The organism is Acinetobacter sp. ANC 4779, from assembly GCF_004331055.1.
GTDB lineage: Bacteria > Pseudomonadota > Gammaproteobacteria > Pseudomonadales > Moraxellaceae > Acinetobacter.
Genome location: NZ_SJNU01000006.1, coordinates 57672 through 115342 on the forward strand (window position 1 = coordinate 57672; position 57671 = coordinate 115342).

At 40.0% G+C, this 57671-nt stretch carries 52 protein-coding genes and 1 tRNA gene (2 of these 53 cut by a window edge); 29 read left to right on the forward strand and 24 right to left on the reverse strand.

Annotated elements, in window-relative coordinates; genetic code table 11:
* A protein-coding gene (locus E0H80_RS08560; protein WP_131364934.1) for a transglycosylase SLT domain-containing protein crosses the window boundary here: on the forward strand, positions 1 to 467 show its 3' end. 643 nt of this gene lie to the left of the window's left edge; the window shows 467 of its 1110 coding nt (coding positions 644-1110); its start codon lies off the left edge, out of view; it ends in the stop codon at positions 465 to 467.
* Between the two features lie 59 nt (positions 468 to 526).
* Here E0H80_RS08560 and E0H80_RS08565 read toward each other — a convergent pair whose 3' ends face one another.
* Entirely contained in the window at positions 527 to 910 is a 384-nt protein-coding gene (locus tag E0H80_RS08565; RefSeq protein ID WP_067868035.1) for an SCP2 sterol-binding domain-containing protein, read from the reverse strand.
* 215 nt (positions 911 to 1125) lie between these two features.
* Complete coding sequence (ttcA, locus tag E0H80_RS08570) at positions 1126 to 2046, reverse strand: tRNA 2-thiocytidine(32) synthetase TtcA (protein ID WP_067868038.1); 921 nt, start codon at positions 2044 to 2046, stop codon at positions 1126 to 1128.
* 500 nt (positions 2047 to 2546) lie between these two features.
* On the opposite strand from ttcA, the gene E0H80_RS08580 reads away from it, so the two are divergent.
* The gene (locus E0H80_RS08580) at positions 2547 to 3410 is read left to right on the forward strand and encodes a lytic transglycosylase domain-containing protein (protein WP_131364938.1); all 864 of its coding nucleotides are present in this window, start codon (positions 2547 to 2549) and stop codon (positions 3408 to 3410) included.
* Positions 3411 to 3551: 141 nt separating this feature from the next.
* Positions 3552 to 4457 carry a protease HtpX gene (htpX, locus tag E0H80_RS08585; RefSeq protein WP_067868046.1) on the forward strand — a complete coding sequence of 302 codons (906 nt, stop codon included), beginning with the start codon at positions 3552 to 3554 and terminating at the stop codon, positions 4455 to 4457.
* A 418-nt stretch (positions 4458 to 4875) separates the two neighbouring features.
* Here the strand turns inward: htpX and E0H80_RS08595 are convergent, their stop codons facing one another.
* Both E0H80_RS08595 and E0H80_RS08600 read right to left on the reverse strand, forming a co-directional pair.
* Positions 4876 to 5466, reverse strand: a complete 591-nt coding sequence (locus E0H80_RS08595; RefSeq protein ID WP_131364940.1) for a DUF4112 domain-containing protein — start codon at positions 5464 to 5466, stop codon at positions 4876 to 4878.
* A gap of 249 nt (positions 5467 to 5715) precedes the next feature.
* Positions 5716 to 8817 carry a multidrug efflux RND transporter permease subunit gene (locus E0H80_RS08600; RefSeq protein ID WP_131364942.1) on the reverse strand — a complete coding sequence of 1034 codons (3102 nt, stop codon included), beginning with the start codon at positions 8815 to 8817 and terminating at the stop codon, positions 5716 to 5718.
* A 539-nt stretch (positions 8818 to 9356) separates the two neighbouring features.
* On the opposite strand from E0H80_RS08600, the gene E0H80_RS08605 reads away from it, so the two are divergent.
* Complete coding sequence (locus tag E0H80_RS08605; protein WP_131364943.1) at positions 9357 to 9731, forward strand: diacylglycerol kinase; 375 nt, start codon at positions 9357 to 9359, stop codon at positions 9729 to 9731.
* Positions 9732 to 9872: 141 nt separating this feature from the next.
* On the opposite strand, the gene E0H80_RS08610 is transcribed toward E0H80_RS08605, so the two are convergent.
* Positions 9873 to 11474: an isocitrate lyase gene (locus tag E0H80_RS08610; RefSeq protein WP_131364945.1), complete on the reverse strand. Its 1602-nt coding sequence runs from the start codon at positions 11472 to 11474 to the stop codon at positions 9873 to 9875.
* Positions 11475 to 12274: 800 nt separating this feature from the next.
* On the opposite strand from E0H80_RS08610, the gene E0H80_RS08615 reads away from it, so the two are divergent.
* Together E0H80_RS08615 and E0H80_RS08620 are read left to right on the forward strand one after the other, a co-directional pair.
* The gene (locus E0H80_RS08615; RefSeq protein ID WP_067868059.1) at positions 12275 to 13264 is read left to right on the forward strand and encodes a LysR family transcriptional regulator; all 990 of its coding nucleotides are present in this window, start codon (positions 12275 to 12277) and stop codon (positions 13262 to 13264) included.
* Between the two features lie 128 nt (positions 13265 to 13392).
* A complete protein-coding gene (locus tag E0H80_RS08620; RefSeq protein ID WP_067868062.1) occupies positions 13393 to 14721 on the forward strand; it encodes a hemolysin family protein in 1329 nt (442 codons plus the stop codon).
* Positions 14722 to 15124: 403 nt separating this feature from the next.
* Here the strand turns inward: E0H80_RS08620 and E0H80_RS08625 are convergent, their stop codons facing one another.
* Positions 15125 to 15634: a hypothetical protein gene (locus tag E0H80_RS08625; RefSeq protein WP_067868065.1), complete on the reverse strand. Its 510-nt coding sequence runs from the start codon at positions 15632 to 15634 to the stop codon at positions 15125 to 15127.
* 179 nt (positions 15635 to 15813) lie between these two features.
* Between E0H80_RS08625 and E0H80_RS08630 the strand changes: the two genes are divergently transcribed.
* From E0H80_RS08630 to E0H80_RS08650, 5 genes are all read left to right on the forward strand, one after another.
* Positions 15814 to 16545, forward strand: a complete 732-nt coding sequence (locus tag E0H80_RS08630) for a hypothetical protein (RefSeq protein ID WP_131364947.1) — start codon at positions 15814 to 15816, stop codon at positions 16543 to 16545.
* 871 nt (positions 16546 to 17416) lie between these two features.
* Entirely contained in the window at positions 17417 to 17845 is a 429-nt protein-coding gene (locus tag E0H80_RS08635) for a DUF2231 domain-containing protein (protein WP_131364949.1), read from the forward strand.
* A 9-nt stretch (positions 17846 to 17854) separates the two neighbouring features.
* On the forward strand, positions 17855 to 19165 hold the full coding sequence (locus E0H80_RS08640; protein ID WP_131364951.1) for a PQQ-dependent sugar dehydrogenase: 1311 nt from the start codon (positions 17855 to 17857) through the stop codon (positions 19163 to 19165).
* Between the two features lie 291 nt (positions 19166 to 19456).
* A tRNA-Leu gene (locus E0H80_RS08645) sits at positions 19457 to 19542 on the forward strand.
* 106 nt (positions 19543 to 19648) lie between these two features.
* Positions 19649 to 20068: a hypothetical protein gene (locus E0H80_RS08650; protein WP_131364953.1), complete on the forward strand. Its 420-nt coding sequence runs from the start codon at positions 19649 to 19651 to the stop codon at positions 20066 to 20068.
* Position 20069: 1 nt separating this feature from the next.
* Here the strand turns inward: E0H80_RS08650 and E0H80_RS08655 are convergent, their stop codons facing one another.
* From E0H80_RS08655 to rlmE, 4 genes are all read right to left on the reverse strand, one after another.
* Positions 20070 to 20384 carry a DUF5713 family protein gene (locus E0H80_RS08655; RefSeq protein ID WP_131364955.1) on the reverse strand — a complete coding sequence of 105 codons (315 nt, stop codon included), beginning with the start codon at positions 20382 to 20384 and terminating at the stop codon, positions 20070 to 20072.
* A gap of 640 nt (positions 20385 to 21024) precedes the next feature.
* Positions 21025 to 21882 carry a dihydropteroate synthase gene (folP, locus tag E0H80_RS08660; RefSeq protein WP_131364957.1) on the reverse strand — a complete coding sequence of 286 codons (858 nt, stop codon included), beginning with the start codon at positions 21880 to 21882 and terminating at the stop codon, positions 21025 to 21027.
* A 138-nt stretch (positions 21883 to 22020) separates the two neighbouring features.
* The gene (ftsH, locus tag E0H80_RS08665) at positions 22021 to 23910 is read right to left on the reverse strand and encodes an ATP-dependent zinc metalloprotease FtsH (RefSeq protein ID WP_067868084.1); all 1890 of its coding nucleotides are present in this window, start codon (positions 23908 to 23910) and stop codon (positions 22021 to 22023) included.
* A 131-nt stretch (positions 23911 to 24041) separates the two neighbouring features.
* Positions 24042 to 24692 carry a 23S rRNA (uridine(2552)-2'-O)-methyltransferase RlmE gene (gene rlmE, locus E0H80_RS08670; protein ID WP_067868087.1) on the reverse strand — a complete coding sequence of 217 codons (651 nt, stop codon included), beginning with the start codon at positions 24690 to 24692 and terminating at the stop codon, positions 24042 to 24044.
* A gap of 195 nt (positions 24693 to 24887) precedes the next feature.
* On the opposite strand from rlmE, the gene yhbY reads away from it, so the two are divergent.
* Positions 24888 to 25211 (forward strand): ribosome assembly RNA-binding protein YhbY, encoded by a 324-nt coding sequence (gene yhbY, locus E0H80_RS08675; protein ID WP_067868089.1) that lies wholly within the window; start codon positions 24888 to 24890, stop codon positions 25209 to 25211.
* 5 nt (positions 25212 to 25216) lie between these two features.
* The gene (locus E0H80_RS08680; RefSeq protein ID WP_067868092.1) at positions 25217 to 25756 is read left to right on the forward strand and encodes a DOMON-like domain-containing protein; all 540 of its coding nucleotides are present in this window, start codon (positions 25217 to 25219) and stop codon (positions 25754 to 25756) included.
* A 133-nt stretch (positions 25757 to 25889) separates the two neighbouring features.
* On the opposite strand, the gene E0H80_RS08685 is transcribed toward E0H80_RS08680, so the two are convergent.
* Positions 25890 to 26363 carry a hypothetical protein gene (locus E0H80_RS08685; RefSeq protein WP_131364959.1) on the reverse strand — a complete coding sequence of 158 codons (474 nt, stop codon included), beginning with the start codon at positions 26361 to 26363 and terminating at the stop codon, positions 25890 to 25892.
* Positions 26364 to 26671: 308 nt separating this feature from the next.
* On the opposite strand from E0H80_RS08685, the gene carA reads away from it, so the two are divergent.
* The 5 genes from carA to E0H80_RS08710 all read left to right on the forward strand — a co-directional run bounded on the left by carA (position 26672) and on the right by E0H80_RS08710 (position 32704).
* Positions 26672 to 27811, forward strand: a complete 1140-nt coding sequence (gene carA, locus E0H80_RS08690) for a glutamine-hydrolyzing carbamoyl-phosphate synthase small subunit (protein WP_067868102.1) — start codon at positions 26672 to 26674, stop codon at positions 27809 to 27811.
* Between the two features lie 14 nt (positions 27812 to 27825).
* On the forward strand, positions 27826 to 31056 hold the full coding sequence (carB, locus tag E0H80_RS08695; protein ID WP_131364961.1) for a carbamoyl-phosphate synthase large subunit: 3231 nt from the start codon (positions 27826 to 27828) through the stop codon (positions 31054 to 31056).
* A gap of 90 nt (positions 31057 to 31146) precedes the next feature.
* Positions 31147 to 31623 (forward strand): transcription elongation factor GreA, encoded by a 477-nt coding sequence (gene greA, locus E0H80_RS08700; RefSeq protein WP_131364963.1) that lies wholly within the window; start codon positions 31147 to 31149, stop codon positions 31621 to 31623.
* 107 nt (positions 31624 to 31730) lie between these two features.
* Positions 31731 to 31943 (forward strand): hypothetical protein, encoded by a 213-nt coding sequence (locus E0H80_RS08705; RefSeq protein WP_131364965.1) that lies wholly within the window; start codon positions 31731 to 31733, stop codon positions 31941 to 31943.
* 134 nt (positions 31944 to 32077) lie between these two features.
* On the forward strand, positions 32078 to 32704 hold the full coding sequence (locus E0H80_RS08710; protein ID WP_131364967.1) for a CatB-related O-acetyltransferase: 627 nt from the start codon (positions 32078 to 32080) through the stop codon (positions 32702 to 32704).
* Here the strand turns inward: E0H80_RS08710 and E0H80_RS08715 are convergent.
* On the reverse strand, positions 32688 to 33419 hold the full coding sequence (locus tag E0H80_RS08715) for a hypothetical protein (RefSeq protein ID WP_228259973.1): 732 nt from the start codon (positions 33417 to 33419) through the stop codon (positions 32688 to 32690). The two genes, E0H80_RS08710 and E0H80_RS08715, sit on opposite strands and share 17 nt — an antisense overlap.
* Positions 33420 to 34057: 638 nt before the next feature.
* On the opposite strand from E0H80_RS08715, the gene E0H80_RS08720 reads away from it, so the two are divergent.
* A complete protein-coding gene (locus E0H80_RS08720; RefSeq protein ID WP_131364969.1) occupies positions 34058 to 34498 on the forward strand; it encodes a universal stress protein in 441 nt (146 codons plus the stop codon).
* Between the two features lie 71 nt (positions 34499 to 34569).
* On the opposite strand, the gene E0H80_RS08725 is transcribed toward E0H80_RS08720, so the two are convergent.
* On the reverse strand, positions 34570 to 34905 hold the full coding sequence (locus E0H80_RS08725; protein ID WP_131364971.1) for an MGMT family protein: 336 nt from the start codon (positions 34903 to 34905) through the stop codon (positions 34570 to 34572).
* Between the two features lie 81 nt (positions 34906 to 34986).
* Positions 34987 to 36486, reverse strand: coding sequence for a cation:proton antiporter (locus E0H80_RS08730; protein WP_067868125.1), 1500 nt, complete (start codon positions 36484 to 36486; stop codon positions 34987 to 34989).
* A gap of 235 nt (positions 36487 to 36721) precedes the next feature.
* On the opposite strand from E0H80_RS08730, the gene E0H80_RS08735 reads away from it, so the two are divergent.
* The gene (locus E0H80_RS08735; protein ID WP_131364973.1) at positions 36722 to 37279 is read left to right on the forward strand and encodes a hypothetical protein; all 558 of its coding nucleotides are present in this window, start codon (positions 36722 to 36724) and stop codon (positions 37277 to 37279) included.
* Between the two features lie 46 nt (positions 37280 to 37325).
* Here E0H80_RS08735 and E0H80_RS08740 read toward each other — a convergent pair whose 3' ends face one another.
* Both E0H80_RS08740 and E0H80_RS08745 read right to left on the reverse strand, forming a co-directional pair.
* Entirely contained in the window at positions 37326 to 38231 is a 906-nt protein-coding gene (locus tag E0H80_RS08740) for a neutral zinc metallopeptidase (protein ID WP_131364975.1), read from the reverse strand.
* A gap of 47 nt (positions 38232 to 38278) precedes the next feature.
* Positions 38279 to 39205 (reverse strand): DUF808 domain-containing protein, encoded by a 927-nt coding sequence (locus E0H80_RS08745; RefSeq protein WP_131364977.1) that lies wholly within the window; start codon positions 39203 to 39205, stop codon positions 38279 to 38281.
* Between the two features lie 197 nt (positions 39206 to 39402).
* Between E0H80_RS08745 and trpS the strand changes: the two genes are divergently transcribed.
* Positions 39403 to 40416 carry a tryptophan--tRNA ligase gene (trpS, locus tag E0H80_RS08750; protein ID WP_131364979.1) on the forward strand — a complete coding sequence of 338 codons (1014 nt, stop codon included), beginning with the start codon at positions 39403 to 39405 and terminating at the stop codon, positions 40414 to 40416.
* Between the two features lie 378 nt (positions 40417 to 40794).
* On the opposite strand, the gene lysS is transcribed toward trpS, so the two are convergent.
* Complete coding sequence (lysS, locus tag E0H80_RS08755; RefSeq protein WP_131364981.1) at positions 40795 to 42321, reverse strand: lysine--tRNA ligase; 1527 nt, start codon at positions 42319 to 42321, stop codon at positions 40795 to 40797.
* A gap of 123 nt (positions 42322 to 42444) precedes the next feature.
* Positions 42445 to 42576 (reverse strand): hypothetical protein, encoded by a 132-nt coding sequence (locus E0H80_RS17010; protein WP_265937226.1) that lies wholly within the window; start codon positions 42574 to 42576, stop codon positions 42445 to 42447.
* A 578-nt stretch (positions 42577 to 43154) separates the two neighbouring features.
* Between E0H80_RS17010 and E0H80_RS08760 the strand changes: the two genes are divergently transcribed.
* On the forward strand, positions 43155 to 43661 hold the full coding sequence (locus E0H80_RS08760) for a YqiA/YcfP family alpha/beta fold hydrolase (protein WP_131364983.1): 507 nt from the start codon (positions 43155 to 43157) through the stop codon (positions 43659 to 43661).
* A gap of 44 nt (positions 43662 to 43705) precedes the next feature.
* Here E0H80_RS08760 and E0H80_RS08765 read toward each other — a convergent pair whose 3' ends face one another.
* Complete coding sequence (locus tag E0H80_RS08765) at positions 43706 to 44248, reverse strand: adenine phosphoribosyltransferase (RefSeq protein ID WP_131364985.1); 543 nt, start codon at positions 44246 to 44248, stop codon at positions 43706 to 43708.
* Positions 44249 to 44781: 533 nt separating this feature from the next.
* Between E0H80_RS08765 and rubA the strand changes: the two genes are divergently transcribed.
* The 4 genes from rubA to oxyR all read left to right on the forward strand — a co-directional run bounded on the left by rubA (position 44782) and on the right by oxyR (position 48110).
* On the forward strand, positions 44782 to 44946 hold the full coding sequence (gene rubA / locus E0H80_RS08770) for a rubredoxin RubA (RefSeq protein ID WP_005179369.1): 165 nt from the start codon (positions 44782 to 44784) through the stop codon (positions 44944 to 44946).
* Between the two features lie 69 nt (positions 44947 to 45015).
* Complete coding sequence (locus E0H80_RS08775) at positions 45016 to 46194, forward strand: NAD(P)/FAD-dependent oxidoreductase (RefSeq protein ID WP_131364987.1); 1179 nt, start codon at positions 45016 to 45018, stop codon at positions 46192 to 46194.
* 56 nt (positions 46195 to 46250) lie between these two features.
* Positions 46251 to 47198: an esterase EstB gene (gene estB, locus E0H80_RS08780; RefSeq protein WP_131364989.1), complete on the forward strand. Its 948-nt coding sequence runs from the start codon at positions 46251 to 46253 to the stop codon at positions 47196 to 47198.
* A gap of 6 nt (positions 47199 to 47204) precedes the next feature.
* Positions 47205 to 48110, forward strand: coding sequence for a LysR family transcriptional regulator OxyR (gene oxyR, locus E0H80_RS08785; protein WP_067868156.1), 906 nt, complete (start codon positions 47205 to 47207; stop codon positions 48108 to 48110).
* A gap of 528 nt (positions 48111 to 48638) precedes the next feature.
* Here the strand turns inward: oxyR and ppk1 are convergent.
* Positions 48639 to 50720, reverse strand: coding sequence for a polyphosphate kinase 1 (gene ppk1 / locus E0H80_RS08790; RefSeq protein WP_131364991.1), 2082 nt, complete (start codon positions 50718 to 50720; stop codon positions 48639 to 48641).
* Positions 50721 to 50832: 112 nt separating this feature from the next.
* The gene (gene mtgA, locus E0H80_RS08795) at positions 50833 to 51507 is read right to left on the reverse strand and encodes a monofunctional biosynthetic peptidoglycan transglycosylase (protein ID WP_131364993.1); all 675 of its coding nucleotides are present in this window, start codon (positions 51505 to 51507) and stop codon (positions 50833 to 50835) included.
* Positions 51508 to 51586: 79 nt separating this feature from the next.
* Here mtgA and E0H80_RS08800 point away from each other — a divergent pair, with 79 nt between their 5' ends.
* Positions 51587 to 52399 (forward strand): rhomboid family intramembrane serine protease, encoded by an 813-nt coding sequence (locus tag E0H80_RS08800; RefSeq protein ID WP_131364995.1) that lies wholly within the window; start codon positions 51587 to 51589, stop codon positions 52397 to 52399.
* Positions 52400 to 52431: 32 nt separating this feature from the next.
* Here E0H80_RS08800 and E0H80_RS08805 read toward each other — a convergent pair whose 3' ends face one another.
* On the reverse strand, positions 52432 to 54894 hold the full coding sequence (locus E0H80_RS08805; RefSeq protein WP_131364998.1) for an ABC transporter permease: 2463 nt from the start codon (positions 54892 to 54894) through the stop codon (positions 52432 to 52434).
* 1 nt (position 54895) lies between these two features.
* On the reverse strand, positions 54896 to 55624 hold the full coding sequence (locus tag E0H80_RS08810) for an ABC transporter ATP-binding protein (RefSeq protein ID WP_131365000.1): 729 nt from the start codon (positions 55622 to 55624) through the stop codon (positions 54896 to 54898).
* A 56-nt stretch (positions 55625 to 55680) separates the two neighbouring features.
* Between E0H80_RS08810 and E0H80_RS08815 the strand changes: the two genes are divergently transcribed.
* Positions 55681 to 56265 carry an arylesterase gene (locus tag E0H80_RS08815; protein ID WP_416224584.1) on the forward strand — a complete coding sequence of 195 codons (585 nt, stop codon included), beginning with the start codon at positions 55681 to 55683 and terminating at the stop codon, positions 56263 to 56265.
* 35 nt (positions 56266 to 56300) lie between these two features.
* Here E0H80_RS08815 and E0H80_RS08820 read toward each other — a convergent pair whose 3' ends face one another.
* Complete coding sequence (locus E0H80_RS08820) at positions 56301 to 56915, reverse strand: carbonic anhydrase (protein ID WP_067868181.1); 615 nt, start codon at positions 56913 to 56915, stop codon at positions 56301 to 56303.
* Between the two features lie 310 nt (positions 56916 to 57225).
* Between E0H80_RS08820 and E0H80_RS08825 the strand changes: the two genes are divergently transcribed.
* Positions 57226 to 57671: the start of an alpha/beta fold hydrolase gene (locus E0H80_RS08825; protein WP_131365004.1), read on the forward strand. Its footprint extends 586 nt past the window's final position; the window shows 446 of its 1032 coding nt (coding positions 1-446); the start codon lies at positions 57226 to 57228; its stop codon lies off the right edge, out of view.

A 57671-nucleotide genomic window follows, 5' to 3' on the forward strand; every position in this document is an offset into this window, starting at 1 on the left:
CTACCGCAGCTAAATATGATTTAGACTGGCATCTATTAGCAGCTATTGGTTATCAGGAGTCTTACCTGAAACCGAATTCCGTTTCGCCTACCGGTGTTCGCGGTTTGATGATGCTAACCAACAGTACTGCAAAAGCCATGGGCGTGAGTAACCGAACTGATCCCGCTCAAAGTATTGAAGGGGGTGCAAAGTATTACGACCAGATGTTAAGTCGTTACTCGGACGTTCCTTTTCCTGATCGTAACTGGTATGCGCTGGTGGCGTATAACATGGGACCGGGTGCCGTGAATCAGATTCAAAAGCGTATTCGTGCACAAGGTAAAAATCCAAATAACTGGGTTAATCTGTATAGTTACTTAGATCGTAATAAAGCCAGCAATGGCCGTTACCGTCAAGCGGTACAATATGTGACACGTATCCGCTCTTATTTAGAACATATTAAAACCACACCATTAGTGAATATTTAATATCTTCTCGATACAAAAAAAAGCTCACCCTAAGGTAAGCTTTTTTTTGTATAAAATTCTTAAGTAGTTTGCTCAAGCACTTTTTTAAACAAATCTTTTTGTTCTTGGCTTGGCTTGGCAGTTTGTAAGGCCATCAATTGTGACATATCGCCTTGAACTTTAATTTTGCCAGTCATAAATGCCTGCATAGCAGCGGCCATATCAAATTCTAAGAATACTTTACGAAGGGTTTCACCATCCATATTCAAAGTGGTTTTCGCATTTGGAGATAAACCTTTTTTGATTGCACCACCATCCAAAGACAATTCTGTATTGCCTTGTACATCTGTAACCACCAAGTTAATTGCTAAATTTGCCAATGCAGGTGGCAAGTTTAAATCACCCGCTTGAGCAGTTAAGGTTTCTACATTTGAAAACCAATCATCAGTTAAAAAGGTAGGCATGATCTTTCCTCAATTTATTCGTTCATTTGTGTCGCCTATCCAGACAACATCTTTGTGAAGCTATTTATGCTTGAGGATTGTTATAGCATGTAAAATTGTTTTCTGCTTAAAGTTTTTTGCACGATACGTTCAATTTTTATATTTCTAATACATTATTTAACTGAATCAAATATATAAATAGACACCAATCCTAAAACTGGTGTCTACCACGACGATTATTCAGCAGCAAAGCCTAAGTTCACCATATTGATGCGTTTGCTTTCTGGTTCATCTTCTGTTGAACAGCTACCGGTGAAATCAATTTCACGTTGTTCATCTAAAGCTTCAAAGTCAAACAGCTCACGATCGGCCAGTTGCGACGGCGATACGTTTTGCATGGCACCAAAAATACTGTGTAAACGCTTCGGATATTGGGCATCCCATTCACGCAGCATATTATTGATCATGGCACGTTGTAAATTTTCCTGTGAACCACATAAGTTACACGGAATAATCGGGAACTGACGCATGTTTGCATACTTGATGATGTCTTTTTCTTCCACATAAGCCAGTGGGCGAATCAGGATATTCTTCTTGTCAGATGACAAAAGTTTAGGGGGCATGGCTTTTAAGCTGCCGCCATGGAACAAGTTTAAAAAGAAAGTTGCCATAATGTCATCACGGTGATGACCTAAAGCCACTTTGGTCGCGCCAATTTCTTGGGCAAAACCATATAGCGAACCACGACGTAAACGCGAGCATACTGCACAATACGTTTTACCTTCAGGGGTCAATTTTTTGGTAATGCTATAGGTGTCTTTTTCCAAAATATAATAAGGAATGTTATTTTCTTCCAAATAACGGGGCAAGACATCTTCAGGGAACCCCGGCTGCTTTTGGTCAAGATTCACCGCAACGACATCGAAATTTATGGGTGAAATGCGTTTAAACTGCAACATGATGTCAAGCAAGGTATAACTGTCTTTACCACCAGAAATACATACCATCACCTTGTCACCTTCTTCGAGCATTTTAAAATCACGAATGGCATGACCGACTTGGCGGCGAAGCTTTTTCAACAAACGGTAATATGCCGAACTTGTTGGCAGTTCTGGTTTGAAATTAAATCCTTGTTCAGACTCAACTGGCGAGTACATAGACGCGATTTACCCATAAATGAAAATTCCGCGCAATTTTATCCGATCTGACCTCACATCGCACCAAAAGAATGTAATTTCTGAAAATTGCTTATTGATTTCATTTTCACGTAATCAACCACGTGTTATTTTGGACGATGCAGTTCAAATTTTACTCACAATGCTTACCAATTGTACTTTTCCACAGTTGTCCACAAAAGCTGTGGATAACTTTGTGGATTTCAAAAGGCTTGACAGGGTGTCTGACCTATTGTTTAAGGCTTCTATTTAAATTGATCATTTTTTGATCAATTTAAATACGTATAAAAATCAATGCCTTAAATGTGTCAAGTTATCCTTATTAAAAAAAAATTAAAATATTTTTTGATTACTATCTCTGCAATTAGCACTTGCTTTTTACAAACTTGCCGAGAAATAAATTCCAGAATGCTTTTAATTGTGTGTTTTTTTGTTAAACTCCTGTTGAACTGTCTGGAGCAGATTTTTTTCTATATAAAAAAATGAAAAATAACATTCTAAGCATAGGTTTTTATTTATTGGGGTGTGTAACAGTGAATTCTGTTACAGCGACCAGTTATGCTGGTCAAACCATTTATCAGTTAAAAGAATCGAATGGTACAACCCTGCTCACCAATAAACAGGGCCGATACAGTCATTTAAAAGTGGAAAAAAAGACTTATTATCCTGACAGTAATATGCATAGTTATAGCAACTGGGGAAGCTCTGAAGCTTCGGTACTTCCAAGCTATAGCCGTAATAAAAATGCCTTTGACCCTATTATTAAACAGGCAGCCACACAGCACGGTATTTCTGAGGGCTTAATTAAAGCGGTCATGCATACTGAATCCGGCTTTAATGTCAATGCGCGCTCCCCTGTTGGTGCACAAGGATTGATGCAACTGATGCCTGCAACGGCGCGGCGCTTTAATGTTTCCAATGCATATGACCCCCAGCAAAACATCATGGCTGGGGCAAAATATTTGTCTTGGCTGATGAAACGCTTTAACGGTAATACTTCCTTGGTTTTAGCCAGCTATAATGCCGGTGAAGGCAATGTGGCAAAATATGGTGGTATTCCTCCGTTTAAAGAAACCCAAGATTATGTAAGACGGGTTAGCAGTCGTTTCAGCAATCTGTACTCAAATGGAATTTCTACAATTTCAAGTAATAACGCTCCTCCTGAAAATGGAAGAATTATCGCGCAATCTAATTCTGATGAGTCAACAGCATCGAACTCTACGCCGCATTACAGTGCACAACGACAAATCATCATGGCAGCTGATGGCAGTTTCACCGATGCTCCTACGGGTTCTTATTCCACAGCACACGCTACAGCTTCAGCTAGAATTTCAATTACTGACTAAGCAAGACCTTTTGAATCTGTATTATTAGATAGAATTACTTAATTTTTCTCCTTGAATTTTTAAGGCTTACACCTCATATTTACAAACATGATTTTTGATTCATAAATCAGATTATTTTTTTATTATAAGAGGATTCTCTCAATGATGCGGATTGGTTTGTTCTTGCTTACCAACCTCGCGGTACTGGTGGTAGCTGGCATTATTTTGTCACTCTTCGGTGTCGGTAGTTACCATGGCGCGGGTGGCTTAAATCTAGGCAACCTATTGGTCATCTGTTTTGTCTTTGGTATGGTTGGTTCTATCATTTCCCTATTCATGTCAAAATGGATGGCGAAAAAAACCACTGGGACAGAATTAATTGACCCGAATGCGCCTCGTAATCAAGCAGAAGCATGGTTATTACAAGAAATTGCGCAATTGTCGCAACGCGCTGGTATCAATATGCCAGAAGTGGGTATTTTCCCTTCTTATCAGTCCAATGCTTTTGCCACAGGTTGGAACAAAAACGACGCTTTAGTAGCCGTTTCAACGGGTTTACTCGAACGAATGAACAAAGACGAACTTCGTGCGGTACTTGCGCATGAAATTGGTCACGTTGCCAATGGTGACATGGTGACCCTTGCCCTGATTCAGGGTGTTGTCAATGCCTTCGTGATGTTCTTTGCACGTGTCGTTGGTGATTTTATTGACCGTAACGTGTTTGGTCGTGAAGACGGCGAAGCACCGGGGCTGGCCTACTTCGGTATTACCATTGTACTGGATATCGTGTTTGGTATTTTGGCCTCTTCTATCGTAATGTGGTTCTCGCGTCAGCGTGAATATCGTGCCGATGAAGCGGGTGCGCGTTTAGCCGGGAAACAAGCCATGATTTCTGCATTATTACGTTTACAGGCAGAATCAGAGTTGCCTGATCAAATGCCTAAAGAAATGAAAGCATTTGCAATTGCAGAAGGTAAAGAAGAAGGTTTCAGCTTGGCAGCTTTATTCCAGACCCACCCAACGATTGAACAACGTGTCGCTGCCCTACATCAGCTTAACTGCCCATAATATTATTTGACCAAAAATATTGGTTGATTAAATTGAATATCGAAAAGTCTCCACATGGAGGCTTTTTTAATGCTGCTGAATACAACGCAACTGACTGCCGTTGATATCAATCACACAGCACATCTCTATTTCAGTTAAGTGTTTTATAGCCGTGATTCGTGCTTACAAATGCAGGCCAACTTAAACCCTGCCAAGCCCGATAAAGCACAATTAACGACTGAACACGAATACACGCCCTATGCCAAGAAGTTTCTGGCTCTCGCTTGGATGCTGAAAAACTCTAAACTTAAACTGTGCATATTCAAAATCATCCATTGACTGGATTGATAACCGAGCATGCGATAAAAATCACATGTCAAGTCAAAATTGATGGCGGATAAATGCAGTAAGATAATCCATAAATTTTATCCACTAAAAATCAAAAAGCATTCAATCCTTGAAACCATTGCCACAAACTGCTCAAACCAAACCACATCGCAAGCAGCATCAACACCACTACGATTGCCCCCAAAATATCAGGGATATGCAGCCATAACCAGGCCACCACAGGATTTCGCCAAAAGGCTGAGTTATGCTGTTTATTTTCCAGACTTTCATGCAAAAATGGATGCACCACATGTGAATCACTGCGAATCTGATATTCCTCTCGGATATGCTCATGCACAATCGCTAAAGCTTTACGGCTGGGACGGATAAAAACGTCAAAAACTGTTCCCACTATAGGGATAAAACCCACCACTGCATCCAGCATAGCCAGTTTCAGCACCGGATTCAGCTTGCTTTGTGGCACCCCTATTTGCTTGGCCTTATAAATGGCATAGCAGGTCAAGACAAAACCTGCGACATCTCCGGCAATGGGAATGGTACTTAAAGCAGCATCTGCCCCGACCCCTTGCTTGGTAAACGGAATCCGCACCACCGAGTCCATCATATTGGCAAACTTGGCCAAGTCCCGCTCTAGACGCACCACTTCTTGCTGGCTGAGTTTTTTTTGTTGTTGCTCTGGCATAAGCCTCAATTCCAAGGAAAGTATTATCTAAACACTTGAGATTACATCATATCCTGTCTTATTGATCTGTATCGATATGATGAATAAAGCAGTTTAATGCCCTACAAGGAAAAATCAGGATTCCTGATCAGAACGCTATTCTTGATTCAAATCCGCTTTAATTATCCGCTCACTGCTGCATGGTTAGCGCTGCGCATTATCATCCAATAAGCATCATCAGGATAATGCCTATGAGATGATCGAGATTGCTTAAGATTCCTTTTGAGCTTTGCCTTTAAATAAAGTGCGGATCAGCACATACATGAATGGAATAAAAATCAGCACCAAGATGGTTGCAAAAATCACTCCGCCCAAAACACTGACTCCAATTTCCTGGCGGCTGGCGGCCCCTGCACCCGAGGCAAAGACCAAGGGAATCACGCCTGCGCCAAAGGCAAGTGAAGTCATCAGAATGGGACGTAAGCGCAAACTTGCACCTTCCAAAGCAGCTTCAATGACACTACGCCCCTGATCCTGCGCCAGCGATGCAAACTCTACAATTAAGATGGCATTTTTACATGACAGTCCAATGGTGGTGAGTAAAGCAATCTGAAAATAAATATCATTGGGAAAACCGATAAAATAACTAAACAGGATATTACCGCCAATCCCTAAAGGAATGGCACTCATCACGGCAGTAGGAATCGACCAGCTTTCATAAAGTGCAGCCAGACACAGGAAAATAAAGCCAATCGAGATCAGGTAAAGTAACATCGCCTGATTACTGGATTTGTTCTCTTCATAAGATAAACCACTCCATGCCACATCAATACCTGGTTGCTGTGCAACCAGCTTGGCCACATCTTGCATGGCAAGTCCCGAACTGACATTTTTTGTGGTATCGGCTTCCATTTGCAGTGCGGTATATCCCATATAACGGTTCACCACTTCAGGTCCGCCACTCCAAGTCACATTGGCAAAATTACTAAATGACACCATCTGATTTAAATCATTACGTACATACCAGTATTGCAAATCTTCTGGCTTAGAACGAAATTCAGCATCTCCCTGCATCATCACGCGTTTAATCCGGCCACGGTCGATAAAGTCATTGATATAGCTGCCGCCCCAAGCACTGGACAAGGTACTGTTAATTGCAGCTTGTGATAGTCCATTGGCCATTGCCAATTTCTGATTCACATTCACTTTCAGTTCGGCTTTATCCGGATTAGACCGCTTATCCAGATTTTCAAAGGTAGAATACTGTTTGGCCTGTTCCTGCAATTGCTTAAATTGAGTGTCCAGAAATTGACGGCCCTGACCATTCACATCGCGAATCCAAAAATCCAATCCATCGGTCTGACCTAAACCACTCACTGAAGATGGCATGCTGACATTAATTTGTGCATTGGTATTTTTTTTGAAATGTTTTAAAGCTCGCTCACGAATGGCTTGCGCTGAATTCTGAGCTCCAGAACGCTCATCCCAGTGGTTTAAGGCAATAAAACCCTGCCCCAGATTTTGTCCCGTGCCGGAAAAATTACGCCCATAGCGAATCATCACCAAATTTACGTTGTCTTTTTCCTGTTCCAGAAAATATTGTCGAATTTGTTCGCCTATTTCACGGCTTTTCGACATCGGTGCGCCATCGACCAATTTAAACTGTACACTTAAAATCCCCTGATCTTCACTGGGAATAAAACTGGTCGGTAAAGCACGATAAAACAACGCAAAAACACCAACAAGAGCTGCGAACATAACTAGGCAAATCGCTTTATGCTGAATGGTCATATTCGATAATTTAAGATAACGATGTTTTAAATTGTCCAGTTTTTGATTAAACCACAGCGCCCATTTAGCCGGTTGTGGATTAGACTTTAAAATCAGCGCACATAAAGCCGGTGTTAAAATAAGGGCGACCGCTAAAGACAAAGCCATGGCTGCAACCAAGGTAATTGAGAATTGGCGGTAAATCACGCCGGTCGAGCCACCAAAAAATGCCATGGGAATAAATACCGCAGTCAACACCAGGGTAATCCCAATCAGTGCACTACTAATTTCTTGCATAGATTCTATTGATGCTTGTTTGGCCGTTAAGTTTTTCTCATGCATCAGGCGCTCGACATTTTCCACGACTACAATGGCATCATCGACCAGAAGTCCAATTGCCAATACCAAGGCAAATAAAGTTAAGGTATTAATGCTCATACCTAGCACATAGAGTACCGCCATGGTGCCTAAAATGACCACAGGTACGGTAATGGCAGGAATCAGTGTGGCACGCCAGTTTTGCAGGAAGATGAACATCACTACAATTACCAGCAATATGGCTTCAAACAGTGTTTTGACGACTTCCTTAATTGACTCTTGTACAAAGGGCGTGTTGTCACGTGGATAAACCAGTTTATAGCCTTCAGGCAATTGTGTCGAAAGACGATTGACCTCCGCTTTAATTAAGGCTGAAGTGGCCAAGGCATTGGCACCTGATGATAAAGAAATCCCCATCCCGGCAGATTCAAAACCATTAATGGTATTGAATGATTGATAATTTTCAGCACCTAACTCAATACGTGCGACATCTTTTAAATAGACAAAACTGCCATCTCGAGCAGATTTAACAATAATATTTTCAAATTCAGGCACAGTTTTTAAACGTGAGCCGGAAGTCACTTTGGCATTTAAATATTGATCTTTGACCGTCGGCAAGTCACCCACTGCCCCAGCAGCCACCTGAGTATTTTGTGCTTCAATTGCTGCCCGAATATCACTGGGCATCAAATTGTATTGTTTTAATTTTGAAGGGTTCAGCCAAATACGCATTGCGTATTGCGAACCAAAAACATCAACTTCACCAACCCCTTCAATTCGCGCCAGCTCTTCTTCCAAATGCGTCAACATATAATCTGACAAGGCAATATTGTCACTTTTACCCGAGGCATCGTACAAGCCAATGACCATGTGGGTATCGCCAAGCGACTTAAATACATTCACCCCCTGACGCTGAACATCTTCAGGTAATCGGCTTACCACACTATTAATTGAATTCTGTACTTGAACTTGTGCGGTATCGGGGTCTGTACCATTTTCAAAACTAATACTGATTCGGCTACGGCCTGATGAATCACTACTTGAACTAAAATAAAGCAGATGATCAATGCCTTTAATTTGTTGTTCTAAAACTTGGGTAACACTTTCTTCCACGGTTTCTGCCGAAGCGCCATTATAGGTTGCACTCACGGTAATACGCGGCGGTGCAATATCCGGATAGCGCTCTACAGGTAAATTCAACACTGCAAAAAGCCCAAAAGCCATCACAATGATGGCCAGTACACCGGCAAAAATAGGTCGTTGAATAAAGAATTTCGACAGCATATGACTTGATCGCAGTTTAAAGAAGTGATGTTGCTACACCTTAAAACAAATTCTAAGGTCGCTCATTCATATTGATATTCAGTGACTAAAAGTCAAAATACAATAACAATTAACAGAAAAAACAATTTTTGTCATAAATAAGGAGAAACGATGAAGATGTGCCATCTGATCTCAAGTTATCCTACAGTTCATTCCCTGTCTTTTTTCACCCTACTGTTAATACTTGCTTGAACAGTATCGCTTTTTACATCCACCCTCAGCGCCTGAAATAGATTAACTTTATTCAATTCTCCAGGCGCGGTCCCTTGACTCAATCTAAATTTAATTAGATCCCGTCAGTTTATGGAAACCTTGTCTAAAAATATATTTTTTAGGCGTCAAATTGAGGAATCACAACATAATATCTACAAAAAAAAACTTCCTAACATTTTGATGTTACATATTTTCTTCATGAAAAAATTTAATAATAATACATTTGAAATTAATCTTGGTTTAATAAATCTGTTCTATGTTGTCTGAAATTAATGAAAATTTTAGTTATGAACTCATATTCCCCCTTCAAAGGCAAAACTGGTTTTAAGCGTGTGATCCATGCCACCCATTATTCTATTGCTGGCTTTAAAACTGCATTTATTAATGAAGCTGCTTTTCGTCAAATCGTAGTTATAAACTTGATTCTAATTCCTGCTAGTTTTTTTCTTAATGTATCGCGCGTAGAGCAAGCCATGATGATTGCGGTGTGTTTACTGGCACTGATTGTTGAATTATTTAATTCAGCGATTGAAGCAGTGGTAGACCGTATTTCTCTGGAAAGACATGAGTTGTCTAAAAATGCCAAAGACATGGGCAGTGCTGCGCAATTTGTCGCTCTGGCGATTATTTTCTTTACCTGGTTGCTTATTTTAGTGCCCTAAGTTTTTCACTGCCTATCGAGAGATTAACTACATAAAATAATAGAGGGAATATATTTTTATGTTGTCTTTTTTATTCTATTTTGATCAGTTATAAAAAAACCCTGCTTTTCGCAGGGTTTTTTTTTGAATCACTCAGCAGGATTAGCCACCGAATTGGTTCATTGTGTTTTTAGAGTCATCGCCCGCTTTAAGCGCGTTATCACCAGCGAAGATTTCTTTGTGATCATCACCGATGTCAGAACCAGCCATTGCTTGGTGTTTAACACATGCGATTGTACCGCGGATTTCTTTACGTTGTACGCCAGCAACATAAGCAAGCATACCTTGGTCGCCGAAGTAACCTTTAGCAAGCTCATGTGTAGAAAGCGCTGCAGTGTGGTAAGTCGGAAGTGTGATCAAGTGATGGAACACACCCGCTTCACGAGAAGCATCTGCTTGGAATGTACGAACTTTTTCGTCAGCATCAGCAGCCAATTCAGTTTCGTCATACTCAGCGCTCATTAATTTAGCACGGTCGTATGCAGATACATCTTTACCTTCAGCAACATAACGGTCATAAGTTTGTTGACGGAAGTTTAAAGTCCAGTTGAATGATGGACTGTTGTTATACACAAGTTTCGCATTTGGAACTGATTCACGTACACGGTTCACCATGTGAGCGATTTCGTCAACGTTTGGCGTTGCAGTTTCAATCCAAAGTAAATCAGCACCATTTTCCAAGCTAGATACACAGTCAAGTACAACACGGTCAATTTGCGTGTCAGCACGGAACTGATATAAACCAGAAGGTAAACGCTTAGGACGGTGTAATTTACCATCACGCTTGATTAAGATTTCGTCTTCTTGCGCATCAGCAATATCAATTTCAACAGTGTCTAAGAAACCGATGTACTGAGAAGCAATGTCACCTGGCTCTTTAACCACTGGGATTTTTTGAGTCAAGTCAGCGCCTTCAGAGTCAGTACGCGCAACAATAATACCTTCTTCTACGCCCATTTCTAAGAATGCATAACGAAGTGCATGGATCTTAGAAATGAAGTCTTCGTGAGGAACAGTTACTTTACCTGCTTGGTGACCACATTGTTTCGCATCAGAAACCTGGTTTTCGATTTGTAGTGCACACGCACCCGCTTCGATCATTTTCTTAGCAAGCAAGTAAGTCGCTTCTTCGTTACCGAAACCAGCGTCGATGTCTGCAATAATTGGTACAACATGAGTTTGGAAACCATCGATTTGTGCAGTGATTTCAGCAGCTTTAGCTGTATCGCCTGCTTCGTTGGCTTTTTTAAGCGCACGGAACAAATCGTTTAATTCTTTCGCATCAGCTTGACGAAGGAAAGTGTAGATTTCTTCGATCAATGCAGATACTGAAGTTTTTTCGTGCATAGATTGGTCAGGCAATGGACCGAATTCTGAACGAAGTGCAGCAACCATCCAACCAGATAAGTAGATGTAGCGTTTGTCAGTTGTACCGAAGTATTTTTTGTTTGCAATCATTTTTTGTTGTGCGATGAAACCGTGCCAGCAACCCAAAGATTGAGTGTATTTGCTAGAGTCAGCATCATATTCAGCCATATCACGACGCATAATAGCAGCAGTATATTTAGCAATGTCTAAACCAGTTTTGAATTGGTTTTGCATTTGCATACGCGCAGCATCTTCTGGGCTAATATCGCGCCAAGTAGCGCCGAATTTTGCTTTTAATTCGCGGATTGCGTCAATCGCTGTTTGGTATGTAGTCATGATATTTTCCTGTATATAATTTTAGGATTTCATCAATCAAAGGACTAAATCTGCAAGATATTGATTTGTTCAGATTTAGAGCGCTTCGTTGCAATGGACACAGCTTAGATGCAGTCCAATGATTAATCCAATAGTCTGCAAGAATCTTCGGTATTTATTTAAAAAATACATAGATTAAAGTCTAATTATAATTATCACCATATCTTATAAGTTACTCATTTTAAATATTATATTAAAAAAAGAAAAAGTCTTTTTTTGTATAACAAATAATCATTATGCTGTTTTATTCTTCATTAGACCTAAGTATAGGGTTTATTAAAAATAGCTCTATGCTCCATTTTTATCTGTTTTTTATTCTTTAATCCTCAGTATTTTAAAAATACAATTGTATTTTATTTCATCAAATAATGAGTTCTTATCTTTTATCCATTCAAAACCTGAGCTATAGAAAAGTCATTTCATTTTTCAGTATAAATATATGAAATACAGTTTTCAGCTCAAAGCCTTTGCATTTAATTAAAAGCGATACAGTTAGAACTGCTCTATTTGACTGAATTGTATAAGTCGAAAATTAAACATTAAACTCGTTTTATTGAAGGTCTGCAAATTCTCAAATTTATATTTTATTCTGCTTAAAAACCAATTGATAATGATCAAGAATTCGTCTCCTATAAAATGACTAATATTTATAATAAATTCACTTTTATAGCGGTTTTTTCTTCATCATATTTCCTACACAAGCCCCACCGCTTATGGCATAATCAATATAATTTCATGGTTTTATTATCGGTATTTCTTATATGAATCTGGAGCGGGTCGATCTCAATCTTTTAATTTACCTTGATGTTCTTTTACGTGAAAAAAATGTTACCCGCGCAGCGGAACAATTGGGCGTTACCCAACCCGCTATGAGTAATATTTTACGCCGTCTACGTAATTTATTTAATGATCCGCTTTTAATTCGTTCTTCTGAAGGCATGACACCGACAGAACGTGCTTTAGAATTACAACCTCGTATTCGTGATGCACTTGCTGATTTGTCGATGATTTTGGAACCTCGTACAGAATTCCGCCCTTATACCTCGAATCGCGTTTTCCGTATCATGACCTCTGACTATGCCGAAGCGACTCTAGTTCCTCGTCTGGTTAAAGCATTGCGTTCAGAAGCTCCGAATGTGGTTCTCGACTTTTTAACCCCAAGTGATGTGTCTTACCGTGACATGGAACAAGGTAAAGTCGATTTAGCCATTAACCGATTCAATGAAATTCCACAAAGTTTCCATCAGGTTCTGGTTTGGCGTGACAGTTTTTCATGTTTGCTCAACAACAAGCACCCTGCCAGCGCAAACTTAAATCTTAAAAGCTATTTAGATGCGCAACATATCTGGGTGTCTAAAACCGGTATGGGCGTTGGCTTCGGTGTCAATCCCGATAAACAGGCCGGTCTTGGCTGGATTGATCAAGCCTTAGAACGTATTGGTCAAAAACGTAAGATTTCTGTTTTTACCCGTCATTATCAAATGCCGGCGCTTTTGGCATCCAATGTTGATTTGATTGCAACACTGCCCAGCCGTATTGCAAAACTGCAATCCAACAATCCAAACCTGCTGATTAAAGACCCACCATTTTATATTCCTGAATTTGAATTGAAAATGGCGTGGTGTCCGTTGTTGCATCATCATCCTGCACACCGCTGGTTGCGTCAGCTGATTCTGTATGTAGCCCGTCAAATGATTGAAGAAGAAAATCGTGAATTTCTAATGAATAACTCACAATTTTCTCATTATTAATCGTAAAAATTCTTAAATTCTTCTTTTTTAAGATTATACTGTGCTGATCAAGGTAGTAATTTAGTTACTACCTCTAATTCTTTTGTGTTAAAAATACTCCATAATAATGATGATCTACAGGTGGATTTGTGAGCCTTTTCCAGAATATCCTCATCATCGTAATACTGATTGCGGGAGCCGGTTTTCTCTCTTTAACTGAGATTGCCCTTGCCGGTGCACGTAAAGTCAAACTTAAAATCCTTGCAGAATCCGGCGATGAACGCGCTCAAAAAGTTTTAGACCTGCAAGAACAATCGGCTGATTTTTTTGCCGCTTCTCAAATCGGCTTAAATGCCGTTGCCATTCTCGGTGGTATTTTGGGTGAAGCAGCATTTCGCCCTTATATCGTGAATTTTGTGAATCGCATTTATCAAGGACCATGGACTGAAAACATTGGCTTTATCCTCTCCTTTACTTTAGTCACCTCGCTTTTTATTCTTTTTGCAGATTTAATGCCGAAACGCATGGCCATGATTGCACCAGAAAGAATTGCAGTCTCGGTCATTAATCCGATTCAAATTTTCATCAAAATTTGTAAACCGCTGGCTTGGATCATCAACGCCATCGCGAATTTATTGTTTCGCTTGTTTAAAGTTAATACCATCCGTGATGACAACATTACCTTTGCTGATATTTCTGCAGTGATGGATGCCGGTGCGCAAGCTGGTGTATTACAAAAGCAAGAACATCATTTCATTGAAAATGTATTTGAACTTGAAGAGCGTAATGTTCCTTCAAGTATGACCACTCGTGAGAATGTGGTGTTCTTTACTTTAAAAGAATCTGAAGCCAGTATTCGTCAAAAACTGGCACAATATCCTTATTCCAAATTTGTAGTGTGCAGTGAAAATATTGATGAAGTGATTGGCTATATTGATGCCAAGGATATTTTAGTCCGTATTTTAAACAATCAGTCTTTATTGCAACTCAATGAAAATACCATTCGTAGTGTACTGACCATTCCAGATACTTTAACTTTATCTGAATTACTTGATCGCTTCCGCTCTACTAAGGAAAAGTTCGCGGTTGTGATTAACGAATATGCCTTAGTGGTCGGTGTGATTACTCTGTCTGACATTATGATTACTGTGATGGGCGACTGGGTAACAACGGTTGAAGCGGATCAGCAAATTATCAAGCGTGACAATAATTCATGGCTAATTGATGGCAGCACGCCCATTGAAGACATCAAGCATGCGCTTGAAATTGCTGAAATGCCGGATGATGAAAACTATGAAACTATTGCTGGTTTCATGATGTATAAATTGCGCAAGATTCCTCGTCCTGCAGATGCGGTAATATTTGGGGGTTACAAATTTGAAGTAGTCGATGTCGATCATTTTAAAATTGACCAATTACTGGTAACACGCTTGCTTGAAAGACCGGCAGAAATTGAAATTCAGCAAGAAGCAGAGTAATCTGCTTTTTTTTATTAAATTTTAAATTAATTAAAACACAACAACAATGAATATTTTCTTATTAGCATTACTTGCCTGATTCAGTTTTTATTCTTCTAGTCTTCATATAAGTGAATGTTTTTTTGCCAAACATGCACAACCATTCATCATTCTAATGGCAATGGTACTGCTGATTTAGGTTTGCTGGATTACCTCACAACACTATAAAAGCAAGCGAACATTGATGACTCAACTCTGCATATGGTTGAATTTATTTGGAGTGCTATTATTCTCTGGTGGAAACTGCTTATTTGGCTAATGAGTGTATCAGCCTAGCTTTATCTATAAAAAACTCAATGCAGCATAAAAAAAGCACCTGTCAAAGGGTGCTTTTTTATTTTCATGAATAACTATTTAATCAGAGTTATTTAAAGTTTTTAATCAAGTGCTCAATGACAAGCGCATAGTGGATACTAATGTCTTCTTCCAGAATATTGTAGGCATTATCAAACTGAACCATTGGCCAGCCTTCTTTCCAGAATGGGAAAATATTGTGTAGATCGTGGGTTACAATTGCATCTTCACGAACAATTGCTTGCGCAACTTGTGATAAAACCTGCGCTGTTTCAGCACCGTCAATTGCCATGTAATCAATACCTCGTACTTTCAAAATACGGATACGATCTTTTTTATATTTAATTTTTTTGGCTTGTCCGGCACTTAATCCTAATGCCAAAGTTACTGCTTCAACAAAGTTTTTTTCAAAAGTGTCATGCAAAGCCACAATTGCCTGTTTATACGCTTCTTGACGACCCGCTTTACCGCCATTAAGGATAATCTCTTTCGCCTCAGTATTTAGCACATCGTCTTTCATGGACTGTAAAATGTCTAAAATTTCGATATGGCTTAAAGATTCAGGAGATTGATCAGTCATGAACTGTCCTTGGACAAAAATAATAAAAGTCTATTTTCGCATAAATCATCTTTCAATACAGGAATAAAATCTGCTTCTGACGATTATTCAGCCGTCATGTAGGTCTGTTGGGCTTTTCTTGTGTTAAATATGCTGAAAACCTTTATATTAGCCTTCGTTCTTCTTTCTCTTTGGCTCTTATGATCAGCAAGCAACAAACGGTTCTTTTTTTAAAACAATTGCGGCAGGAATACCCTTCTGCCTTTAAAAGAAATTATTTGTTTTATAGCATGATTAAGACCAAAGGTATTTTTGATGAGTTAAAAGAACTCATTCCTTGGCTATTGGCCGCAATGATTTTTATCAGCCTTTCAATTAGTCTGGGTCATTTAATTGCACTTCAACTGCCGCACGTCAGCACCTTTCGAGCGCAAGGCAGCGCTATATTGGCCATTATGTTGCTGTTTATGCTCTATACGCCATTGGTGATTAAGCAAATTAAACACAGTTCAATCTCGATGTATCAACAACTGCGCCATACTCCGGTCAAACTGGCAACCCTGATTGTGCTACAAACGATTAATATCGCCTTTATTGAAAGCATCTTCTTGCAAGGAATTTTATTTTTCTTTGCCTTAAGTTTTGGCTTTGTGCATTTCTATAAAGAGAATATGTTCCGTGCCGACACCCAAGTTGAACAATATTTTTACTTGCAAGAAATACGACGCATTTGCTTTTGGTCATATAAACAGATTTTAAAAACTAAACTTAAGCGCCTAATCAGTACAAAAAATTCTGTGCCTTATAAAACAGCGCAGCAACAGGAAAAACAGTTTGTCGACTTATATATGCAACTAATTCAATATGAAAATACGCTGTGTAAAAGCTATAAACATGCAGATATAGAAAGCTATTTAGATACTTTAATGTAAAGGCTATTGTTTTAATGCGTCCTATTCAGCCGCATGTAAAATAATAAATTTAAAATTGCGCAACGCAATAAGCACAGCACTGGCTACCCCCTACTTCATCTAATCTACTCAGTGCTGCTGATCATATCGAAAGCTTGTTTAACTGGCTGCGTAGGCTAAACCCTGCCACTATTCAAGCGATTTACCTCTAGGCGACCAGCTCATTTCTTATGATGGCTATATAGAGAACCAGATGTTCGACTCATAACAATAAAATGCTTCATACCTGAAAAAGAGAACAAGCTATAACAGGCGTGATATCTCACACGTCATACGGAAAACCCCGACAAAATATTGGGGTTTTTTATTAATTTTTAACTGTAAATCAAGCCATGATAAACATCAAACAGGCAATGTACTGAAGTACACTTTTTCGTGGGGTGCAGGTTGATTAATTGCTTAAAAATCTAAAATTATCACTGCTAAAATTCGAACCATACTGCTGATTTCAGTCTGCGACGGCATCGCAGCTTGAATAAAATTAGCTTGTAAATATATCGGGCAACCTTGATATCCTGTACTTTTCAATAAATCAAATCCGCAATACAGGCCCGCAATCATAGAAATAATTCTTCAATATTGTATATTTTTTCCAGAGTTATGATTGCTTTAGGTAACTCTATAGATGGCTTTGGTAAAACCTGTTGTGCAAATTTATTCTTGTCCATAATTCAGACTATACTGGAACAAGTTCAAAGCTTTATAAAAAAAGCAGCTAATAAGATGAAAAATGACGACGACTAATAAATGGAATTAACAATGAAGTCGGTTTTTATTAAACAAATAAAAAACACATGATTTCATAATGTTAAATCCTACTATGGAGGTATATATGACACCGGTTAATTATCCAACGCGTTCCAATTTTTTAATGGCGATCTATTATTGGCTTGATAGCATACCATTTGGATTTTTCGTTGCAGGACTCATTTTTGATATTTTATACATGAATACGGCGGAAGTACTGTGGAATAAAGCCTCTGCTTGGGTTATTGCAATTGGTTTAGTCATTGCAATTATTCCCCGTCTAATCAATTTATATTTGGTCTGGTTCCCTAAGTCCTACACGCGAAATAACGTCAGCCTGATCGGGTTTTGGTGTTATGGATTTGCCATTTTAACCGCTATTTTAAACTCTTTCGTACACAGTCGTGATGCTTATGCTGCGGTGCCTGAGAATGTCATACTGTCTATAATTACTGTGGCTCTTGTGAGTATTGCCTATATTTCTAAATCTTTTGATGATAATCATAAACTTTAAGGAATAAACATGAAAAATAATGCAAACCTTTTTATGGCTATCTCCCTCGCCTCCATAACGCTGGTGGCATGTAGCGATAAAGCCTCTATCGATAATAATATGCAAATAGGCAATAATCCAGAATTACCAAAGGCCCAAAATTTTTTAGTTCCTCCGATGAAAGTGCCTAATTTTGCAGGATGGGCGAATAATGCTAAACCGGAAGTAGCGCCAGGTTTAAAAATTGAAAGAATTGCTGACAATCTATTACATCCCCGCCAACTATATACGGTCAGCAATGGTGATATTTTAGTTGTAGAATCCAATGGACCCGGCGAAGAAGCAACCACTACGCCTAAACAGTTAATTGCTTCTAAAATCAAAGGTAAATCAGGGAAAGGTGGCAAAGGTGGAAATCGTATTACCCTACTTCATCAAAATGCTACGGGGCAATGGGAAAAACATATTTTACTCGAAGGGTTACATTCACCTTTTGGGGTACAAGTAGTGGGTAATGCCTTATATGTTGCCAATACCAATAACATCATGAAGTATCCATTCATTGCTGGTCAGACCAAAATTACTGACCCGGGCGTAGAGCTTGCAGATTTGCCGGATACCATCAATCATCATTGGACTAAATCTATGGTGGTAAGCCCCGACCAAAGTAAACTCTACGTAGGTGTCGGCTCTAACAGTAACATTGGGGAAAATGGCTTAGAAGTTGAATATCGTCGCGCGGCTATTTTAGAAGTTGATATCAATTCAGGTGCCAGTCGTATTTACGCAAGTGGCGTGCGCAACCCAACTGGGCTACAGTTTGAACCTGTTTCCAACAAACTTTGGGCCATTGCCAATGAACGAGATGAAATTGGTGCAAGTCTGGTGCCTGACTATTTAACCTCTATTCAAGATGGGGGCTTTTATGGCTGGCCCTATAGTTATTACGGTCAAAATATTGATACCCGAGTCAAACAACAACGTCCAGATTTGGTAAAAAAAGCCCTTAAACCAGACTATGCTTTAGGCTCACATGTCGCTGCACTTGGATTATGGTTTTATAATGGCACAGGACTACCAGCTCAATATAATGGTGGTGCATTTGTCAGTAATCATGGCAGTTGGGATCGGTCTCCGTTAAGCGGATATGACGTTGTGTTTATACCCTTTAAAGATGGTATGCCAAGCGGCAAAGCGATGCCAATTGTGACAGGATTCCATTCCAAAGATGAAAGCAAGTTGTTTGGCGCACCTGTTGGCCTAACACAAGATCGTACCGGGGCTTTGCTTGTGGCAGACGATGTAGGCAATATCATTTGGCGCGTTTCGGCTCAACAATAAAATTGAGCATGGATAAATGACGACTGTTTTAAGATAAAAGGGATATCTTTTTTGTTCTATTTTTTAACTAAAATGAAAACCAAGAGAGACCCCCTTTTTCAATTCCTTCGATTCATGCATAAAAAGTATGCACAAAAAATAAATAGCAAAGCGATTATCCGTGTTAGGAGACTTTAGAAGGCTAAGATTTCGATCTTTTTACTCCATAAGCACATGAATTGCTTGAAAAGAAAGCAAACACACCGAAAGATACTTGCCAAGTTTTATTTCGTCCTCTATTATTGCGCACATGCCCGAGTGGTGAAATCGGTAGACACAGGGGATTTAAAATCCCCCGCCCACAAAGCGTGCCAGTTCGAGTCTGGCCTCGGGCACCATTTTAAGTCTTATTAAAATGGTGCGATAAAAGAACCAGCGATAAGCTGGTTTTTTTATGCCTAAATTATTAGAATTGAATCAAACCAATAAAAAGAAATAATAAAAATGAAAACAAATCACTTATACCGCATGCTGTATTACAGCCTGCTGATATTGTTCATCTCATCGTTTTCTTTTGCTGAAAAATCAGAAATAAAAACACAGTCTCCGACCATTTATTCTTTATTTTCTGGAACGATTACCCTCGATAAAGATCAACTCATTTTACATCATTGCACTTTAGGCAAAGACCCGTACCTGCTTGAGTTTAAGCATGCACAAGATGAAAAACGGATTCGTACATGGCTTCAACAAGAGCCAAATTTTTGGCTTAACTTAAGAGCAAGTGCTTATTTAGAAAATGAAAAACGCTACCTAAGTGTAAAAGGGATAGCAGAGATCCATCCCAAAGAAAGTTGTCATCTTTCCAAAATGTTGTCGGATTTGAATAAATCTTCAAATATAAAACTAACTAATAGAGAGTGACTTACCATTCTCTATTGGATACTAATTCTTCCATTTCAATATCCATATAACCATTATCTTGCACCACCATCATCATGGCTTCAGCAATATAATCCGCAGCAGTATCATCCAATGAAGAATCAAGATCTTCAAACTGTGGTTTCATCTTATTAATGAAAACCACAGTTTCGGCAGCAAAACGATAAATTTCAACTTCAGACAATTCAGATTTTGCTACTTTCTTCGCAAACTGTTTAATTATCTGCTTAACTTCAGCGACCAGAATATCGGGATAATATTCATCATCAAACATAGGGAGAAGTAAATCTTCAAACATACAAAACTCAAAAAAGACACGCATTAAAGCGAGCCTGTATAACACAAAGTAACAAAATCACCAAACACAACAAAAAAAGAATGGGTTTTACCCACACGCCGATTCATTCAGTCTTAAGCCTTATGATTAAGACTGACTCATTGCTTGCCACACTTTATTTGTACCACGCATTGCTTCTACGCCCAATTATTGAAGCTTCTTGCTGGATACAGCATCAGACGTGCTGCCTCAAATCCTGATTGAAAAAACCAATCTCAATGGGTGTTAAAATCTAATTTAATGAAGTAGATGCAAGAATTGCGTTCTTAAAGGTATTTATAGAATCAGCTAAAAATCATCCCCCACTTACCCAATCCTGTTTCTCCCATTAAATTCGGTTGTGATAAACAATTCCCCTGATGGGAGCGAATAAATTACTCATTTAATTAATTTTTTAATTTGCTGTAGAGATTTAGTCAGGTTTTCATACATTCGATAGCATGACTATAATTTAAATAAAAGTGGCTTTATAAAATAAAAACATAGCTTTTATAGGAAAATGTCATGAAAGTCATTTTAGTTACATTTATTGGAATAACAAAGGAAAATAATGACCTTTTGTAAAGCAAAAAGCTCGATATCCTATCGAGCTTTTTCTTATTTATATAGCTAAATTATTCATTGCCTTCCAAACTTTAATAGCATCTGACATCGCTTTAACATCATGTGCACGTACTATACAAGCACCCTGCTGGATACTGAATAAATGAGCAGCAACCGAACCAACAGCACGATTTTGTGCATCAGCTCCATTTAAAGTTTCTCCAATAAAACGCTTTCGGGATAGTGCAGATAGAATGGGATAGCCCATGTCATTTAATTTATAGAATTCATTTAATAATTTTAAATTTTGCTGTGCATTTTTAGCAAAACCAAACCCGGGATCTATGATGATATTCTCAGATTTCACTCCTGCTTTTAAAGCCTCATCGATACGCTGCTGTAGTTCTTGAATCACATCCGTCGTGACATCATCATATTGATCTAAACTATTCATAGTGGTGGGTTCACCACGCATATGCATAATGATGACAGGTATATTTAGTTCAGCGGCAGTTTCAAGTGCCTGGGGACGTGTTAATGCCCGCACATCATTCCAGATATGAGCTCCTGCTTGAACTGCTGCACTCATCACCTCAGGTTGTGAAGTATCAATCGAGATAATCACGTCATGCTTTGATAATTCTTCTACCACAGGCACTACACGGCGTATTTCTTCATTAATTTCTACCGCAGATGCCCCTGGACGTGTGGATTCACCACCTACATCAATCACAGTCGCGCCATCAGCCATCATTTGCAGCGCATAAGCAACCGCTTGATCTTTTCCATTATGCTTTCCACCATCACTAAAAGAGTCTGGAGTGACATTCAATATGCCCATCACATGCGGTTGAGACAAATCTATACTCATTCGCCCACATTGTAATACTCGTTTTGGTAATGGTATTAACCGCATAATAATGTTCCTTAAATATCTAACTCACAGTGTATCAAGAGTTGCTTTTACTCTAACTGCAATCTTTTCAAATTCTGAACTTTTAACATAAAAAAGAGCCTCAATTGAGACTCTTTTTACACCCCAACCAATAAACGATTAGTTCACAGGTAAAGGCGGTGGTGTTGCTGGACCATCAGTTGGTGTTACATCAATCACTGGATTTTCAGCAATGTATACCTTAGGCGGTTGAGGTTCACGACCTTCCATGATGTCACGGATTTGATCACGATCAATGGTTTCCCATTCCATCAAGGCTTTAACCATCGCATGAGCAACATCTTTTTTACTTTCCAAAATATCGCGTGCGACTTTATATTGTTCATCTAGAATTCGACGAATTTCACGATCTACTTCTAGTTGCGTAGTTTCAGAGATACTCCGACTACCAATACTGCCCATGAAAGATTGCTGTGCATCTTCTTCATAGACCATCACACCCATTTTGTCAGACATGCCGTATTTGGTGACCATTGCACGCGCCATTTTCGTTGCACGTTCGAAGTCGTTTGATGCACCTGTAGACATTTGATTAATGAATACTTCTTCTGCAATACGACCACCAAACAAAATTGAAAGTTCATTCAACATTTTGTCTTTATAATGGCTGGTTTGATCAAACTCAGGTAACTGCCAAGTTACACCCAAAGCCCACCCACGCGGCATAATCGTTACTTTATGCACAGGGTCAGTACCGGGTAAACTTTCAGCAACAATCGCATGACCTGCTTCATGGTAAGCCGTCGCTCGACGTTCTTCATCACGAAGCACCATCGATTTACGTTCAGGCCCCATGTATAACTTGTCTTTAGCATCTTCAAAGTCATGCATATCGACTGTGTTCTTGTTGCGACGTGCTGCAAAAAGTGCTGCTTCGTTTACAAGATTCGCCAATTGTGCACCCGAGAAACCTGGGGTACCACGTGCAAGAACTTTTACATCTACACCTGTTACTGAAGGCAATTTTTTCATGTGCACATTCAGAATTTGTTCACGACCTTTAATGTCAGGAAGACCCACCATTACTTGACGGTCAAAACGACCTGGACGAAGTAAGGCTTTATCCAGTACATCTGCACGGTTAGTGGCAGCGATAACAATAATACCTTCGTTACCTTCAAAACCATCCATTTCTACAAGCATCTGGTTCAATGTTTGTTCACGCTCATCATGACCACCACCAGTACCTGAACCACGGTGACGACCGACTGCATCAATCTCATCAATAAAGATGATACATGGGGCATGACGTTTGGCTTGTTCAAACATGTCACGGACACGGGACGCACCCACACCCACGAACATTTCAACAAAGTCAGAACCCGAAATACTGAAGAATGGAACTTTTGCTTCACCGGCAATGGCTTTGGCAATTAAAGTTTTACCGGTACCTGGAGGACCCACCATTAAAACACCACGTGGAATACTTGCACCAAGACGTTTAAATTTGGTTGGATCTTTCAGGAAATCGACAATTTCCACAACTTCTTGTTTCGCTTCATCACAGCCAGCAACATCAGAAAAAGTGACTTTGATTTGGTCTTCAGAAAGCATTTTTGCTTTCGATTTACCAAAACTCATTGGCCCGCTTTTACCACCTGCACCACCACCCATGTTTCGCATAAAGAACATGAATAACAAAATGATCAAAAGTACAGGGAAGCTGGCGATAAGAAGTTGCATTAACAAGCCTTGACGCGCAGGAGCAGTACCCTCTACAGCCACACCTTGTTTAATGAGGCTGGGCATAAGTTCTGGGTCTTGAATCGCAGGACGAATACTCTCAAACTCTGAACCGTTTGTTTTTTCACCACGAATTCTTTCACCATCAATTGTGACTTGCTTAATTTGACCAGCATTGACCGCTGAAACAAACTCTGAATAATTCATTGCAGTCGGTTGATTGCGGTCACTGATGTTGCTGAAAATCAGAATCAGCACACCGAGTATAACCAGCCACAATACGGCATTCTTGAAGAGATCGCTCAAAGCTTTATTCCCATATCAATCTAATTTGATCATGCCCAAAATGGGTGACCTTAATATAAGCTGAAGATCAGCTGTGCAATATTTTAAAAATGTACAAAATGCACAATTTTTAACGTCTTGGCAAGTAAACTTTATGTAGAAGCCTTCTTGCGCCCTTGTCCGATCAAAAATACTTCTTTAGAACGGGCACGTGAAGCAGCAGGTTTTGCTGTCTTTAATACCTCAAAGCTATCTACGACTTGTTTACGGAATTCATCAAATCCTGTGCCCTGGAACACCTTGACCACAAACTGCCCTTTTGGTCCTAAAACCTTGTTGGCGAAATCTAAAGCAAGTTCACACAAGTAAATTTGACGCGGTTGATCTACAGCCTTGTTACCTGATGTATTGGGGGCCATATCAGAAATTACAACGTCTACGGTCCGTCCGTTTAAAAGATTTAACAATTTTTCGAAAACTTCTTCTTCTCGAAAGTCACCTTGCAAAAAGGTCACATCAGGCAATGCATCCATTTCCAAGATATCAGAAGCAATCAGTAAACCTTTATCACCGACCAATTTTCCGGCAATTTGTGACCAACTGCCTGGGGCAGCACCCAGATCGACGACGGTCATACCGGGTTTGATAATTTTATATTTTTCTTGCATTTCAAGAAGTTTGTAGGCAGCACGCGCACGATAGCCTTCCTTCTGTGCTTTTTTCACAAACGGATCGTCTAAATGCTCGCGCATCCAATCTCGACTGCTTTTCGATAACTTTTGGTTGGTAATGCGTGTCGCCATAACTCTCTAAATAATAAAAAACTTCTAATTCATGATTGTACGTGAAAAACATACGCCTTGCAGTATACATCTGTATCTAAATCTGATCTTTGGTATGTTTTTTTCAATAATCAAAATTGATTTTTTCAACAGAATATAAAGCGTTTAAACCCGGCATTTGCTATACTAAGCCGTTTTTAAAATTAGGTTATCTTTATGGCGGCTTTATCAATTCAGGAACGCAAGCGTTTGCGTCAAATCGGACATGCACTTAACCCAGTGGTTATGTTGGGCGGTCAAGGTTTGACTGAAAATGTCATCGAAGAAACAAACCGTGCTTTAAATGATCATGAACTGATTAAAGTTAAAATTGCCGGTGAAGATCGCGAAGCACGTGTTGCTGCAATTAACGAAATTGCTCAAGTGACTGGCGCTGAAATAGTACAAACGATTGGTAAAATTGCGCTGCTTTATAAAAAAGCTGCAAAACAAAATCCAAAACTTTCGAATCTTGTACGCCACGCACATTTGTCTAACTAAGCTGTATGGCCAGTTACGAACTTAATGCTTTCGATCGACGCTTTCAATCCATCTCTTTAGTGGGAGCGGTTGAACAACAAGGTCCATATGGTTTAAATGTAGCCTATTGGATCCGTGATCCAAATCAATTCATGCAATGGCCTGATTTGGTGCAAGGTAATCCACGTCAAGATTTCTTATGGGAAAATACCTGTTATGAAATTTTTATTGGCGTGCATGGTGAAGATTTCTATCGAGAAATCAACCTCTCCCCTTCACAAGCTTGGCAGGCGTATCAATTCGAGGAATATCGTTATCCTGAAGATATGCCTCCGCAAGCCGCAACCGATATTGAACTAAATCAACTCAAACGCACACATTACGGTTTAAATGTGAGCCTGGATTTGACCGAGTTTATGTTAAAGCACAAATTAAAATGGTCGGATATGTTTTTGGGTTTAAGTGCTGTACTTAATACCTCGCAAGGTACTCAACACTATGCGATGCAACACCGCAGCCCGAATGCAGACTTTCACAACAAACGTGATTGGCTACATCAGTTCTAGAAGGTAGCACTGCTATTCGACAAATAAAAAAGTGAGGTATATGACCTCACTTTTTTATGCTCTCATTACTTAGATTGAGGAAATATTGCATATTTCCTACGCCTTATTCTGGCATTTACGCCTGGAATGTAAATCAGCTTTTTAAAGTTGGTTTTTCCTCAGCTTTTTCTGACACTTTTTTCCACACATCTAAAGTATGCTCTTTTGAACGCTTGAAGGTTTCAGTTAAATGATCTTTGTGTTTAACAGAAATTTGGCTTACATCTTCTTTCAATTCTTTACCCAGTTTGGATAAATCCTCAATCACTGCATTGAATTCAGTTTTCACAAATTCCTTCAACTCAGTTAAATCTTTTTGTGAAAAATTCAGTTGTTTCTTAATGGCATCAATGCGTTGTAGCAGATCCTGTTTCAGATTTTGAACTTGATCTTGTACATTGGCCTGCAGTTCTTTCGCATCAGCTTTAATATTTTCAGCCGATTCAGTTACTGTTTCAGCTACCTTTTGCTTTGCCTCTTTAGACGCTTGCTCCAACTTTTCGGCACTATCAGCAACCACTTCTTTTAAGGCAGGTTTAGCTTTAACTTGTTTTTGTTCTGTAGTCATGGCCTTGTTCCTATCGTTATTGGATGAGAGCTATAGACTAGTCGATTTGATAAAATTTAAGTTTTGATTTGTCAGACAATTCTTATTTGCTTACATTTTAGCTACACTTTCTTAAACAGACTTTTATTTAAAATACAAGATATTTATCTTGGATATTCGGGATAAATTGCATGGACTTCAACAGGTCGACTGCGTATAATGCCGTGTTAAGTTCAAGCGAGCAGACATAGGAGGGTTGGTTAAAAAAATAGCCTTCCTTTTTTTTCGTCTTCTCGCTTTTTTACAGCCTAAATTTCAGGAGCTTTGGTTTGAGCACTCCCGCCATTTTAGCCCTCGCAGATGGAACGATCTTTAAAGGTACGTCTATCGGTGCATCGGGTAGTACGACTGGTGAAGTCGTTTTTAATACAGCAATGACTGGCTATCAAGAAATTTTGACTGACCCGAGTTATGCACAGCAACTTGTAACTTTGACTTACCCGCACATAGGTAATACAGGTTGTAATGATGAAGACACTGAGTCAGGTCGAATTCATAAGGTATGGGCGAACGGTTTAATTATCCGTGACCTTCCTTTGTTGCATAGCAATTTCCGTGCGAATCAATCTTTGGGTGAATATCTTCAGCAACACAATGTTGTTGCGATTGCCGATATTGATACACGTAAATTGACACGAATTTTACGTGCCAAAGGTGCGCAGAATGGTTGCATCCTAGCGGGTGACAACATTACAGAAGAAGAGGCTTTAGAAAAAGCACGTGCATTTGGTGGTCTGAACGGTTTAGACCTGGCAAAAGAGTGTTGTGACCCTGAAGGTTTTGAATGGACGGAAGGTTCTTGGACCCTCGGTCAAGGCTTCTCTCAACCTGAACTTAAATTCCATGTTGTTGCATATGATTACGGTGTCAAAACCAACATCTTACGTATGCTGACTGATCGCGGATGCAAACTCACTGTAGTTCCAGCTCAAACGCCTGCAGAAAAAGTTCTCGCATTAAATCCGGACGGTGTGTTCTTGTCGAACGGCCCCGGCGATCCAGCGGCATGTGATTATGCAATTGAAGCTGTAAAAACCATTGTTGAAACAACCAACTTGCCTGTATTTGGGATCTGTTTAGGTCACCAAATCCTTGCGCTTGCCTCGGGTGCCAAAACTGTAAAAATGCCTCACGGTCACCACGGTGCAAACCATCCTGTACAAAATCTTGAAGATGGTACAGTGATGATTACTTCTCAGAACCACGGCTTTGCGGTTGATATGGATACCTTACCTGCAAACCTGAAAGCGACGCACATTTCATTGTTCGATCAAACCCTTCAGGGTATGCATCGCACGGATAAACCAGCGTTCAGCTTCCAGGGTCATCCTGAAGCGAGTCCGGGTCCACATGACTGTGCACCATTATTCGATCATTTCATCGAACTTATCGAAGCGTCTAAGAAGTAATTAAGGAAGCGATCATGGCTAAACGTACAGACATTAAAAGCATCTTAATTATTGGTGCAGGTCCGATTGTGATCGGTCAGGCATGTGAGTTTGACTACTCAGGTGCGCAAGCATGTAAAGCCCTTCGTGAAGAAGGCTATCGTGTTATTTTGGTGAACTCTAACCCAGCAACCATTATGACCGACCCGTCAATGGCTGATGCAACGTATATCGAACCGATTACTTGGCAGACCGTTGCACAAATCATTGAGAAAGAGCGTCCAGATGCTGTCTTACCCACTATGGGTGGTCAAACAGCGTTGAACTGTGCGCTTGCACTGGATGAACACGGTATTTTAGAAAAATACAATGTTGAATTGATCGGTGCGAGTAAAGATGCCATTGAAATGGCAGAAGACCGTAAATTGTTCGATGACGCAATGCGTCGTATTGGTCTTGAATGCCCACGTGCTGCTGTTGCAAGCACGATGGAAGAAGCATTTGAGATTCAGGCAAAACTCGGCTTCCCTTCTATTATTCGTCCATCATTCACCATGGGTGGTTCAGGCGGTGGTATTGCTTACAACCGTGACGAATTCATTGAAATCTGTGAACGTGGTTTCGACCTGTCGCCAACTCACCAGCTTTTAATCGATGAATCATTGATTGGTTGGAAAGAGTATGAGATGGAAGTTGTTCGTGACAAAAACGACAACTGTATCATCGTATGTGCAATCGAAAACTTTGACCCAATGGGCGTTCACACAGGTGACTCAATCACTGTTGCCCCCGCGCAAACATTAACAGACAAAGAATACCAAATCATGCGTAATGCATCGATTGCGGTTCTACGTGAAATTGGTGTGGAAACAGGTGGTTCGAACGTTCAATTCGGTATTAATCCGAAAGACGGTCGTATGGTTGTGATCGAGATGAACCCACGTGTATCACGTTCATCTGCACTTGCATCGAAAGCAACAGGTTTCCCGATTGCTCGAATTGCAGCGAAACTGGCTGTGGGTTACACCCTGGATGAATTGAAAAACGACATCACAGGCGGCGTAACTCCTGCATCATTTGAACCAGCAATTGACTATGTAGTAACGAAAATTCCTCGCTTTAACTTCGAGAAATTCCCACAAGCAGATGCAGTATTGACCACACAGATGAAATCTGTGGGTGAAGTGATGGCGATTGGCCGCAACTTCCAGGAATCTTTACAAAAAGCACTTCGTGGTCTTGAAGTGGGTGCTTCAGGTTTCGATGAAAAAATCGAAATCGGTGCTGATGGCGCGAAGGATAAAATCCTTCAGGAACTTAAAGTTCCGGGTCCTGAGCGTATCTGGTACATCGCTGATGCATTCCGTCACGGCTTTAGCCTTGATGAAGTGTTCTTAGCAACCAACATCGACAAATGGTTCTTGATTCAAATTGAAGACATCATCAAAACTGAAGATCAAATTAAGACTTTAGGTTTTGGTGATTTAAATGCGGACAACATCCGTAGCTTTAAACGCAAAGGCTTATCAGATCTTCGTATTGCAGATTTGATGGGTATTTCGCAAAAACAATTCCGTAAACATCGCTGGAATCTGGGTGTAACCCCAGTTTACAAACGTGTCGATACCTGTGCGGCAGAATTCGAATCAGATACTGCTTACATGTACTCAACTTACGATGAAGAATGTGAAGCCAATCCATCGAACCGCGACAAGATTATGGTAATCGGTGGCGGTCCTAACCGTATTGGTCAAGGGATCGAGTTTGATTACTGCTGTGTACACGCGGCGCTTGCACTGCGTGAAGACGGCTATGAAACCATCATGGTCAACTGTAACCCTGAAACGGTTTCAACTGACTATGACACCTCAGATCGTTTATACTTCGAACCGATTACCCTTGAAGATGTACTTGAAATCGTGCGTATCGAGAAGCCTAAAGGCATTATCGTACAGTACGGTGGTCAAACACCTTTGAAATTGGCTCGTGCTTTAGAAGAAGCCGGTGCGCCAATTATCGGTACATCTCCAGATGCGATTGACCGTGCAGAAGACCGTGAACGTTTCCAGCAAATGATTCAACGTCTGCAACTTCGTCAACCAAGCAACAGCATTGTAAAATCTGCTGAAGAAGGTATGGCTGAAGCGTCTAAAGTGGGCTACCCGCTTGTGGTGCGTCCTTCATACGTGCTTGGTGGTCGTGCGATGGAAATCGTTTATAACGACGACGAATTGAAACGCTATTTACGTGATGCAGTTCAAGCTTCTAACGAAGCGCCTGTATTGCTGGATCACTTCCTTGATGATGCAACTGAAGTCGATGTTGACTGTGTATCGGACGGTAAAGATGTGGTGATTGGCGGTATCATGCAGCACATTGAACAAGCCGGTATTCACTCTGGTGACTCAGCATGTTCTATTCCGCCTTACTCTCTATCTCCAGAGATTCAGGACGAGATGCGTCGTCAAACTGTTGCCATGGCGAAAGAACTTGGCGTAATTGGTTTGATGAACGTACAGTTTGCGGTTAAGGGCGATGATGTTTACATTCTGGAAGTGAATCCACGTGCATCACGTACAGTGCCTTTCGTTTCTAAATGTATCGGTGAGTCTTTGGCGAAAGTGGCTGCACGTTGTATGGCAGGTCAGTCTTTAGTCTCTCAAGGATTTACCAAAGAGATTATTCCGACTCACTTCGCTGTAAAAGAAGCGGTGTTCCCATTTGCAAAATTTCCGGGTGTTGATCCAATTCTTGGCCCTGAGATGAAATCTACAGGCGAAGTGATGGGTGTGGGTACAACTTTTGGTGAAGCATTCTATAAAGCTGTGTTAGGCTCGAATGATCGCTTACCAGGTAAACCAACCGAAGGCGAAGTAAAACATGCATTCTTGTCTGTACGCGAGTCAGATAAGCCGCATGTTGCACGTATTGCACAACAACTTGTTGATTACGGTTTCAAACTTGTAGCAACAAGTGGTACGCATAAAGTAATTACTGAAGCTGGTATTGCATGTGAACGTGTGAATAAGGTAACCGAAGGTCGCCCTCATATCGTAGATCGCTTGAAAAATGGTGAGATTCACCTCATTATCAATACATCAGAAGGTAAACAAGCTCAGCAGGATTCGTTCTCAATCCGTCGCTCTGCGCTTCAAGGTAAAGTGTATTACACTACCACCTTGAATGGTGCTGATGCTGTATGCCAAGCTTTAGCAATTAAATTGCCAATGGATGTATACCGCTTGCAAGATTTAACAGTAGGTTAATAAATTACCGATAAGTCCCGTCACCTTATTGGTGGCGGGATTTTTTTATTTATAAACCATTCATTTTTCTACTCACTTAGAGGGACAACAATGCAACGTTATCCTATGACTCCCGAAGGCAAAATTGCCTTAGAGAAAGAATTATATCAATTAAAAAGTCTTGATCGTCCACGTATTATTGCGGCTATTGCTGAAGCGCGTGAACATGGGGATTTAAAAGAAAACGCGGAATACCATGCTGCTCGCGAGCAACAAGGTTTCTGTGAAGGCCGTATTCAAGACATCGAGGGTAGACTCGGTGCAATGCAAGTGATTGATGTTAAAACACTTGAACAAAACGGTCGTGTGGTTTTTGGGGTAACAGTAACCATTGAAAACCTGAACACTGAAGAACAAAAGACCTATCAAATTGTAGGCGATGATGAAGCAGACTTTAAGATCAACAAGATCTCTGTGAACTCGCCTATTGCTCGTGGTCTTTTGGGCAAAAGCGCAGGCGATGAAGCAAAAATTCAAACACCAAATGGTGAAGTGGAATACGAGATTGTGAAAGTTGAATATCTTTAATTTTAAAGATTGAATACTTTTAAAGCCCCTCTAATGAGGGGTTTTTTATTGCAAAATTATTGGTTTATCTTTATTTTATAAGCCAATAATAAAATAGAGAATGAACAATGGATGATCGCATCATACAAGCTTTTTACTATGCGATTAGCGGTGTGTTCTTAGGCATCATGATTGCCATTTTTTGGTCTTTTCATATCAGTACTCAAACCAGCTCTGTACAAATCATTTTCACCACCACAGTCCTGTCGGCCCTTTGCGGATTCCTATTCCCCCATTTGGTTTCATCTTGGTTTAAAGCTTTCTGGAATTTTTTTAGCTAATACTGCGCTTCTGAATTTATTCAGTACATATTCAGTATTTTTTAAATAACCATAACCTAAACAAAGTCTATTGCCTTAAGCAAAGCAATGTTTAGATCAGCTATAATAGCCAAACCATCCCAGTACTGCATATTATGTCTGAACAATTGATTAATTCTCCTGTAAAACACTGGTGCGAGTTCGAATTCATCTCTAAAACGGTGAAGAATCCGAATATTCATATCAAGGGGAATTATTCTTATTATTCGGCTTATTGGGATCAGGGATTTGAGCGCTGTGTAGTGCGTTATTTACACGACAAGCCTGTAACTTTAGAGAAACCGATTGACCAATTGCATATCGGCAATTTTGTCTGTTTTGGCGCGGAATGCGTAATTATGATGGGCGGCAATCAATTACACCGTACCGACTGGATATCTGTATTTCCGTTTGATACACGCAGTTTTGTCCCTGCGGGCGACACCGTCATTGGCGATGGTTGCTGGATTGGCTCACGCGCCATGATTATGCAAGGGGTAACGCTGGGTGAAGGTGCGGTTGTGGCAACAGGTGCTGTTGTCAACAAAGATGTACCACCTTATGCGGTCGTAGGTGGGGTTCCTGCGAAAATTATTAAATATCGTTTCTCTGAAAAAGACATTCAAAAACTGCTTTCACTTAAGCTTTATGACATGGATGAAAAGCAGTTTTTAAAGATGCGTGAACAGTTGCAGACGGATGATGTTACATCACTACTGCGTGCTTTTAATGCGCTTGAATAAAAGGGATTAGTGTCAAACTCCGCTGTTTATATTCATCGATTTTATTATTTTTAAGCCAGTTTATATTCAAATAACTTAAACGCCATTCATAATAAGCCAATCCTACATCTCTGTAGCTGATCTTAAGTATGGTTGCCTTCTGATCTTCACAATAATTATTCTTTTCATCTTTCATATCTTTGTAGCAGGAGAGTTGATTCTGGTATTGGTAAAAAGGTAAATGCGTAAAGACCAGTTTTGTTTTTCCTTTTGGAAGTAATTGAATAAAATCCACATTTTGCTCACCACTATCATCCCCCAAGGAGTTTGAAACCCCACCATAAATCAAGGCAACGGCATAAGTATGCTTATTTAAAGGGTAAAGTGCAGGATGCAGATAAATGATCGCATTTTGATCTTCCTGAATTGCAAATACAGGTTGATGCTGATCCAAATCCCAATACTGCATAATTCGATATTGCCCACGCTGCTTTAAAAGCTGTGTGATTCGTAATTTATCTTCTATCAAATAATAATATTTATTTTCTGCAATATTTACTGACCAGAGTTGAGCATTTATTTCATGACATTCGGATTCTAATTGTTGGCAAATTTTTCTTATTTCAGTTGCAGAAATATCTTCTTTTTGAAAAGGCAATGCTCGAATTGAATTTTGAGCAAAAACAGGCAAAGTAATACATAAAATTAATATGTTTAAGATGATTTTTTTTATCATTATCAATATTCTTGGTATGGTTTTATTTGAGCGATTGTAAGGTATTTCAGGTCTTGCTCCAAGTACACCTCAAAATTAAGGCATAAAAAACCCACTCAATCGGAGTGGGTTTTTCATAATATGGTGGCTATGAAAAGACTTAACTCATGACCACAGCATACGATTCCAGTATTCTAATTAACCGAGCTACCCTATAATTTTTTTATAACTAGTAAGTTTAATACTTAGACTTTCTGATCTCACAAATCGTCTTACCAGGCTGCTTTAATCTTTTCAAAATGATCACGGTGCCAATTTAATTGCTTTATTTCAGTCATTTTGAATTCATTATTAATAATTTACTACACTTATCATATGACAATTTTCAAAGGGGATTTGTCTATATATTTACACATAATTTTAAATTAAAATTTGCTTACAATTTCATCATACTTTAGTTTTATACCTTCCAATTTTCTATTCAATCCATGTTAGATTAAATTATAAGAAATATTTATCGGAGCTAATTATCCCTATGAAATTACTAGGTTTTATTTCATCAATAATACAACTAGTATTGGAGTGTAAATTGTTTTTATAAACCATAAATCATAGTGTTAAAAAGCATCCGTGAAATTACAGATTATAAGGAGAAATACATGTCATATCATAATATTTTAGTGCCAGTTGACGGTTCAGAAACTGCATATGCAGCAGTAGCAAAAGCAGCTGAATTTGCAAAAGCATTTGGCAGTAAAGTTACCGTTGTTCAAGTTTTAGCTCTCGACCCCTATATTGCAGCGGAATATATCTCGGCCAATCAAACCAATGACTTAATCGAGCGCGCCCGTACCTCAATCGTTGAATCCCTGGACGCTGCAAAAGCAAAATTTAATGAACAAGGAATAGAAGTAGAAACCAAATTACTTGAAGGACAAGTGGTTCATCGTGAAATTGCTAAAGCTGCTGAAGATAGTCATGCCGACCTGATTATCATGGGTTCACATGGTCGTACCGGCTTCAAAAAACTTTTCCTCGGTAGTGTTGCACAAAGCGTATTGGGAGAATCACATATTCCTGTACTTATTGTCCGTGAATAATATTTAGCTTAGCCTTTCCCATCTTTTCTAAAGGTGGGGAATCGCTAACTCTCGCGCCTTTATTATTGTTATCAATCATTCAGCCATTGATACTGTTTTAAATTAATTTTATTTCCAATTACCATTACGCCTTCCTCTAATAATTTCAAGCGTTGAATATTATCACCATGATCATCGAGTTTACTTAGGCTAATTTTCCCTTGTGCATTAATCACTCTATGCCAAGGGATTTCTATTTCTGCCTCCAAATGCTTTAAAACATACCCCACTAAACGTGCATGTTTGGGTAAACCGGCCAATTTGGCAATTTGTCCATATGACGCTACTTTTCCATAAGGAATAAGCGCCACCACTTGCAAGATGTGACGAGCTAATTCATCACTAGAACGACTTGAATGTTGTGGCATAGATTATCCTTAAATCAGCTAATTTAAACGATCGAACATAAAAAAAGCCCGTTTAGAGCTTCTTTTAGCAAATCTGTAGGATTAGAAATTATCTGGACTTTCTAAGCGTTTCACTACTTTTACCTTTTCCGGATTATGCATAACCGCAACACCATCTTCGGCTTTTTCATCAATTAAATCATCTGGATTATAGACCGTAATAGTTTCATTACCATTGGCATCTTCCCCTACGATATATTGGAATCCTTTTTTGTTCATTTTATGGCACAGGCGTTGATACCAACCTTTAAAACCTGTTGTTTCTTCATTCGGGTTGTAATAAAACGCATTCATTACCGCAGGTAAACCCAGCCCACAGACCAAACCTGAAAGTAATACCGAAATAAAAGTATAGCCAATTAAGATACTGCTATATTCACTCAGTTCAGGAATGTTCGCAACTGCCAAGATCAAGGCCAGCGAGATCCCTCCACGTACCCCACCCCACGATAAGATGGTCAAACTGCCGTTGTAGCTTTTGTGACGAAATGTTGGAAAAAATGCAAAAGAAAGATAGTTCGCGGCAAAGCGTGAAGCATGTAAAATAATAAAAGCAACAATCCCGCCTAAAATCAGGCTGATGCTTAAATCTAAAATAAACAGTTCCAGACCAATCAGGGTAAACAGGAAGGAGTTGATAATACCTTCAACGGTATGCCAAAAATGGTTAACTTCACGAATTTCACGTTCTTGCAGAATTTCTTTCCATTTATTCCCCACCACCAAGCCACCAATAACACAAGCAATAGGTGCTGAGGCATGTGCAAATAAAGCAACCAGATATGAACCACAGGCCAATAACGCAGTGGTTAAGATTAAAGACTCCATTTCATGCTTACCACGAAGTAACCTTAAAATCCCCAGACCGAAGCCCCAACCAATAATGATGGCTACTACAATTTCATAGAGCAGGGTTTCTAAAGTACCAATAATGGTAAAGTGTTCACCCTGTAATACATTCAGTAAAGTCATGAATACCGCGATACACATGGCATCGTTAAACAGTGATTCCCCTTCAAGTTTTACAATCAGATGATGGGGTGCACGTACTGAACTTAAAACAGCTTTCACTCCAATCGGATCCGTTGCACCCAGCGCAGCGCCTAATAACAGTAAAACCAGTATATCGACATGGTTTCCAATCAGAAATTGATAACCATATAAAACCACCCCGAAAAAGACTGCACAGAGCACCAGTGCAATACTCGCCAAAATACTAATCGGCTTCCAGTGTCTTTTTAAATCGGATACTTTAAATTTTAAAGCGGAAGATGTCAGGATAAAACAAATCACGCCATTAATTAAAAAGTCATAAAAATCAATATGACGAACAGCTTCTTCAATATTATGAATATTAATTGTTATAAAGTGATTACCACTAAGTAAACTCGCGCCCCATTGTAAAATAAACACAAAGATCGCCGAAACAATCGGTACACCAATCGCTTGCGGAAAACCCAAGATACGTTTATTAAAAATTGTCGTGGCAATAGAAAGTGCGAAAATTACAGTAAAGATTTGAAGAAAAAAGAAATTTCCCATTAAGGTTCCAATTTTTGCGATTCATTGGAATAAAGCGAATTCATCCCACTATTTCCAAATAAAATATTTCATTAAACAACATTTATTCTATGAATTAGTTTAACGATTTTTTCTAGAGCAAACAAAATAGTTAAGTTTTTTTACATATTTTTAGCAATGATTTAACATAGGTAAACATCTAAGCCTTTAGTGTAGCCATACTCTCTTCAATCATCACCTTAAGTTGAATTTATTCATGCATCAAACAGTGAAAACCCTATTTCGACTTTTTTTTGCAGTTGTCATTTTTCTTATCACTTTGGCTTTATTTTTCAGCACCTATTCTAAAAGCAAAGAAATTTTACAGGCAGATCAACACTTCCAGCAAGCCAAACACATTTCACTCAAATCCACCGCTCAAGAGCAATTGGTTTTGGTGTCCAATAATAAACGACCAGATCAAGCGATTTTTATTTTAATTGCGCAGAATGGTTATATTGCTAAATTAAGCTGCGAGCATTACCTGCAAGATATTTGCACCGATGAGTATAACCAGCTACATACTCGACAAATCCAGCAGCTTGATTTATTAAAAGTAGGTCAGCAGCATTATATTGAAAATATTACTTATCAGGACAGCCGTAGCAAAAAGCAGCAACAATGGTCTTATTCCAAGCAACAAATTCAGCAGTTTTATCAAGCAGACATTGCCAGTTTAAAATACATTGTTTTTAGTATGGTACTGTTTGCACTAGCGGCACTGTATGTCTCCATTCGGATTCTGCGCAACTTTAAAAAGTTTTTAACGCGTTAAGAAGTCCAATAAAAAAAGAGGATTTAAAATCCTCTTTTTTATTACTTTAAATAGCTTGATTGAAGGTATCGCAATCGTTGATCATTCCTGACTTTAAACCAGTCTGAAACCATTTCATGCGCTGCTCGCTACTCCCATGGGTAAAGCTGTCGGGTACAACCTGTCCTGTCGAACGTTTCTGTAAATAATCATCGCCAATTTTATGCGCTGCATCCATCGCTTCTTCAATATCGCCAGGTTCAAGGAACTGGGTCCGTTGCTGATTGTGGTTGGCCCAAATTCCGGCAAAGCAGTCCGCTTGCAATTCCTGACGTACAGACAGTTGATTGCCTTGTACCGTATTAGATTGAGCACGTGCTTTTTGTACCTGATCCGAAATACCTAACAGGGTTTGAAGATGATGCCCCACTTCATGTGCAACGACATAGGCTTGAGCAAAATCGCCGGCCTGATCTTGGCGTGAGAGTTCTGTGCTGTTCTGCTCACCGGAAATCCCCATTTGCTGACGCATATCTTTAAAGAAGGTCGTGTCGATATAGACTTTTTGGTCTGCTGGACAATAAAAAGGTCCCATTGCAGATTGCGCCGTACCACAGCCTGAATTCACCACACTACTGAACATTACCAATTTAGGTGCGATATATTGGCTATTCAGTTGCTGCTGAAATACTTGCGTCCAGGTATCTTCTGTATCAGCCAACACTGTGCCAACAAAATCCATGGCTTCTTGCTGTTCTGGAGTTGGATTATCCAGACCTTTGGTTTCAGCCGATTGTGATTGTGAGGTTACCTGCTTGGTTGCCTGATAGGCTTGCTGCGGGTCAACGCCAAAAAATTTCCAGGCTACAAACGCAACCACAAGTCCTAAAATACTAATCCCACCTGCTTTGGCTCCGCCTCCACCGCGGCGGTCCTCGACATTGGTACTTACACGACGTCCTTTCCAGCGCATAGTGATATTCCTTCTATTTTTTTAGCTAATTTTAGCGAGTTTTCTGATTATGCCTGCTTTGATTTTGGCCAAAACTTTTGGATCGTTGTGATCACTACAAAAACCAGTAAGCCTGCTACAAAACCGATAACAAGGTTGATTAAAGTCGGAGTAAGTGAACCAATAATATTGCCGATCGTAGGAATATGCTGAATTTGATCGACTGAATCTTCAGTAAAATGATGGAATTGCGGAATAGCATGATTAATAATACCGCCCCCCACCAAAAACATGGCAATTGTTCCCACAATGGTCAGGGTCTTCATGAGTATAGGTGCAAAAGCCAACAAGCCATTACCTATACTTTGCTTTAGCTGAGATGCCTGTTTGGTTAAATACAATCCCAGATCATCAATTTTGACAATCATGGCTACAAAGCCATAAACACCGACTGTCATTAAAATCGCGATAACGGACAGTACGAGAACTTTTGTACCGAAAGCAGCGGTAGCCACCGTACCCAGTGAAATCACGACAATTTCGGCTGATAAAATAAAGTCGGTACGAATCGCACCTTTGACTTTGTCTTTCTCAAACTTTGCCAAGTCGGTTTCAATGGCAGTGAATTCCGCTTCAGCAGCTTCTTTAGTGGTGGTTTTTTTATGCTGCAAACTGTGCAGCACTTTTTCCACGCCTTCATAACATAGAAATAATCCTCCAATCATCAATAACGGTGTAATCAGCCAAGGCGCGACCACACTAATTAACAAGGCCAGAGGAACAAGAATTAACTTATTAATAAATGAGCCTTTTGCTACTCCCCAGACCACCGGAAGTTCACGTTCAGAACGTACACCACTAACCTGTTGGGCATTGAGGGCTAAATCATCTCCCAATACGCCTGCAGTTTTTTTTGCCGCTACTTTGCTCATGACAGCAACGTCATCTAAAACAGTGGCAATATCATCTAATAATATTAATAAGCTACTCGCCATTATTTTTATCCTTAAAGTTACTATTCAATATCTTAAATAGAAATAATTAAAAAAACTGTATCAACTTCATTAAATTGTTCTTATTTTTTCTCTGTTCTGTTTTCATTGCGTCTGACATTCAAAAACATTATGCCGTACAATATGGCAAATTCATCGGCATATAAATGTAGTGCTAACTACTTTGGAATAGAGAGATAATGAGTAATCAAGACAAGCGTCCTGTTATTTTGACTGGCGACCGCCCAACCGGACAACTTCATTTAGGTCATTTTGTTGGTTCTTTACGTTCACGTGTAGGACTACAAGATTCTCACCATCAACATCTTCTCCTTGCTGATGCTCAAGCTTTAACCGATAACGCAGACAACTTCGAAAAAGTACGCCGCAATATTATTGAAGTGGCAACAGACTATTTAGCTGTGGGTATTGACCCAACCAAAACAACGATCTGTGTTCAATCCTGCTTACCTGCATTGAATGAACTGACCATGTTGTATTTAAACTTTGTGACTGTGTCACGCTTAGAGCGCAATCCAACCATTAAATCTGAAATTCAGATGCGTGGTTTTGAACGTGATATTCCAGCAGGTTTTCTTTGCTACCCAGTCGCACAAGCAGCCGATATCACCGCTTTTAAAGCAACGGTTGTCCCTGTCGGTGAAGATCAGATTCCAATGATTGAACAAACCAACGAAATTGTACGTCGCTTGAATCGTCAGATTGGCCATGAATTGCTGCCAGAATGTAAAGCACTGCTTTCAAATGTCAGCCGCTTACCCGGTTTTGATGGTAAAGCGAAAATGTCTAAATCTTTGGGCAATACCATTGTGCTCGATGCTTCCGATAAAGACATCAAAAAAGCAGTTAATGCGATGTATACCGACCCGAATCATCTTCGTGTCGAAGATCCAGGTCTGGTGGAAGGTAACGTAGTATTTACTTACCTGGATGCTTTCGATACCAACAAAGAAGAACTTGAAGAGTTAAAAGCACATTACCGTCGTGGTGGTTTAGGTGATGGTACGGTGAAAAAACGTCTTGAAGCGGTTTTAAAAGAATTGATCACCCCTATTCGTGAACGTCGCATGGAACTGCAAAAGGATCCTGATTACATCATGGATATTTTAAAAGCCGGTACCGATAAATGTCGCGATATTACCCAGCAAACCCTCGATGAAGTTAAATCGGGTTTAGGCGTTTTTCATTTCTAAAAAATACTTGATCTAAAAAATGCCCTCCTGTATAAGAAGGGCATTTTTTGTGCTAAATAATGAGCAATAAATCACACTAACCAATAGTTATTAACCTGAATTTACACAACTTAACTAAAAGTCTCATGAAATGACTCACCATTCACTTTATTATACTTTTAGTGCTTAGAACTCAGTAGAGTTCTAACATTCTCCTTAACCGAAACTGTGCAAACAGATTCGTTGTTATACGCATTGATCACCCCAATCCTTGCGTATTTTTTTTGTCAAAAATTTATATAATTCACATGAATATCCCAGTATTTAATACAATTTTGCATTTATTCAATCCATGAAATAAAAAAACCCGCTCTAAAGCGGGTTTTTTAAATCAATAACTTAATTTTTATGACGCATATGCGGGAATAAAATCACATCACGAATACTCGCTGCATCAGCAAATAACATCACCAAACGGTCAATACCAATACCTTGACCTGCTGTTGGAGGAAGACCATATTCAAGTGCTTCAATAAAGTCGGCATCGTAATGCATCGCTTCATCATCGCCTGCATCTTTTTCGGCAACTTGTGCCTGAAAACGCTCTGCCTGATCAATCGGGTCATTTAATTCCGAGAAACCATTCGCCAATTCACGACCACCAATAAAGAACTCAAAACGGTCTGTAATGTGTGGATTGGTGTCATTACGGCGTGCCAGCGGTGAAGTTTCCGCTGGATATTCGGTAATGAAAGTCGGCTGACGAAGTTTTGTTTCCACTGTTTCTTCAAATACGATGGTTTGAAGTTTACCTAGACCAAAACCAGGTTTAACTTTTTCTTTCAATTCTTCTTGAACGAATTTAGCCAAGAATTCACGGTCAGCTACATTTTCTGGCGTGAGGTTTGGATTATGTTCAAGAATTGCATCAACCATTGAGATTTTTTTGAATGGGCCTTTGAAGCTGAATACTTCACCTTGATACGGCACATCGGTAGAACCCAAAATATCGATCGCTAATTTTTCAAGCATATTTTCAGTCAAAGCCATCAAGTCTTTGTAATCTGCATAGGCCTGGTAGAATTCGATCATGGTGAATTCTGGGTTATGACGAGTCGAGACCCCTTCATTACGGAAGTTACGGTTAATTTCGAACACACGTTCAAAACCACCCACAACCAAACGTTTTAAGTAAAGTTCAGGCGCAATACGCAAGAATAAAGGCATATCCAATGCATTATGATGTGTTTCAAATGGACGCGCTGAAGCCCCACCCGGAATCACATGCATCATTGGGGTTTCAACTTCCATAAAGCGTTCATTGGCTAAATACGCACGCATGCCCGCAACCACTTGGGCACGGATTTCAAAAGTTTTACGTGTTTCTTCGTTCACCATCAAATCAAGATAACGTTTACGATACTTCATTTCAGTATCGTTTAAACCATGGAATTTATCTGGAAGTGGACGAAGTGATTTGGTTAAAAGCTCGAAATGTTCAATATGAACATAAAGATCGCCTTTGCCAGAACGGCCAATATAACCTTCAACGGCAATAATATCGCCCAAGTCTAAACCTTTGATGCTGGCCAGTACTTCTGGGTCTAATTCTTTACGTGCAACATACAGTTGAATACGTCCAGTCATGTCTTGAATCACGATGAATGAACCACGGTTCAACATCACGCGACCTGCAACTTTTACATAAACCTTTTCACCCGCTTCAATTTCTTCTTTAGACTGATCAGCGAATTGTTCTTGTAAGTCTTGGGCGTAATGTTCACGTTTAAAAGTATTCGGCCAAGGGCTGATTCCCTTTTCCTTAGCATGTTCTTCAATATGCTTTAACTTGGCATGACGCTGTGCAATTAAATCGTTTTCGGAAATGTGTTGTTCTGAAGTCGATTGAGCGTTATGTTGCGTCATCTCTGCCTCGAATATGTGTAAAAAACGGAAGTTGCATAGCATAGCAGATTTAGCATAAATTTCGTATGACTTATTGCCAAACAAAAGCATTGATTTGCTAACCCGACTTTGTTTCATTCACATTTAAGCTTCGGCTAATTTTTTCCCAATCTCCAAGCCTCTTCTTAAGCCATTATTCATCAATTTCATGTAATTTTTAGAGATTCCCCATTCTACACTTAGCATGGATGAGCCATTTAGATGTTCTAAGTTCATCTCTAAGACACCGCTTTATTGTTTAATCTTTTTCATATTTTCAGCATGCCCGAATGTTGAAAAATCACGACTTTAAATTATTTAAGCTCGGAAGTGGTTGAAACCAGACCATCCCCTTGGCAGCGAGAAAACAGTTCGTCCATTCACTTGCCAATCGGAATGCATTTATCCAGCCGAAGCAAAATAATGTGTTTATTTAGTATATGTGTCGGGATGCCACAAAATTTGCTAAACCTTTTGTGGAGAGGCTTTAATCATAATTTAAAATTCCCATAGGGCTTACCTTCGCTCATATTCATTTAATAAATACAAAGTTATCCAAATTTATTTTTGTGAGATATGCAGGTTTTTTATGCGTTATAAGATCAATATTTTTATTCTTTTATCTAACTATTTTGAACGCATAATTTAATTTTTTAAGTAGGGTTGTTGGGCTTTGTTACACCCCTGTCTTAGACCAAAAGCTAACTTCTTTATTTCACATTGTCCCCTACAATAATTTTAAGCAAAATAGTTGAAAAATAAACTATTCAACCATTTCTATCTTTGTGATTAAAGACAGTGTGAACGATAAAACAATGAATACATGCACTTCGAAAATCTTATTTTTACATGGACTCGATTCCTCGCGTGAATCGACAAAATTCCATGTCATTGATGCCAATCAAAAATTTTGCATCGATATAGATTACCGCAACTTGAATTTTCAAACTGTTGCCGATTTTTATCGCGATATTATTGCCAAAATTAAACCTGAAATTCTGGTCGGACATAGCTTGGGTGCGTATTGGGCCTTAAAAATGTCAGCCTTATGTAAAATTCCAACGGTTATTGCCAACCCGAGTCTGAGTCCAAATTTTCGCGAAGACTATCCCCCAATTAATGAAGATGATCTAGAACATGACATTGCTCAAATTGCCTATCTGGAATTAGGCGATGAAATACTGGATATGTATGCCGTGCAGGAACAGCTCGAACCTTATATGATCGTTCAAGCCTTAGAAGGTGGACATCATCGCTTAGCAAGTCCTGAAAACATAAATGAATTAATTCAGCACATGCAAACGCATTTTCTAAAAAAATAAAAAAGCCTCGGTTTAACCAAGGCTTTTTTAGGGCATAAAATCAATTAAGCGACTGCTTGTGCTGGCTGAGATTTATCATCCAACACCGACCACACATCTAAACCTAAATCACCATGTAAATCAGGTAGATCAAGAAAAATGCTCGCGCCCAGAATTTCATGGTTGCATTTATTGACCAGCTGTTTCACTGCTTTTAAAGTACCGCCTGTTGCCAATACATCATCTACAATAATAATTTTTTGCGATTGGATGTTTGCAGACATTTCCAAACGATCCATACCATACTCTAGGCTATAACCTACACCCACAACCGGTGGTGGCAATTTTCCTGCTTTACGTACCAGCAATAAGCCTTTGCCCAAACGCTGAGCCAATAAACTCGCCAGTACAAAACCACGTGCTTCTACAGCCACAAAACTGTCGACTTGTTGCAGTTTTTCAGCCGGGATGCTGGCAATTAAGGCATCGGTTAACGGACCAATATTACTCATAAACAGAGGGGTTAAATCGAAGAAGCAAATACCGGGTTTAGGGAAATCCTGGACAGTACGAATGTGAGACCACAAAGTTGCAGACAAATTGCTCATGGGGAGAAAAGTAATTTAGAAAATAATATGAGATATTAACGCTTAATCAGGTTCAGGGCCAGTAAATGATCATGTTTACAACCCAGAAAACTATGCCATAAAATCATAAGATATTGTTTTAATTGTGTTTATTTTTTAAATAAATATTAGATATAACTCTATGTGATCTTAAACTAACAAACTTTGTCTATTTTCTCTCCCCGACCTTAGTCTAAACGCCACTTTTTAACGGGATAAGGTCATTTCTTCAATTTCTCTAAGCAACACTAATTCATGCATATTTTTAAATTTAAATTAAGTTTAAATTGTTAGACAAAAAGCATATTTGCATATTTTTATGACAAGTTTTGTCCTGCTCTGCAATTCTGGTTTCAAATTCACTGATTAAACTCGCATATTTGCTTTACATTAACGCTAGAACTGCGTAAAAATTTGCTTGAATATGTACGCTGAAAGTCATATTACTAGAGTCATGCTGTATATGGAATTTTACTGACTTAACTTTTTAAAAAGTCAGTGTTTTGGAGAGTCAAATGAAAAAGTATCAATGCATCGTTTGTGGCTGGATTTATGACGAAGCGGAAGGATGGCCACAAGATGGTATAGTCGCAGGTACAAAATGGGAAGATATCCCAGATGATTGGACATGCCCGGACTGTGGTGTATCAAAAGTTGATTTTGAAATGGTTGAAATCTAACAATTGATATCAAAGACCATAGTAAATGGTCTTTTTTTACGTCTTATAGAAAACAGTTTGGAGAAAACTATGCATCCTATCGTCATCATTGGTTCAGGTATGGCAGGATATACCGCAGCACGTGAGTTTCGTAAGCTAAATCCCGAGCATAAACTGGTCATGATTTGTGCAGATGATGCGGTAAACTATGCCAAACCCACGCTGTCTAATGCTTTAGCCGGAAAAAAAGCACCTGAGCAAATTGCCTTAGGTGATGCCAACAAAATGAGTGACCAACTGAAGATGCGTATTGAAGCGCATACTCGGGTTAAAGAAATTCAAGCTGAACAGCATCAACTCATTTTAGAAAAAGATGGACAACACACTACTCAGCCTTATTCAAAGCTGATTTTAGCGGTAGGTGCAAATCCAGTTCGTCTGGCGATTGCTGGCGATGGTAGTGATGACATTCATGTGGTTAACAATCTGGATGACTACAAAGCATTCCGCAAAAACCTGGATCAACATCACGATAAACGCGTGGTCATTTTAGGTGCAGGTCTGATTGGCTGCGAATTTGCCAATGACTTGCAAAATACAGAGCACCAAGTCACGGTGATTGATTTGGCAGCCCAACCTTTGGGACGTCTCATTCCTGACTACGTTGCCGCTTCATTCCAGGAAAAACTTGAAGCTATTGGCATTCATTTCGTCTTGGGCACAACGGTTGAAAAAATAATTAAAGTTGAAAATGGTGACTATCAAATTACTTTAGCCAATGGTCAGTCTGTTGTTGCAGACATTGTACTTTCAGCGATTGGCTTACAACCAAATTTAGAATTGGCAAAAGCTGCTGATATTCACTGTAGTCGCGGCATTTTGACCAATGGTCATTTAGAAACCAATCAGGCAGATATCTATGCGATTGGCGACTGTGCAGAAGTCAATGGTTTACTCTTGCCTTATGTGATGCCGATCATGCAACAAGCACGTGCTTTAGCGAAAACCTTGAATGGTGAACACACCCATGTTCATTATCCAGCGATGCCTGTTGCAGTCAAAACCCCAGCTGCTCCCCTTACGGTACTTCCAGCACCCGTCGGTGTGGATGTCACTTGGGAGACCGAAGAACTTGAAGATGGCATGATTGCCAAAGCTTTAGATGGTCAAAACAGCTTGCGTGGTTTTGTTTTATTGGGCGCGACCGCAGCAAAACAGCGTTTAAGTCTAACTAAACTTGTACCTGACTTGATTCCTGTAGCCGTTTAAGGTTTTAATAGTAAGGACATTTTTTAAGCAAAATGTCCTTTTTTGGGAAAACCACAATGAATCATAGCGCACTTAATTTTACAGGCTCGCCCTATACTTCTTTCATGCACGAAACCAAAGTGACTTTAAGCAATGGAATCGAGCTGCATGTCGAAATGGGGGGGAATCCTGAACACCCTGCGATCATGCTGATTATGGGATTGGGTGCGCAGATGTTGTTTTGGCCTGATTTTTTCTGTAAATCACTGATTGACCAAGGTTATCGTGTCATTCGTTATGATAACCGTGACATTGGGCTATCTTCAAAAATCCGTCATTCAGGTCCCCGACTCAATACCTTAAAACTGATGGGTCGTTTTGCGCTCGGCTTACAAAATCAAGGTGCACCGTATAATTTATATGATATGGCTGAAGATGCCGCTTTACTGATTGATCATCTGGGACTGGAGAAAGTCTCTGTAATTGGCGCATCCATGGGCGGCATGATTGCGCAAATCCTGGCAGCCAAGCATCCTGAAAAAGTCAGCCACCTCGGTTTAATGTTCACCAGCAACAATCAGCCGCTCTTACCTCCACCTTTTCCAAAACAGCTTTTTAGCCTGATTGGCCGGCCTGAATCTACCGATGAAGAAGGGATCGTCAATCATAGTGTGAAAGTATTTAACATCATTGGTTCACCTGGATATATCAATCAAATCGAGATTATGCAGACCGCACGTAAACTATATCAACGAAGTTATTACCCGGCGGGTGTACTTCAACAATTTTTAGCAATATTATGTACCGGTTCTTTGCTACAATTGAGTAAGCAAATTCAGCAACCTACCCTTGTGGTACATGGCTCTCGTGATCGTTTACTACCACCAAGCCATGGCAAAGCAGTTGCAAAGGCAATTACAGATGCTAAGTTTGAATTAATTGATGGAATGGGGCATGATATGCCTCCGCATTTTATTCCATATCTTAGCGGACTATTTGCTGATCACTTTAAATTAAAACATTAGGACACTATGGCTGCATTACCCTCTTTAAGACAGCTGTCATACCTCGTAACACTGTCTGAAACGCTACATTTTACTGAAGCTGCGCGCCGTTCATTTGTGACCCAATCGACTCTGTCAGGCGGTATCATGGAGTTAGAGCGTTTGTTAGGTGGAGTCCTCGTTGAACGCGACCGCCAAAATGTACGTTTAACTCCGCTTGGAGAACAGGTTGTGGCTCGAGCCCGTGTTCTATTGGCAGATGCTCAAGACTTAATGCGTTTAAGTCGAGAAATGAGCGAACCGTTAACGGGTGATTTGCATTTAGGCATCATCCCTACCATTGCGCCTTTCATTTTGTCGAAACTGCTTGATGAAGTGCATAAACAACTACCTAAAATTCAATTACATTTGTATGAAGCGCAAAGTGAAAAAATTGTCGAGAAATTAGAACACGGCAATCTGGACATGATTGTTTTGGCCCTGCCTTTTGATACGCGTGGCTTAAAAGTTGCTGAAATTGCGAAAGAAAATCTTTATTTGGTGCATCATAAAACCGATCAAAATGCACTGAATGCCAAAACTTTAGATGATTTGGATTTATCACGTTTAGTATTACTTGAAGAAGGTCATTGTTTACGCAATCATGTTTTAAGTGCTTGCCCAATTGGTGAACGTAAAAATGATCATCGTTTAAAGGCCAGTTCATTACCAACTCTGGTTGAAATGGTCTCTGCTAATTTGGGCTTTACCCTGCTTCCTGAAATTGCTATTCATACCAATATGATTAAAGCGAATCCAGATTTAGTGGTTAAAGCAGTTGAAGCTGCGCCAAGTCGTACGCTCGCTTTGGTCACGCGTAAAAGTACGCCATTGCAAAGTGAATTTGACGTGTTATTGCAAATTTTGCAAAAAGTCACCCAAAATCTTCATTAAAAATAAGCGATAACTTAAAAGGAGCAGCTGCTCCTTTTTTTATTGCCCAATTATCTTCCTAGCTAATATTTTCGCTTAAATAAATCCTATTGATTAACATCTACAAAATATTGATATATTAAATAAAAAAAGGTTTAGCACAACGGTAAACCGAATTTAAAGTTAAAATATAATATCTTGAAAAGTATTCTGCGCGGTGGAGCCCCTCTCCATGAGGTTTTTGCGCAGTATATTTTGTCCTACCCAGTATAATCTAATCAAACCATATCATCCAATCAACTTAATAAGCCCACACATTTAACTGCAATTGAATTCGAAATTTTAAATTTATTGGCAACGGGTCTTAACCTGCAGCAAATTGCTGAGCAGACTTCGACTTCTCTTTATAAAATTGAAGGCAATATTAAAAGCATTTATCGATAAGTCGCCAGCTTAAAAAATTAGAGATTTTTTATGTCGAATATTTCCATCGTATAAAAATAAAGGAGTCCCCAGACTCCCTTATTTCATCCTCAACACTTGAATGAATTATTTGATCATCTCTAATAATATTCTTTGTGCATTATGTGGCTCTTGTGCTTCTGCAACTTGTGCACGAACCCAGGTTCCATCGCCTTGCAACAACCATGCTTGCTGATTGTCTTTCAAATAGGTCAGTAAACCTTGCTGGTAAATACGTTTTTTCAGTGCTGGGTCTTCAATGGGAAAACAGGCTTCAACCCGATTAAATAAATTACGATCCATCCAGTCCGCACTTGAACAGTAAATGCGAGCATTGCCATTATTGCCAAAATAATACACACGGGTATGTTCCAGAAAACGCCCGACAATTGAACGTACCCGAATATTTTCCGAAAGGCCAGGTAAACCAGGACGTAAACAGCAAATCGAACGAATTATTAAATCAATTTTCACACCGGCTTGCGAAGCTTCATATAACTTGTTAATCAGCTGTCTTTCAGTTAGGGCATTCACTTTAACAATAATTTGTGCCGGTTTGCCGGCTTTGGCATTGGCAATTTCTTCATCAATAAAATTGATCAGTTGAGCATGCAGGGTAAAGGGTGCGTGCAGAAGTTTTTTCAACTTGGCCATTTTACCCATACCGGTCAACTCTTGGAAAATACGATGCACATCTTCACAGAGTTCTTTATCTGTAGTTAATAAGCCATAATCGGTATAAATACGGGCATTGCCGGCATGATAGTTACCCGTCCCTAAATGCACATAACGCACCAGTTTATTATTCTCACGGCGCACCACCAGAATCATTTTGGCATGGGTTTTATAGCCTACAATACCGTACACCACGACTGCACCGGCTTCTTGAAGTACATTGGCCACTTCAATATTGGAAGCTTCATCAAAACGTGCACGTAATTCGATGACTGCAGTCACTTCCTTTCCATTACGTGCTGCTTCTGCCAGTACCTGAACAATTTCAGAATCTGGCCCACTACGGTACAAAGTTTGCTTAATCGCGAGTACTTGCGGGTCACGTGCTGCTTCACGCAATAGATTAATCACAGGAGCAAAGGATTCAAACGGATGATGTAAAAGAATGTCCTGTTTCTGCATGGCAGAGAAAATATTTTCAGACTTCTTCAATACTTTGGGAATAATCGGGGTATGAGAATCATAACGTAAATGTGGACGTTTAAAATCCGACAATAAGCGTGCAAGATTGACCGGACCATCCACTTTGTAAAGTTGATCCTTGTCTAAATCAAATTCTTCAAGTAAATATTGGTAGATATGTTCTGGACAGTTTTGCGTCACTTCCAAGCGTACTGCACGGCCGAAACGACGCGAATTCAATTCCCCTTTTAAGGCTTTGGCTAAATCTTCGACATCTTCATTTAAGGCCAAATCTGCATTACGTGTTACTCGGAATTGATAACAGCCGGTTGCAGTCATACCCGGAAATAAATCTGAAACATGCTCATGAATAATGGCAGACAACATTACATGATGCTCTTTGCCATCAGTCAATTCATCTGGTAAACGCACTACACGCGGCAATGAGCGCGGTGCCGGCACAACTGCCAAATCAATTTGACGGCCAAAGGCATCTTTACCTTCCAAGGTCACAATAAAGTTTAAGCTTTTGTTGACCAAACGCGGAAATGGATGAGCCGGATCCAGACTAATCGGAGTCAGTACCGGTGCCACTTGCTCCTGAAAATATTTTTTAATCCACGCAGACTGAGCAGGAGTCAGTTCTCCACGACGCAAAAAACAGATATCTTCTTCACGCAGCTTTGGCAAGATTTCTTCATTTAAAATACGGTATTGGCGTTCAATCGCAGCATGGGCAGTTTTAGAAATAATCTCTAAAACCTGCTTGGGGGTTAAACCATCGGGACTGTGACTTTCATTGCCTAAATCGAGTTGCTCCATCAAACCGGCAAAACGGATTTCAAAAAACTCGTCCAGATTACGCGAGAAAATAAGCAAAAAATTCATGCGCTCAAGTAAAGGATGCAGTGGATCAACCGCCTGTTCTAATACACGAAGATGGAAATCTAAAATAGAAAGTTCACGATTAATGTAGCGATCGTTATATGTATATTCTGTTTGTGTAGGAGATGGGCCTGCTGCAGTATTCATACCTAACCTATGCTTATTCGAAAGTGATCCGTATCGTCTTAAGTATGCTTCATAATTATGACAATTTCACAAAAAAAGCCCAAAAATTTGGGCTTTTTAGTACAGTCTCTAATTAGGGAATATTGCTATAACGCATATATTTTTGAATCATCCGTTTGCGGTATTGCAGTTTTCGATCATCACGGTGGTCTTGATAATATTTCGGATTGGGCAAAATGGCAGCTAAAAATGCAGCTTGCTCGCGACTTAAACTTCTCGCACTTTTGCCAAAATAATGCTGGCTTGCCGCTTCCACACCGTAAATATTGTCGCCAAATTCAACCGAGTTTAAATAGACTTCTAAAATGCGTTGTTTGGTCCAAACCCGCTCCATCATCCAGGTCGCTATGGCCTCTTGGCCTTTACGCAGAAATGATCGCTTATTATATAAAAATAAATTTTTTGCCAATTGCTGGGAAATGGTCGAACCGCCAGCCACCACTTTGCCTTTGTCTTTATTGCGCTCTAAAGCAAACTGCATGCCTGCCCAGTCAAAACCGTGATGTTGCAAAAATTTACCATCTTCTGCGGCAACGACTGCATTTTTAAGGTAGTCACTGATTTGATCGTAATCACGCCATTGGTGTTTGATCGGCTTAGAGGGTTCAGACCAATAATCCAGACGCATCATCATGGTAGTGTCAACCGGATGAGTGCGCCACCACACCAGACTTGCAAAAATCCAAAGTTGTACCAAAAGTACCAAACTGACAAGTATTAACAAACTACGAACAATAAAAGCTTTCATGTCAGTGAGTTACTCCAAAATATCTGTTTTTTCGTGCTAAGCTTGAAGCTGAATATAGCAAAGATTATAAAAGAATAGCATGGCTGAACGTTCACCTCCTTCCATTCAAAGTAAACTCGAAGTTCACCTTTGGTGGCTGACTGCAGTTTTTATTGCCATTAATGTCGGTTTATTTCTCTGGCAAGTGCTCACAGGCGTCAATATTACCAGCCCAAGTCTGGTCGATGCTATTCGTTGGGGAGCTGATTATGCACCTTTAACCTTTTTAGAGGAACCCACTCGCCTGTTTAGCAGCATGTTTTTTCATTTTGGCTTGATCCATTTAATGCTCAATATGTGGGCATTGTATATTTTTGGCAGTGTAGCGGAACAGCTTTTTGGCCGATTCTATTATTTGGGTTTATATATTCTTGCAGGCCTGATGGGGAGTTTACTCAGCGGTTTTATCGATATTCAAAATACCTTTGAACTGCTGCAAAGCAATGATCCCAAACTTCTCCCGACTGTCAGTGCCGGTGCTTCTGGTGCAGTGATGGGGATTGGTGGTGCTTTGACTATTTTGTCTTTATTGCCCGTCTTGCCGAAGCAGCGTTTTATTTTAGATAAAAAAACCTTAGTCATGGTGATGGGGATTAACCTGTTCATTGGCTTTACCATGCCCGGCATTAACAATGCTGCCCATATTGGCGGCATGCTGATGGGTGCGGTATTAGCGGCTATTTGGTACCTGGGACAGCGCGTTCATAAACCTAATTTAGGCTTTACTCTCGGTTTAGTGGTGGGTGCAGTAAGCTGCTATGTATTTTATGATTATTGTATGCAACAGGTTCAAATCCTTGAACCCGTTTGGCGTCAGATTCTTGCAGCCATGCGCGCACAGCTGCATTTTTAAAGTTAAAGCATCATTTTTGTGAGATGAATCTGCTATTGATTCATCTCACGCAAACTTTGCAGTGGTGGGATATCGCATAGATAACTTAAACGATAACGCCCAATCAAGGCACACACTACAGTCATTAAAATCGGTAAAATCAGCCAAATTTCCCAATGCGCCTGAATCATCAAATTCATTTTATAACTGGCAATCGCACTAATTACTTCTGCAAACAGGCATGAAACTATCCCTGCCATAAATCCAATAAAGCCAATCTCCACAGTCATCATCTGTTTTAATTTTTGTTTAGAACTGCCAAATGAACGCAACAAAGCCACTTCACGTTTGCGTTCATCCATCAACAGGTTTAAACAGGCAATTAAGACCAAAACGCCAGAGACACTGACCAATAACGCGAGTATGGTAATAATCTGTACCAGTACATTTACCAGGCGTTTCACTTCATCCAGAATTAAGCTGACATCAATAAAAACCGTATTGGAAAATTGTTGAATTACTGAAACCAGTTGCTTTTTATCCTGTTCAGGCACATAAAAACTGCCTAAATAACTGCCCGCATTTTCATCCATAGTCTTAGGTGCAAAAATAAAGAAAAAATTCGGACTGAAGCTTTCCCATTCCACACTACGCAAGTTAATGACTTTGGCTTGAATCAAACCTTCAGGCAGACTAAAAGTCAGTCGATCGCCTATTTTGATTCCCAGCTCTTGTGCAGTTTTCACTTCAACCGAGACATCACCGACCTGTTTCAATGCTGCTGAGCCCTGCAGGATTTTATTGTCTGCAGGATATTCTGATGTCTGGGTTAAATTGAGTTCACGGCGTAACGAGTTATTGTTGTCCAGCAATTCATTGGAAAAAGGTTGATCGTTCTTTGCCACCAATCGCCCACGAATATTGGGATATAAAGGTGTGCTTGGCCACCCATGTTGCTCAATCTGGGCTTTGAATAAAGGCATGTCAAACGGCGGCAAACCATAAACAAATTGATTCGGCGTACCTTGCGGTAATTGTTGCTGCCAGCGCTCGAGTAAGTCCGTTCGCAATACCGCCAAAACCGTAATTAAACTAAGACCGAGGGCCAAAGCAGTAATTTGAAAGGCAGTTTGATAAGGCGCGCGGACATAGGCTGAAATGGACCATTTTAGGCTTTTAATTAATTTTAAGCAGCCCCAAATGATCATATACAGCAGCATACACAAGATGATCATTGCACCTATGACCCAAGCAGTCAGCACAATATTTTCAGTCAGTACCACACTAAACAGCACCAGACTGGCTGTGCCCATCAGCAACATCCAGAGCATTGACTGGACTGATTTTTCTTGCTGGCGAATCACCCGAATCGGCGGTGTATTGAGCAGCTGCCATAAACTTGGCAGGATAAATCCGAGTAACACCACTGCACTGGTCAGCATTGCAATCGGTAAGGGGCCAAGCAGCATATCCAAGGCAGAAAACTGAATTTGCAGATGGGGAATCAGCTTCAGCATCAATTGCAATAAACCATAGCCAAGCCCTACCCCTGCCAGACTACCAATCGCCATTGCCACAATTAACACCACACCCAATAAAGTCAGATATGCGCTAAGAATTTGACTCTTGGTTGCACCGATACAGCGCATTAGCGCAATATTGTCCTGATTTTGCTGCACATAACGCTGACTGGTTAAGGCAATCGCAATGCCGCACAGTAAAATGGTCAAAATATTGGCAAGCTGTAGAAAGGTATCTAAATTGGCAATCGGCTTCATTAAACGGGTATTGCCTTCACTGGCATTGCGTAATTTTAGACTATTCTGTTCATTGTCTATTTTGCTTTGAGCAGACGCATGCAGTTGGTTGAAATCCTGTTCAAAGCGTTTGGTCTGCTGGGCAGGCCCTGCCATTAATAACCGGTATTCCACCCGACTGCCGACTTGAATAGCATTGGTTTTCGCTACATCGGCCTGGGAAATAATCACCGTAGGCGAAAAGCCGGAAAAGCCCAGTTCCTGATTCGAATCATGTTCAATTTGAGCGGTGACTTTAAAGCTCCCATCCGCAATATTGACCCGATCCCCGACTTTGACATGCAACAAATCCATGGCACGATTACTGAGCCAAACCTCTCCTGGCTGAATTTTCTTTGCTTGGGGGATAACCCGAATTTCGCCGCGCAAAGGAAAGGCATCGTCAATGGCTTTGACATTAACCATGACAAATTGATCATGGGTATGTGCCATCGAACTAAAAGTGATGACTTCAGATTGTTGCAGAGATAACTGGTCGGCTTTGTGTTGCCACTTTTTTTCAAGCGGCTGATTGTCGCTCAGGACCAAATCCCCTGCCAGCATTTCAGCCGCCTGTAATGCCACGGCATTTTGGATTTGTTCATTACTAAACTTTAGTGCCGTAGTCGCACTAATCGCCAAAGTTAAAGCAATGATCAGTAAGTAGACACCGGTGCTTTTAAAACTCTGGGTCAGTAAAGGTCGAAAGAGTGGATTCATTTCAGCCCTCACCGTTACGATGTTCAATCAGGCGACCATCCAACAATTCGAAATGGCGCTGACATTGCTCGGCCAGTTTTGGATTATGAGTGACCAAAACCAGGGTCGTCCCAAATTCACGATTCAGTTGAAATAACAGTTGCTCAATTTCACTGGCGGTTTGTGTGTCTAGGTTGCCTGTAGGCTCATCGGCGAAAATGATTTTCGGGTCGCTAATTAAAGCACGCGCAATGGCCACCCGTTGCTGCTCACCGCCCGAAAGCACTTTGGGCGTTTGTGTTGCCTGACGTTCCAAACCGACTTTTTTAAGTAAGGCCAAGGCTTTTTTTTCAGCAGCTGCAAAAATAAAATTATTCTGCAAGCGCAGCGGCAACATCACATTTTCCAGTGCGGTTAAATGCGGCAATAACTGGAAAGACTGAAATACAAAACCGATATATTTTAAGCGTACCAGCGCACGCTGTTCTTCATTTAATTCAGCGATGGACTCTCCACACACCGCCAATTGACCCGAACTGGCTTGATCCAAAGTTGCCAAAATTCCAAGCAAAGTCGATTTTCCTGAACCTGAACGTCCAGTGATAGCAACTTGTTCACCCGCCTGGATTTCAAAGTTTAAATTCTCAAAAATGCACAGCTCTTTTTGTACAAGTTTTATCTTTTGTGTCAGTTGCTGGGCAGAAATAATCACTTGTGGCATGATGGAAGAGTCGCTCCTAACTTGGTTCATAAAATCCCTATATGCAAAATCGCAATTTAAAAACTCGTGTATTTGCTTGTTTGGCGATGTTCAGCCTGTGTCTTGCTCCAGTCGTGGTGTCTGCTAAAACCATTATGATTCTGGGTGATAGTATTAGCGCGGGTTATGGAATTCAGGCACAGCAAGGTTGGGTGCATTTATTACAAAAACGCCTAGAGCAACAGTATCCGAAACAACATAAAGTGGTCAATGCCAGTGTCAGTGGTGAAACCACCAGTGGTGCTTTGGCGCGGTTGCCTAAATTATTGCAAATTCATAAACCGCATGTTGTGGTGATTGAGTTAGGCGGAAATGATGGTTTACGTGGTCAATCCCCGCTATTGATCCAAAAAAACTTAGCTCATCTAATTCAGCAAAGTCAGAAAGATAAAGCCACAGTGATTGTTTTGGGAATGAAAATTCCACCGAATTACGGTACAGCCTATAGCAAGGCCTTTGAAAAAAATTACCAGATTGTCAGTCAACAGTACAAAGTCAAATTGATGCCTTTCTTTTTGGAAGGAATTGCCGGCAAGAAAAACTTGATGCAGCAGGATTTAGTTCACCCGAATGCCAAGGCACAAAGTATTTTACTGAACAATGCCTATCCCTATATAAAAGGCGCTTTATAAAGCGCCTTTTGTTCAGTTTGAAGCTTTATTTAATTTTAAAAATCAAAGAACAAAACTTCACCTGTTTCTAGAGAGTATTCTGCACCGACAACTTTCAACTGACCTTTAGCAATCAGGCATTCTAAAACTGCAGAACCATGACGCAGCTGATTTACAGAAGCAAAGACATTAGAACGAACTGCATGTTTAGACAGTTTAGATAAATCGTTTTTTAGTTCAGTTTGCATCAATGTTTCAACCGATGGACGAACACGATTGACAATAGACATCAGGTTTAATGAAGGCGGATGATCTGGATTCATTAAGGTATCAATAGTGGCTTGAATAGCTCCACAATGACTATGTCCAAGTACAACCACAACAGCGCAATCATAACGTTCTGCAGCAAACTCCACACTGCCTACCTGTGAAGGTGCGACCACATTCCCCGCAACCCGGATTACAAATAAATCACCTAGCCCCTGATCGAATACCATTTCCGCAGGAACACGAGAATCTGAACAACCCAAGACGATGGCAAAGGGATTTTGATTTCCTGCCATTTCCGCCCTTTGCTGATGTGAAAGTTGTTTGGGATGTGTCGTTTCCCCGGATACAAAACGCTGGTTCCCTTTTTTTAAACGATCTAAAGCTTCTTCTGCTGTTAGCATGCTGGTCTTCCAATGTTTGAAGTTGTAATATTTTAATGCGATGAAATTGGAATGTCACTTGCAAAAAACATAGCTGTTTATTTTATAACTAAGTCACAAAATATTTTATTTCGCGGATAAATTTGACCGAGTGCACGTTTTTAGCACTTCTCGCCACAGACTTCAATAAACAATTCCGTGACATTTCCATAATAATATTTACAATAAACTACAGACATTTTAAAAAAAATTAAATGCAGTCTAATTCAGATGATTTTTATAGTGTTGCTTATAAAAAATTATCGTCATGAATACATTAGGATGATGATCAATGACATCGCTTCACTCGATTTTATCCCGCTGTTTGCAGATGGCATGCCTAGCTATTTCAATCAGTGTGCCGATCTTTTCTCATGCAACTATAAATAAAAAAATCTATGTTGCCCAACCTTCATTCGAAAATTATTTAGCCAAAGAACGTAGTGCAGCCGGACTACGCAGTAAAACCATTAAAATTGATGATATCACCTGGAGCTACAGTGAAAGTGGCGCGAGCAATAAACCTGCCGTCTTACTCCTTCATGGCTTGGCTGGAAATCGTGATAACTGGAATGGGGTGGCACATTTTTTAACACCTTATTATCACGTGATTATTCCCGACCTTCCCGGCAATGGCGAAACCAAAGTTGCGGATGATTTTGATCTGTCGGTTCCCAATGTCACACAGCGCCTGCGCCGTTTTGCTGAAGCCATTGACGTGGAAGACAAACTGAATGT

What these genes read in the sequence shown, in the direction of transcription:
- E0H80_RS08565 (WP_067868035.1), bottom strand. Translation starts at nt 910, where the DNA reads ATGCCTACCTTTTTAACTGATGATTGGTTTTCAAATGTAGAAACCTTA.
- ttcA (WP_067868038.1), bottom strand. Translation starts at nt 2,046, where the DNA reads ATGTACTCGCCAGTTGAGTCTGAACAAGGATTTAATTTCAAACCAGAA.
- E0H80_RS08580 (WP_131364938.1), top strand. Translation starts at nt 2,547, where the DNA reads ATGAAAAATAACATTCTAAGCATAGGTTTTTATTTATTGGGGTGTGTA.
- htpX (WP_067868046.1), top strand. Translation starts at nt 3,552, where the DNA reads ATGATGCGGATTGGTTTGTTCTTGCTTACCAACCTCGCGGTACTGGTG.
- E0H80_RS08595 (WP_131364940.1), bottom strand. Translation starts at nt 5,466, where the DNA reads ATGCCAGAGCAACAACAAAAAAAACTCAGCCAGCAAGAAGTGGTGCGT.
- E0H80_RS08600 (WP_131364942.1), bottom strand. Translation starts at nt 8,817, where the DNA reads ATGCTGTCGAAATTCTTTATTCAACGACCTATTTTTGCCGGTGTACTG.
- E0H80_RS08605 (WP_131364943.1), top strand. Translation starts at nt 9,357, where the DNA reads ATGAACTCATATTCCCCCTTCAAAGGCAAAACTGGTTTTAAGCGTGTG.
- E0H80_RS08610 (WP_131364945.1), bottom strand. Translation starts at nt 11,474, where the DNA reads ATGACTACATACCAAACAGCGATTGACGCAATCCGCGAATTAAAAGCA.
- E0H80_RS08615 (WP_067868059.1), top strand. Translation starts at nt 12,275, where the DNA reads ATGAATCTGGAGCGGGTCGATCTCAATCTTTTAATTTACCTTGATGTT.
- E0H80_RS08625 (WP_067868065.1), bottom strand. Translation starts at nt 15,634, where the DNA reads ATGACTGATCAATCTCCTGAATCTTTAAGCCATATCGAAATTTTAGAC.
- E0H80_RS08630 (WP_131364947.1), top strand. Translation starts at nt 15,814, where the DNA reads ATGATCAGCAAGCAACAAACGGTTCTTTTTTTAAAACAATTGCGGCAG.
- E0H80_RS08635 (WP_131364949.1), top strand. Translation starts at nt 17,417, where the DNA reads ATGACACCGGTTAATTATCCAACGCGTTCCAATTTTTTAATGGCGATC.
- E0H80_RS08640 (WP_131364951.1), top strand. Translation starts at nt 17,855, where the DNA reads ATGAAAAATAATGCAAACCTTTTTATGGCTATCTCCCTCGCCTCCATA.
- E0H80_RS08650 (WP_131364953.1), top strand. Translation starts at nt 19,649, where the DNA reads ATGAAAACAAATCACTTATACCGCATGCTGTATTACAGCCTGCTGATA.
- E0H80_RS08655 (WP_131364955.1), bottom strand. Translation starts at nt 20,384, where the DNA reads ATGTTTGAAGATTTACTTCTCCCTATGTTTGATGATGAATATTATCCC.
- folP (WP_131364957.1), bottom strand. Translation starts at nt 21,882, where the DNA reads ATGCGGTTAATACCATTACCAAAACGAGTATTACAATGTGGGCGAATG.
- rlmE (WP_067868087.1), bottom strand. Translation starts at nt 24,692, where the DNA reads ATGGCGACACGCATTACCAACCAAAAGTTATCGAAAAGCAGTCGAGAT.
- yhbY (WP_067868089.1), top strand. Translation starts at nt 24,888, where the DNA reads ATGGCGGCTTTATCAATTCAGGAACGCAAGCGTTTGCGTCAAATCGGA.
- E0H80_RS08680 (WP_067868092.1), top strand. Translation starts at nt 25,217, where the DNA reads ATGGCCAGTTACGAACTTAATGCTTTCGATCGACGCTTTCAATCCATC.
- E0H80_RS08685 (WP_131364959.1), bottom strand. Translation starts at nt 26,363, where the DNA reads ATGACTACAGAACAAAAACAAGTTAAAGCTAAACCTGCCTTAAAAGAA.
- carB (WP_131364961.1), top strand. Translation starts at nt 27,826, where the DNA reads ATGGCTAAACGTACAGACATTAAAAGCATCTTAATTATTGGTGCAGGT.
- greA (WP_131364963.1), top strand. Translation starts at nt 31,147, where the DNA reads ATGCAACGTTATCCTATGACTCCCGAAGGCAAAATTGCCTTAGAGAAA.
- E0H80_RS08705 (WP_131364965.1), top strand. Translation starts at nt 31,731, where the DNA reads ATGGATGATCGCATCATACAAGCTTTTTACTATGCGATTAGCGGTGTG.
- E0H80_RS08710 (WP_131364967.1), top strand. Translation starts at nt 32,078, where the DNA reads ATGTCTGAACAATTGATTAATTCTCCTGTAAAACACTGGTGCGAGTTC.
- E0H80_RS08715 (WP_228259973.1), bottom strand. Translation starts at nt 33,419, where the DNA reads ATGATAAAAAAAATCATCTTAAACATATTAATTTTATGTATTACTTTG.
- E0H80_RS08720 (WP_131364969.1), top strand. Translation starts at nt 34,058, where the DNA reads ATGTCATATCATAATATTTTAGTGCCAGTTGACGGTTCAGAAACTGCA.
- E0H80_RS08725 (WP_131364971.1), bottom strand. Translation starts at nt 34,905, where the DNA reads ATGCCACAACATTCAAGTCGTTCTAGTGATGAATTAGCTCGTCACATC.
- E0H80_RS08730 (WP_067868125.1), bottom strand. Translation starts at nt 36,486, where the DNA reads ATGGGAAATTTCTTTTTTCTTCAAATCTTTACTGTAATTTTCGCACTT.
- E0H80_RS08735 (WP_131364973.1), top strand. Translation starts at nt 36,722, where the DNA reads ATGCATCAAACAGTGAAAACCCTATTTCGACTTTTTTTTGCAGTTGTC.
- E0H80_RS08740 (WP_131364975.1), bottom strand. Translation starts at nt 38,231, where the DNA reads ATGCGCTGGAAAGGACGTCGTGTAAGTACCAATGTCGAGGACCGCCGC.
- E0H80_RS08745 (WP_131364977.1), bottom strand. Translation starts at nt 39,205, where the DNA reads ATGGCGAGTAGCTTATTAATATTATTAGATGATATTGCCACTGTTTTA.
- trpS (WP_131364979.1), top strand. Translation starts at nt 39,403, where the DNA reads ATGAGTAATCAAGACAAGCGTCCTGTTATTTTGACTGGCGACCGCCCA.
- lysS (WP_131364981.1), bottom strand. Translation starts at nt 42,321, where the DNA reads ATGACGCAACATAACGCTCAATCGACTTCAGAACAACACATTTCCGAA.
- E0H80_RS17010 (WP_265937226.1), bottom strand. Translation starts at nt 42,576, where the DNA reads ATGAACTTAGAACATCTAAATGGCTCATCCATGCTAAGTGTAGAATGG.
- E0H80_RS08760 (WP_131364983.1), top strand. Translation starts at nt 43,155, where the DNA reads ATGAATACATGCACTTCGAAAATCTTATTTTTACATGGACTCGATTCC.
- E0H80_RS08765 (WP_131364985.1), bottom strand. Translation starts at nt 44,248, where the DNA reads ATGAGCAATTTGTCTGCAACTTTGTGGTCTCACATTCGTACTGTCCAG.
- rubA (WP_005179369.1), top strand. Translation starts at nt 44,782, where the DNA reads ATGAAAAAGTATCAATGCATCGTTTGTGGCTGGATTTATGACGAAGCG.
- E0H80_RS08775 (WP_131364987.1), top strand. Translation starts at nt 45,016, where the DNA reads ATGCATCCTATCGTCATCATTGGTTCAGGTATGGCAGGATATACCGCA.
- estB (WP_131364989.1), top strand. Translation starts at nt 46,251, where the DNA reads ATGAATCATAGCGCACTTAATTTTACAGGCTCGCCCTATACTTCTTTC.
- oxyR (WP_067868156.1), top strand. Translation starts at nt 47,205, where the DNA reads ATGGCTGCATTACCCTCTTTAAGACAGCTGTCATACCTCGTAACACTG.
- ppk1 (WP_131364991.1), bottom strand. Translation starts at nt 50,720, where the DNA reads ATGAATACTGCAGCAGGCCCATCTCCTACACAAACAGAATATACATAT.
- mtgA (WP_131364993.1), bottom strand. Translation starts at nt 51,507, where the DNA reads ATGAAAGCTTTTATTGTTCGTAGTTTGTTAATACTTGTCAGTTTGGTA.
- E0H80_RS08800 (WP_131364995.1), top strand. Translation starts at nt 51,587, where the DNA reads ATGGCTGAACGTTCACCTCCTTCCATTCAAAGTAAACTCGAAGTTCAC.
- E0H80_RS08805 (WP_131364998.1), bottom strand. Translation starts at nt 54,894, where the DNA reads ATGAATCCACTCTTTCGACCTTTACTGACCCAGAGTTTTAAAAGCACC.
- E0H80_RS08810 (WP_131365000.1), bottom strand. Translation starts at nt 55,624, where the DNA reads ATGAACCAAGTTAGGAGCGACTCTTCCATCATGCCACAAGTGATTATT.
- E0H80_RS08815 (WP_416224584.1), top strand. Translation starts at nt 55,681, where the DNA reads ATGTTCAGCCTGTGTCTTGCTCCAGTCGTGGTGTCTGCTAAAACCATT.
- E0H80_RS08820 (WP_067868181.1), bottom strand. Translation starts at nt 56,915, where the DNA reads ATGCTAACAGCAGAAGAAGCTTTAGATCGTTTAAAAAAAGGGAACCAG.